The following is a 57,671-nucleotide window of genomic DNA, read 5'->3' on the forward strand; positions in this document are numbered from 1 at the left end:
CAAGTTCTCCATTAGGCAACCAACGAACGAGATCACCTGTATGATACATCATTTCTCCTGCCGTAAAAGGACTCGGTACAAATTTTTCATCTGTCAGTTTACTTTTACCAAGATACCCTCGTGCTACCGCTACTCCAGCAATGCAGAGTTCACCGGGAATTCCAAATGGTTTTAATTGGCCATACTTATTCAATATATAGGAATGATAATTCGGATTTGGTTTACCGATCGTAACTTCTTTGGAAGTGCTCAAGTCTTTTACTGTTGCGCAAATGGTTGTTTCTGTGGGACCATAAATATTTAAAATTGTTGCTTCACTGATACAACGAATTTTTTCAACCAAATCAATAGAAAATGCTTCTCCTGCTAATAAAATAGATTTTAAATCTTTTAGAAAATTTGCCCCTTCTGGATCACTCAAAATCACTTCCATTCGCGATGGCGTTGATTCCCATAAATCCACCTTATGTTTTTTGACCAAATGAGCCAATTCTTTTGTTGCAAACTGGTCCTCTGTAGCAATTACTACTTTTGAACCTTGCGTTAAAGGAAGACATATTTCTAACAAGGAAATATCAAAAGATACACTAGCAAGAAACAAGAATGATTGATTAGCCTTTACTTTTTCTCTCATTACATTTAAAAAATGAACTAGCGATTTTTGTTCTATCATTACCCCTTTTGGATTTCCTGTCGATCCTGATGTGTAAATAACATAAGCCAAATCATTAGGATTATGTTCTCGTACTAAATTACTTTCTTCACCTTGAAAAAGATATTCTTTATCAAGATACAGTACTTCACCCGCAAATTGTGGCAATACTTCCTCTGTTCGCTTACTAAGTAAATATTTTGCTTGACTATCTTGTAACATATATTCAATTCGTTCAGTTGGGTAGTTAGGGTCTATTGGTAAATAGGCTGCTCCTGCTTTTAAAATCCCCATCATACCAATAATCATTTCTAATGACCGATCTACCATAACGCCAATAATACTTTCTTTTGAAACACCTTTACTTTGAAGGATGGAAGCCAATTGATTCGCTTTCTTATTCAATTCTCTATATGTCAAAGATTGATCATTACAAACAACAGCAATTTGATCTGGAGTTTTTAATACTTGCGCTTCAAACAAATCTTGAAATGATTGAAACAAGTCTATGCCTGTTTGAAAAGTATTCAATCCTTCTAACAACTCTTTTTCTTCTTCTTCTGCAATAATACAAATATCTTTCAATGCCAAATTCGGGTTTTGTGAAACTTGCTTTAAAACATAACAATACGAATTGGCAAACTGTTGCAAAGAAGAGAATGAACGGGACTTGCAAGAAATTTGAAATTCAAATTCATTATGTATTTCATTCCATTTTCTTCGTATCCATAGGACTAAATTATTCTCTGCGTATTCTTCTAGCGAATTTTCATTATGTAATCCTTCCATCCCGATTACAATTTGAAAAGGAGTTAAATTGTGTTTAACTAATAATTCAGAGAGCGGATACTCCTGATTTTCATACCCGAATAAAGTCGTTTGTTCAATCTCATTTACTAATTGTTTAAAGGGGTGATGCGGCTGGATTTCACTTCCTAAAGGAATCAACTTATTAAGATTCTCACTTTGTTCAAGATTCTTTTCAATTATAGGAATACCAATAGTAATTCTTTCTTGATCTGTATAATGTGCCAAACAAACCCTTAAAGCGGCTTGAAACCAGCTAAATAATAATAAATCTTGAGACTTACTTATTTTTTGTATACTTTTACTAAATTCTACATTCACTATGACTTGAACGTACTCACAAGGTGTTTCTTTATTTAGTTGGTAATCGCTATTAAATTTAAATACAGAAAAATCGAGAATCTCGGAAGATAATTGCTCCTTCCAAAACGCTTCTACTTCTTTATTTTCATGAATCGAACTTCGATCTTTAATGTGCATTTTTATCTTTATCCCCCTAATATTCATTTCTTCTACTCGTTAATTTTCAAGCCAACTTCAAGCCCATGGAGAAACACTTGATGATTATCCAAACATAAAAATTGCTGAATCTCTTCAAATTTCATATGACCAACTGAACAAACCCCTAAATTTAATGTCTCAGCAACCATATTTAAGGTAGCAGTGATAATGCCTGACTCAATACAAGCAAATAAATATCCATCTGAACCGTATTTCGGGATGGAAGCGTTCGCATTATAAACCAAATAAACTGAGAAGGCAGATTGAGTAAATAAATCCTGATTAATTAACTCATGATCACTTTTGATTACTTGATCAATGTTGTTTACAATCACAAGACTATTTTTTGATGGGTTATAATAATAAAATCCAGCTTTCATATCCTCTATACGTTTTGGTTTTACATAAACAAAGATATCAATGGGATAGAGCCCCCCTGCACTTGCGTAATGATAGTATATTTTTTCTTCCCTAACCTGTTTTAGAGTTGATAAGAATCGGGAAAATTCCGAAATACTAATATGTTTTACCATATCAAATTGACGACAAGACCTACGTTCCTTGATTATAGTAGGTAGCTCATTTGTTGTTTCAAGTTGAATTTCGGTCGACCGTGCAGCAACGTGCGTGCGATTTAATTGTTCACTCATATACTTATCTAACTTTTCTTTAGAAAAGCGAATCTGGTTGCTATATGGATTTGAAAAAATCTTTTCTTGTGAAGAAAATACTTCTCTTGGGTGTAATATATTACTTACTAACACACGATTTTTTATCATGAGCTCTATGTTTTTTTGTGTCTCTTCTACATTTCCTAACGAAAAGCGCTCTACTAGTTCACTAATTTTCACACCTTTTTGAGCCATAAAATAAAAATCTGGAAACCACTCAGACAGAATACCTGTAAATCTCATTTCCCCTATCAAAACTTCATTATGCAACTTCTCCCAATGCTTAATCGGAGACCAGTAATAAATTTTCTCGCTCATATAACCCTCCATAAACGTTTAACTTATTTTTGAAATGCAATTTTCTAATTTACAAAAATTTTTTCGGATTCTGCTCCTTGTCTCATAGTGATTATAAATACATGCACTTTAACGAAACTTGAAAATAATGAAATAACTTTTTCTTCATTAAAATTTTTTATTTCATCATAAAAAATGATTTCTTTTTGGATATTTCACATCCTTTCCCATAGTAATCCTATAAGGTATAAACCATTTATAACATTGAGAATATTCATGTATTTCCAATGTGAAATTATTGTAATGGATTGGAGAGCGGTTGAATATAGTTATTAAATCAAATAATGTTGAGAAAGTTTTATTTATTATATCGATAAAATTTTATGATGTAATTTATTACAAATAGATTAAGAAAAGAGTTTTAAATTTTTCTTAATCAGTTAGTGTGAAAATATCACATACTATTACATACAATCGAGTTACTTACATTTCATATTCAAAATAGAGAAAAGACACCTTGAATGGTGTCTTTTCTCTATTTTAATTCCATATACTTTTTACGCCTTTGTTATTTTTAAACGATTTGTAGGAATTAATACAACTCGAACATCTAGTTCGTTATATGTTCGAATATATAATAAACATTATCTGAATTACGAATGTATTTCAGGTAATTTTATAAATAAACTCAAAGATATCTTCTTCTCCTACTGCCACAAAAGAAATAATCTATTGCTTATTTCTTTTATTAAATTGTAATATAATTACAGTATGTGAAATTATATTACATTAACTTTAAAAACGAAGTGAGAATAATCTTCACTTCGCTTTTTTTATTTGCAATCCTTGTTAAATTTGCTCAATGCAGTATTTATTTCCACATTCTTCGCTTTTATTTAATCGGTTTCTCTGTTTTTAAGACAAATGAACTTAATGCAGGAACTTTAATTTTATTGTCATGGACAACATAAAGTGGTTTACTTCCCGCCTGCTTGCTGTCTACTAGTACTTTCCAAGGCCCTTTCGATGGAAGTGTTATTTCAACAGCTTCTCTATTTGCATTGTGAGCCACTGTAAAGTATTCATTTTTATTCCCCTCTATTGTATAAGCTACAGTATTTTTCGGAGCATCAATAAATGATACGTGTGTTTTTATTTGCTCTGCAGATGTCATTCGAAAAGCTGAGTACTTTTTGCGTAATTCTATTAAACCCTTCATATAATCTACTTCATTATTAAACGTTGCACGGCGCAGCCAATCCATCTGGTTAATTGAATCTGGAGATTTGTAACTATTATGATCACCGTATTTCGTCCGCATAAACTCTTGCCCTGCATGTAAAAATGGAACTCCTTGTGATGTTAATAAAATTGAAGAAGACAATTTGTGCATTTGTTTTCGCACTTCTTCACTGTCACCTGAATTAGTTAACTCAAGTTTATCCCATAATGTATGATTGTCATGTGCTTCCACATAAGTTAATACCTGTTCCGGATCTTGATAGGTAGACGAATTTGTATCGTAGTCAATACCTGCCGTAATACCTTTTTTAATACGATCTTCCATGTTTTCCTTTCCATTTATAAAACCATTTTCCTTTTCCTCAAATACACTACCTTTCAACCCATCACGTATATTATCGTTAAAATGAGCAATCCCTTTCATTTTCTCTGCATTTTTTTGATTTGCTTTCAGCTCAGCTGCAAGAGGTGTATTTAAATCCCATCCTTCTCCGTGTAGTATAATAGAAGGGTCAATTTGATTAACAGCTTTACGTATTTCATTCATCGTTTCATAATCATGAATACCCATTAAATCAAAGCGGAATCCATCTAAATTGTATTCTTTTGCCCAATATGTGACGGAATCTATCATAAATTTCCTCATCATTTTTCTTTCTGAAGCAGTATCATTTCCTACTCCAGTTCCATTTGCAAATGTTCCATCTTCATTGTAACGATAATAATAACCTGGAACTAACTTATGGAAATTAGATTCAGCAGCGTTATACATATGGTTATATACTACATCCATCACTACTCGAAGATTATTATCATGTAGTGTTTGAACCATTTGCTTCAATTCAGTTATTCGCACAGTCGGCTCATAAGGATTTGTAGAATAGGAGCCTTCTGGAACGTTGAAATTTTTAGGATCATATCCCCAGTTATATTGCGGTTCATTTAAAGTCTCTTCATTTACAGAAGCATAATCAAATATCGGTAAAAACTGAACGTGAGTAACACCTAGATCCTTTATATGATCAAGTCCTGTTTTTACACCTTCTGGCCCTTTTGTTCCTTTTTCTGTTACACCTAAATACTTCCCTTTCTGTTTAATACCACTTTCAGGTTGGATGGAAAGATCGCGTACATGTAACTCATAAATACTAGCATCTTCCGGAGTTTTAAATTTTGGCTTTTTGTTTGCTTTCCATTTTTTCGGATTTGTTTCTTCTAAATTAACGACTGCACCTTTATCCCCATTTACAGAAGCAGCACGCACATATGGATCAACCGCTTCAGTCCACTTATCACCAATTTTGACCTTATACGTATAAAAGAGCCCTTTTTGGTTCCCCTTTAGTTCTGCTGTCCAAGTTCCCTTTTCACCTTGTTGCATGTTTATTTCAGCACCTATTTTATCGTTCCAGTTTTTATATGTAACTAACTTCGCTTCGCTTGCAGTAGGAGCCCATAAACGGAACTTTGTATGTTGCGGAGTATATGTATTTCCTAAATCGTTGCCACCATAATAAAATAAATTATCAAATTCTTCGCTACGAATGACTTTACCAATTTCAGTATTCGTATCAGCTAAGTTTTCAATTTTAACTTTGTATGTTTGTTTTAAATCAATTTTCTGTTCCGTAATTATTTTAACCTTATTAGTAATATCTCCACTGTTTGTATCATAAGGAGTAATATTTTTAATTTTAATGCCTTCAATTTCAATTTTCTTTTCCTTAATATGAAACGGGACATTAGTCGTTACAGTAATTTCATTGAAACTATCAATAGTTGCTTTTTGAATTGAGAGATCCGATGAAGGCTTAGAGTTATATACTTTTTCATCACCCGAAAGAATCCATACTTCAGCACGACCGTCCTTTATATTTTCAATCCAACGATCCCCACCATCTTTTTCCCATTCATTTGTTCGAACTATAAATCCTACACGATTATAGTCACCGTCTATTTTTATCTTAGCGTATTTTCCAAATTCATCTTCACCAGTAAATTCATAAGATGTACCATTTGCATTTTCTCCCCATAACCAAAGATTCCAGTCTTTTGTATTTCCAAGCTTTTCTTTGTAATGAATGATAATTTCAGTTGTTTTCGAATTTGAAACTGCCTTCACACTCTGAAAAGAGAAAACAGATGATAACATAATGATTAAAGTAAGTAATAAAACTGTTTTATTAATTAATCTTTTTGTAATTTGCACCACATACACCCTTTCTTCAAATATTACTAACGATTTATTATGCCTTCACTGAATAAAACTGCTTAAATTTATCTAGAAATCTCTTTAACTTCACCTCCATATTGGCTATTTTCACGTATGTATTTCAATGACCTTTTAATACGAAAGCGTTTGCATTAATACTTAAAAAAATAGATTTGTTTATGCCTTCATATATTTGTAAATACTAAAAGATCAGGGAAATCATTTTAAAGCAATCGTTTGTTATCGCTTTCATTTTATAGACTTTCTATCAAGAGGTCAATATATTATTAATTTTCTGTTTTTATACACTTTAAACCTTATTGATTTGTCACTACTTCTTAAAGAGAAAGCGCCTCATTATTGCTTAGTCAGTTTATTTTCAATAATACATTGCTATGAAAAAAACAGCTAATATCCTTAAAATGACATTAACTGTTTTTCATAATGTATTAATATATGAATGAGAACTATATTTCTAAATTACTTAATTTTTGCTGCATCAAATGCTTTTTGAACTGCTTGAACTTCAGCTGTATTCGCACCATATTTATTAGTTGCCACTCGAATACATGCTGATTTCAATTCTTTGAAATTAGAAGTCATGTTTAACTCATCTGTATTTGCATAATAGAAAATATCAAACATTTTATCTTCACCAATTCCTTTAACAGTTACTCCGTTATGAGTTCCGCCTTTCGCAATGAGATACGCAACTTTATTAATAATACTTGAATTAAAATGAACACCGCCTTGATCCCATCCATTAAAATCGTTAAATTCACTGTAATCATCTGGATAAGGTACTCCGAGTGAAGATGGAACAGAAGCTGGGTTTTCCATATCACGGAAAACAGATCCCGTTTGTTCTCCCATTGTCCAATTAAAGTTTCCATTATTTACGTATTTCTCAATAGATGTTCCCATAATATCAGATAGCGCCTCATTAATCGCACCGGATTCACCGTAATATTCAAGATTAGATTCACTAGAAGTAACAGCATGTGTAAATTCATGTCCAGCTACGTCATATGCTTTAACAATAGGATCCCCATATACAAGCATACTTCCATTATTAGCACTTAATGCATTCTGCCAATTTTTCGGATCATTCGTCTCTTCAGAATCCCAAGCATGTACAACTGAAACTACCTTTTGTCCCTTATTATCAAAGCTATTACGTTTGTATTTATCTTTATAAAAATCAAATACTTTTGTTGCTAAGTAATGAGCACTTACTGCTTTTGGATCGTTAAATGTTGCCGAAGTACTAGTCGCTAATGTACCAGGATAATAGCTTTCTTCTTTAGTAATATCTCTGTAATTCACATCATATGTTTCAATTCCTTGCCCTCTTGTATAATCAGCAAGAGCATATTTGCCATTACTTTGTTTAGAGATACCAAATGAACGAGAAATACCTAAATCATCTTTTCCTGTTCCAGTTAATGATGTAAGACTGCTTTGTTTACTTTTCTTTAAAGCTCCAACTAGTTTGTCACTAGCTTTTAAGTTAGATTCTTGTACCATATTTTTTAACATATCACCATTTTGTGCATTTACTAAATAAGTACCAGAAACATAGTTTGGTGTTGCAGCTTCAAAGGTAACTTGGTATGCATTTTTAGCTTGTCCATTATTTTCATCAACAAAAATAACCTCTTTAACTTCTGGCTCAGTAATAAACTTGATATCGTTCCCGTACTTCGTATAAATAAATTGTTTTGCTTCATCTTTTGACAGATTAATAGGTTTTTTCAATTCTTCTTGTTTTAGATTTTGCGCGCTATCACCTGAAACACTTTTAATAACACCATTATTATCTACGTGTGCAGTTAATTGATGACCATATACTTCTTTTCCTTCGTATGTTTGCTGCATACGTACAAGTGTAGTTCCATCATACGAACCACGTTTTTGAAGGACTTTATAATCTACTCCTGCTTCTCCATTGACTTGTTTTTGGGAGAGAGCTTGCTCTGTTTTCTCCTTAAGTGCATCCTTTACTACATTTTCTGGTGTCTTTTGTGACGGTTGTGTCAGTTCACCCGAACGGAACGATTCTTCCTGAATTTGAACTTGTAGTTGATCTGTTTCCTCTGCATGACCTACCCCATATGGTGCCACAGCTGTTAAAGCTAATCCAGTTGTTAATGCTACCTTAGTTAATGTCTTTTTGTTTTTCATTATTTCACCTCGTATAATTTTTGAAATAGAAAGCTTGTACAAAGTATACTGTCTATTTCTGTCGAAAAAAAGAGAAAATACACAATTTATGTAACATTATGCAAAATTACATAAATTGTGGTCAATATTATAAATAATGAACGGAACACATATGTACATTAATTTGAATAAAAGAGAGTCCTTATAGGCGCTCATCCAATTGGTTAGTTATTAATTATCTATATTCATTGTAATAAAAGTATACTTACCTCTAAATAACAATTACTATAAGAAACCTTATAATTTATATTTTTTTAGTAATCCTACTAAGTTTTTTGTAAAATTCACCTTTCGTTTTTATATGCTTAAACTGATTTGGATTAATATTTGCTTTTTGTGAGAGTGCTACAATCTCTTCTTTTGTAATTGAATCTTTCGTATTTATAGCTGCTATATTTGTGTATTTTCCGTCTTCTGTTTTTGGAATTTCTAAAATCCCTTTATTCACAAGATCAACTACAGCCTTATGCTCTGAAGAATGTAAATCTACACCAGTAATTTTCCAATTACGCATAACTTTTGGCGTGTATACACCGTTCTTTACCTCTTTTAAATATGTAATAGCAAGGTTACGAATGGTTCCACCTGTTTCTCCAAATGCATTCTCTTGTTTAGATGACCAAATTTGTTCAAACTTACGCCCCTCTAAAGCTCCTCCTTTTGCCTGAAGAGCCTCCATTCTGTATGCATTCATTCCCAGCGTCATAACATCGCTCATTTTGATTGGTTTGTTTGTACGAATAGAGCGTAAATTTGTAATTCTACTTCCGTATGGTTTTGTTAAGTCAATTTCGTATTTTACGCCTCCAAAGAAATCGTTCGTACTGTATTTAGATGCACGGCGGGTTTTATCAAAGCTAACGGTTACATCTCCGGCACGAGATGAGTTAAAATATCCTGCTGCCCATTCCATATAGTCTTTTAAATCTTTTCCAGAAATCTTATATACTGTAATCTCTCCCAAGGCATATTGGTAATTATACGCAATATCTTTTTTCTTAATAGGACCTGTATCCAAACGGGCATAATCATTATCAATTTGATGGGCTACTACATCTGCTTTACTGTAGTAGAGCATGACTTCATGAAAGAAATCTGATAAAGGTGTTTCTTGAATCTGAACACTTGGAATACCCTTTATTTCATTTTCAGGAACAAGATTTCTACCCTTTAATTGAGCGACTACAACATTTGCATCTCCTCTCGCATATTCGTGAAAAGGTGTTAGTGTTTCTTCAAGTGTAGGATCAGATAATATCGTTGTTCCATCAGCATTTTTTACAGGTATAGCGGTAGCAGTTTTATCTTTTAAAACCAACTTCCCATCTTGCTTTGTAAAAGTAAGGTCAATACGTGAAATATGTGTTCCATATTTATCTGGCTCTGTAATAATTACGCCATTTACAACTTCTTTTTTTACAAGTTTATGCATGTGAGCCGCAAAAATAGCGCTTAGTTCCGGACAAGCATTTGCAATATCTTGAACACCAGTACCAGGGATACCATTCTCATTTTCTAATCCCATATGCATAACTCCTACCATTACATCTACTTTACCTTCTAATTCCTTAATTGCCTTTTTCGTCTCTTCTACCGGATTTTTCACCACTAAACCATTTAAGTGATCTGTCCCTTTTTCAAAATCACTAATCATTGGTGTATTCATACCAATAATCCCAACTTTAATTCCACCTTTTTCTACAATTGTATATGCAGGAAGAAAGCGCTCTCCATTTTCCTTATAAATATTTCCTGCTAACGTTTTTCCCTTATATTGCTCACTAACTTTTTTCAATGTATCTAATCCAAAGTTGAATTCATGATTTCCAAATGCCCAGGCGTCATATCCCATTGTATTCATCGCTACCATCATTGGCGATTGTGGCTTATCGTTGAATAATTCTACTGAGTTTCCTTGAATTGTATCCCCGGCATCTACTAATATGGTATTTTGATTTTCTTGACGGACCTTCTTTATAACCGTATAAAGCTGCGTCAAACTTCCACTCATATTTGCTCCATCAAGCGCATAATCCCAAGGCATAAATCTGCCATGAATATCTGCAGTACCTAACAATGTAATATTAACTTCAGATTCCTCAGCCTTAGAGATAGGTGGTTTGACTATTACTGCTGTTCCGAGCAGTAATAGAATTACAAAGTAACATACATAGTTCTTCCATTTCATTTTTTGCATAATAATAATATTTCTCCCCTTTTTGTACTTTCGTAAAGTTGTTTGAACTTTAAAAATGTAACTTATTATTCGGGAAACTTCAACTACAAAAGATAATTTTGAAGGTGGTTCTGTTGCAAAAATAAAGAGAATAAATTGCATACATCCCCTAACAGAATTGTATTTTATCGTTTCCTGACAGAATACCCCTTCCTTAAGGGTGTGAAGTGTACTTTCAAAATAAGGATATATCATTCATTATCATTTCAATTTATTAAAACGTGCATATACAATATGTTATGATGATTAATTTTTTGAATTTCGTTGCTGATTTATTTCCTTCTAAATAAAAACACTTTCAAAAAAAATAACCCCGCTCTTCATTTAAGACGGGGTTACACTTATACAGAAAATCGGATAGTTTTATATTTTCTTAAGCTTATTGGTTACTTTCAACTAATTTCATTCTATTTTTGTTTTCTTCTGAATCAATATGAATCAATCGTTTCCCCTGTTTATAATACGCATCAATAAACAGGGAATGATTTTTACTTTTCAATTTCACAAAGCAATTTTATCTCTTTGATTTGTTCTATATGACGCTGTTCATGCAAATAGATTAATTCTATCCACTGATCAAGAAATAATTCTCCAAGAGCTGGATGCATCACTGATTTTTTTACTAATTTAGATTCATCTTCTATTGTACTCAGAAAACGCATCAATTCTTTTCTAGAGTCGTTTAACAAATCAACCATTTGCAGCACTTCAAATGGTTCTATACTTGGTTCAATCATTTCTGGTGCTATAAACTTTTTCGTTCTATCTAATAAAATAGTGTGAATTTCTTTACGCTCATTTTGGGTACTATCTAACTTTTTTAATCCTGACGAAATAACTGTTATAATTCTCTCATCTAATAAAACTAAATGATGACAAACTTGTGCAATACTCCATTTATCCTTATCTGGTTTCCTATTAAATTGAGCATCACTCAACAAATTAATTTCCTCAACTAATTGATTTCTCGTTTCATAAAACTTGTTATTTACAAATGTATCCATGTGGATTCTCCTTTCATTGCAACCTACATACTTAAATTCCTACGCTAGAAATATTATCTTCGAAAAAAGATTTTCTTTCACTACTATTCCAATTTCATTTTAAAGCCACAAATAAATCAACTTTTAACTTTCCTTCTAAATCTTCAGGAACATTATTTAAGCAAAACTCTAAATTATCTCTATCATAATCTGCATCATACTCACTATTTGGTAGCCACTCTGCATACATGTATTGATACGCTTCACTTAATTTATGAGGTTCACCATAGAACTGGTATAGACCATATGTACCTCCATCTAATCTTTTAAATTGCACATCATGATACTTTTCTTTATCGAAGTTTTCAGGAATCGTAACACATGCATCATGCCGGCACTTATGACTTGCAACAAGTTCAGGATTATCTAATGATATTCCGATAAATGATTGCTCTGGTGGATAAAGGTTATTTTCAATTGACCAGTTCAGTAACTTTCCCCAGTGATTTTGCGGTTCAAAGTAGCTACCAGTTCGTCTTATATACGCTACTTCTAATGGTGGTAATTTTTTTATAACAACTTTCATTTACATCTTCTCCCCTATAAATACGTACACTGTTTATTTAGCTTTCTTTAATATTTATTCCTTCTTAAATAAAAAGAATTTTCTAATCACATAAAGTGAACCTTTAATCAGCGGGGGATAAATTTTAATTGTAATATAATTGATTACTACTACTAAAGTAGTATGTACTTTCATACTTTTATTTGATTTTAAATTCTTTTTAAATCGATATATTAATTGTAAGGAAATAAAAAGGTGGAGGATTTTAATTGATTAAAGGAATATACGAAGCACATTTACCAGTGAGTAATTTACAACAATCTATCGAATTTTATGAAAAACTAGGATTGAAGTTAGCCTGGAGCGATGAGTCAACAGCATTCTTTTGGATTGAGGATGGGAAAAGTTGGCTAGGATTATGGGCGGGCTCTGAATACGAAACAAAATATCATCCTTCTTTACGTCATATTGCATTTAGAGTTTCATATGAGGATTTAAAAGAATCATTACATTGGTTACACTCACTTCAAATTAAAACTGTTCCGTTTGGGAGTAATGAATCTATTGAACCCTTTGTCCGTCCACATCAAGGTAATGCATCTGTTTATTTTATTGATTCAGATGGTAATAGCTTAGAACTTATTTGTCATATTGTTGTACCTAATGCACTAAAACATATAACTAATAAATTATCATTTAAAGATTGGGAGACACTATTAGCTGACACATTTGAATGAATATAAGCTATAAATCATAGTGGCTCGCCTTTATTTTTATAACATGTATAACAATCGTGAATAATAATGTCCTATCAATTTATCATTAAATAAATGTAAAAAATGACCCTATTTATTCATTTTTCATGCGTATGTATGTACATTTGTGAATTTATTCGATATATTATGGGTATTGAATGATTACGAAAAGTGTATAGGTCGCTTATATAACACCTTATATTTTTATATCCGTGAAAACTACAAAGTGTATGAAAATCCATTTGTCAAATGAATTTAGTGCGGAAGGAGGTTTGTGGTTACTTCATAGGGTATAATAATCAGTTTTTTACTGATAAAAATATAGGAGGCGACATAATGTTTCGTACGATTTCAAATTTCATGAGAGTAGCTGAGATAAGAAGGAAAATCCTTTTTACACTAGCGATGTTAATCGTTTTTCGAATTGGCACGTTTATTCCAGTTCCTCATACTAACGCAGAGGTATTAAAAGTACAAGATCAAGCTAACGTTCTAGGTATGTTAAACGTATTTGGTGGAGGAGCACTGCAACACTTCTCAATCTTTGCTGTAGGTATTACACCATATATTACAGCTTCTATCATAGTACAATTACTTCAAATGGATGTTATACCTAAATTTTCGGAATGGGCAAAGCAAGGAGAAATGGGCCGTAAGAAATCAGCTCAATTCACTCGATACTTTACAATCATTCTCGCATTCATACAGGCCATCGGAATGTCTTATGGCTTTAATAATATAGCTGGTGGACAATTAATAACAGATCAAAGCTGGACTACATACTTATTTATTGCGACAGTTTTAACTGCAGGTACTGCATTTTTACTTTGGTTAGGCGAACAAATTACCGCTAACGGAGTTGGTAATGGTATTTCGATGATTATCTTCGCAGGTCTCGTTGCCGCGATTCCAAATGTTGCAAATCAAATTTATTTACAACAATTCCAAAATGCTGGCGATCAGCTATTCATGCACATAATAAAAATTGTTTTAATTGGACTCGTAATTTTAGCGATAGTTGTTGGCGTTATTTACATTCAACAAGCTGTACGTAAAATACCGATACAATATGCAAAAGCTGTTTCAGGAAACAATCAATATCAAGGAGCAAAAAACACTCATTTACCTCTTAAAGTAAATAGTGCTGGTGTTATACCAGTTATCTTTGCTTCTGCATTTTTAATGACGCCGCGTACAATTGCGCAGCTCTTCCCTGATTCAAGCATATCAAAATGGTTAGTTGCAAATCTTGATTTCGCACATCCAATTGGAATGACACTTTATGTCGGTCTTATCGTTGCTTTCACATACTTCTACGCATTTATTCAAGTAAATCCTGAACAAATGGCTGAGAATTTGAAAAAGCAAAATGGATATGTTCCTGGTATTCGTCCTGGTAAAGCAACTGAACAATATGTAACTAAAATTTTATACCGTTTAACATTTATCGGTGCAATTTTCTTAGGTGCAATTTCTATATTACCGCTCGTATTCACGAAAATTGCTACGTTACCACCTTCTGCCCAAATTGGTGGTACAAGCTTACTTATCATTGTCGGTGTAGCACTAGAAACTATGAAGACGTTAGAAAGCCAGCTTGTAAAACGTCATTATAAAGGTTTTATTAAAAAAGTGAATTAATTATAAAAAACACAGTTGGAAAAATAACCAACTGTGTTTTTTATTGTATCAGTCCTGTAATATACAGGGCTGTTGCTTTATTAAACTACATCTCCTTCTCTAATAACCGCCCTTTTTTGAAATAAGTCCGTAGTGTAGAACGATTGGCTAAAAATACACCAATCAATATAAAACAAGCCCCCATTCCCATTATAGGATTTAAAGGTTCTCCTAAAATGATATATCCCACAATTATTGCAATTAATGGTGATACATATAACCACGTCGATGGAAATACTGGATTTGTTTTTGATAAGAGCCAGTAATATAGTCCGTGTCCACCGATCGATCCGATAAATATGAGATATAAAATAGGCCATTGTACACTCCATGAAGTTAATACAGTTACATTTGGTTGTTCTACAATAATAGATGCGATTAGTAGTAAAATCCCTCCATAAAACATTTGAATACCGTTAATAAGAAATGGTGATACATTTGATAAATCTGAAAGTATTTCTTTCGAACGAATAGAGCCTATTCCGTAAAATAACTCTCCTATAACTAAAACAATACAAGCAATACTCCATATGAAACTTACTTGTTGATGCATTCCTGGTAAAGAAACAAATATAACACCTATTAGTGCGATAACTAAAGCAACGAGTTGCTCCTTTTGTAATTTCTCCCTATTCCTCTTTGCTTGTATTAATAAAATCATCATTGGTCCCGTAGCAGAAAGAACAGCAGCTAATCCCGAAGAAATATATTGTTCTGACCAATATAAACTTGCGAATGTCATAAATGTTAAACAAAATCCAGCATACATAATACGTTTTGAAAATATATGTGGCATAATTTCTTTTCGCTTTAATTTAAAAATAATCATAAGGATTATGCCCGCTAAAAAGAATCGAATTCCTGCTGAAAACAACGGTGGCGCCCCTGCTTCAATTCCAATTTTTATTGTTAAAAATGTTGTCCCGAAAATAATACATACTAAAATGTAATTAAAAATGACCATTTTTCTTCCTCCTTTTTACTCTTAAAATGAGTATAGAGGGTATGGTGTATAACAGTGTATCAATACATATAACAGTTACTTCAAGTTGTAGTTGATTCCCTATATATTTTTCGCTTTAATTAAATTAAAAAGAAAAATAGGTGAAACTATGAAGATTGTATTGCGTAAAGAATCAAACATACCGTATTACAAGCAAATATATATGCAAATTGTTGAAAGAGTACAAAGTGGTATGCTTTCACATGGTGAATCCCTTCCTTCTTTACGTTGTATGGCCACAGATTTACAAATCAATGTATTAACTGTTCGTAAAGCGTATAAACAGTTAGAAACGAAAGGGTATATACGCATCGAACAAGGAAAAGGTGCTTACATATATAAACGTGTAAAGAAAGATTTCAAACCGATACCGTATAAATGGCAACAATCAAGATCTATTAATGTTATGCGTTCTCAATATGCAATGAATAAGCACCGTAAATATTATGATTTTTCACAAGCAATTCTGTATCCTCGTCTGTTACCAAATCCATTTTTGGCAGACGAAATGCATAAATTGCTAGATAAAAATCCGATGTTGTTAGCAACTTATGGGCCAGTTCAAGGCGATTATGAACTGCGAGTTGAAATAGCAAATTACTTAAATGAACACCAGAAATTAGTGACGGACCCATCTCAATTATTAATTACAAGCGGAGCACAACAAGGAATTGATTTAATTGCTCAAACATTATTAAAACCTGGAGATATCGTATTAGTAGAAAGTCCATGTTACAGTGCTGCGCTTGACGTTTTCATCAATAAAGGTGTTCAAATCATTCCTATTTCTCTTGATAATCATGGAGTTCGCTCCGACTTAATTGATGATATTTGTCAAAGTAAAAATCCTGTTTTATTGTATACAAATCCCACCTTCCAGAACCCGACAGGTACAGTAATGAGTAAAGAACGAAGAATGGAACTTATAGAACTAGCGGAGCTATATCAATTTTTTATCATTGAAGATGATTCTTTCGGAGAAATATATTTTGAAGGTGCTATAGTCCCACCACCAATCAAAAGTTTTGATAAGGATGGCCACGTGATATATATAAAAGGATTTAGTAAAACGTTAGCACCAGGACTCCGTATCGCAGCACTTTTTGCCGATGGTCCTATTTTTGAATGGCTATATGCAGTGAAAGGTTCCATGGATATCGGTAGTCCTTTATTAACACAGAAGGCACTTCTACCTTTCTTACGTGCGGAACGTATGAAAAATCATTTAGAAAAATTACGTACAGCTTTACAAATGAGACGTGATTTAACAATTGATATACTATCGCCATTAAAAGGACTAAACTTTGAGATACCAAATGGCGGTTTTAATTTATGGGTGAAACTGCCTGATTCGATAGATCCCTTTACCTTATTACAAAAAGCAAATGAAGTAGATGTCTCTTTTTTACCAGGAACAGCTTGTCTATTAAACTACGAAACAAATGATAACCAATTAAGAATTAGCTATTCAATGTTAAACGAGAAAGATATGGCAATTGGATTAGAGAAATTACATGATACAATACGAAACAGTATTTGTTAGAAGTAATAACACAATAGCCAACAATAAATAATACCCGAAAATGACAATGTGTAGTATGGGCTATTATTTATTGTTGAGCTTTTTCGTTATTCTTAACAACCGATTTTAAAACTTGTCTTTCTTTCAATTCTTCAACAATACCATATTGATCAATAACAATTGCTTTCATTTACTCTCCTCCTTGCTGTTTATTTTAATAACATACAATTATTTCTCAAATTTTTTTGTCTTGAATTACCATATAATTATTTTTGGGGGTAATTATGCAAGAAGCATTATAAAGTGAAACTTTAATCAGCCCTCACCAATTGGGCTCCTACTGCTCGTTAATACTGGATGAATTTCAAAACAAATCTTACACACATCTTAGAATCATCCAAAACTGTTTTATTAATTAAATTCAAAAGAAATGAGGCTAACTATATGAGTGAAAAGATATTTAAAATAAACGGAATTGATATATGTACAGAAAGCTTTGGGAACCCTAAGAACCCTGCTATTTTATTAATTATGGGCGCTACATGTTCCATGGTTTATTGGGACGAAGAGTTTTGTGAGCTGTTGGCTAGTACGGGGAAATTTGTTATTCGCTTTGATAACCGTGATGTTGGACGCTCTGTTGCCTACGAACCTAGAACTTCCAATTATACAGTAACAGATATGGCTGAAGATGCAATTGGAGTACTAGATGCTTATCATATTGATAAAGCTCACCTATTTGGTATGTCATTAGGTGGTATGATTGCTCAAATTGCCGCTATAAAACATCCCGAAAGAATTTTGACGCTAACTTTACTAGCGACTAGTGTAATAGGATCTGATGACAATACTCGGGATTTACCTCCAATGGATGAAAGAATTTTAACACATCATGTAAATGGCACAAGTATAGATTGGACAAATAAAAACGATGTGGCAGAGTATTTAGTTTCAGGATCTCGTCTATTATGTGGATCAGAACGAATATTTGATGAAAATAGAGTTTATACACAAGTAAAACAAGAAATAGAACGCGCAAATAATTTATTAAGTATGTTTAATCATGCTTTACTTCAAGGTGATGATGCATATGAAGGTGTACTTCACTCCATACAAGCACCTACATTGGTTATTCACGGAACAGATGATACAGCACTCCCATTCGAACATGGCCTCGCACTAATTGATGAAATTCCAAACTCAGTACTATTAACTCTTAAAGGGGCAGGCCATGAAAACCATCCAGATGACTGGGAAAGCATAATTACTGCTGTTTCTAAACATACATCTGAAATTTAGACAAACAAATAATTAACAAAAGGGGCACAAATTATATTGTGCCCCTTCTATTTACAAACAAAAACCCATCACTGTATTCGTATGTATAGTGATGGGACTTCTTATATTTTTCTATGTTTAAAAAAATGGACAATCTAATTGATCAACAGATTCCCATAATTTTTTTTTTGCATTTTCGGTGGATGTATTTGTTTCTAGTGTCATGTTTTTAAAAGGGTTTACTTCAACTTTTAATAAGGATGAAGGCTCCACATATAATGAGAAAACATGGCTGCTTGGTAAAGCTTTAGAAACGTCAATATCTCCTACTTGTTTAAATAGTTGCTGCGCAGCAAAAAAGAAGAAATTAGTTGGATTTGATTGTTTATTCAGCCACGCAAGCATTTCAGGTGATACCGATTTATGAATATTGATTTTTACTCGATCACCACGTTTATATCGCCTAGATCGCATACTTCCACCAACTAACTTATCGTTAAGTTTGTAAATCCTAACTTTTTTTGCTTATGCTCTCTATATTTTGGCGAACAAGTATAGACTAATAATCCTCGTGCATTGGTAAATAACGGATTATCTACAAAGATTACATTTTTGAGTCGTCCTTTTTGCTTTAAAATCATTTTTAAACTGTTTTTAATAATTACTGCACCACCGCCATAAATAAACACGTATGGATCGTCTTTCATATCATCAATTTTATTTATAATATCTGTTGCAACACGAGCTGCTAAACCTAATAGTGCCGGCTGTGATTCCTCAACTAATAAGGTATTTCTCGGATGCTTATCATTTAAATAAATTTGATTGAATTCTGTAATACTATCAATCGTCTTAGTTGGATACTTTCGGTTCCATCTCGTGATAATTTGTAATAACGTCTCTTTTACACCATAAGATAAACCTTTACTTAGTTGCGGACGGAAATTTACCCCTAATGAAACAACTTCTTCTGTCGTCCCTGCACCAATATCAAAAGAGAGTAGAGTCTTATCTACAAAATCAATTTCAGAAACTTGATTCGGCTCACATTCTATTTTATGTTTCACAACATTTCCTTCTTCATCGTATACAATGCCCCACGTCCCAGATGCGCCCTCAGGCAGGCATTTACAAAACTCAATTGAAACATTAATTGTCACATCGCGTCCGTTCGGATAATGGAAAATAACCTTATGATTTCCCATATAACGTTTTGCATTTTCAGCAGCTATTTCTTGTGTAATAAGCTGCATAGGAAGAGCGACAGATAAATCATAACGAATATTAATATGGCTAGAAGTTGGACTTTGACGCATAGCGCTTACCGCCAAACCTGATAGTATTGTAATAACCATTAACTCATCCGTTGACTTATTCGATTTCTTCTCTACCTCAGTACCTTTTAATTGATCTTGAATGACTTTTTCTCCAACGATGTATCGTACATTATTTAGCATTAACGATGGCGAACTTATAGTCACATCAATGTGGTTTTCTAATTCAGATAATGAAACATCTACCTCATCTAAAAGTCCTGTAGGCTCACCTATATATAAAGAATAAATACTCGGAATAAAAATAGGGTCTTGCCCTTTCACCATTAACTTCAAACCGTTGTTTCCTGCATCTGCACCAGCTTTTAAAAGTATAGACATAACTACCCCCTAAATTAATCTGACATCCCTTCCAAATATATGCGAGCCCATTCTTTTACATTCAAATGTATTGTAATTTTTTATTTATCATAAAACCAAAATATTGCATACTTACATATTTTATGTAAAAAGTATTTGACATGATACTTTTCCAATTTTATACTTATATTTGTAAAGAGTTTTTTACAATCGAGGGGGGCAATTATTTATTGAATACTAAAAAAACTATTTTTATCATCATTGTTTTAGCATTAATTGCAATAATAGTACATGGCACATATAAATACATCACTGAAGGTTCTATTTTGGGTAGTACGATTTTTGCTATTTCGTTAATACTTAGTAATTTAATTAATCACATTACTTGGGGAGATCCCCACGGTGTATCAGAAGAAAGTCAAGATGAAATGGGCCAACAAATTACATATAAAAGCTTTAAAATTGCGTATTTTGTGCTTGTAGTTATAATGTTCCTTTTATTAATCTTCTCCGAAGGATTTTCTATGGGGGCTAATTTAGATGGCGTTAAAAACCTCCCTCTGTTCATCGCAATTTGCTCTTCATTCTTTATTTATCCTATTGTCGAACTCATAGTTGCAAAACAATATAAGTAAAAAGATGAGGTTTTCTACATGTAGAAAACCTCATCTTTTTATATTTACATACTCTCTACAATTGCTTTTAATTTATTCACAGTCCGCCAATTCCTAACTGTAGCTGGTGTATGTAACTTCTGAAACTGGTTCATTAATTTAGAATTTCGAATGCTATTTTTGAAAAACAAATAAGCAACCTTCTCATCTATATAGCAATCTTCAAGTTCACTTTTAAATGTAAGCAATTGACTACTCTCTTCTTCAGAAAGTACATTAGCTAAAAAAGCAACATGAACACTTTCTCCTTCTAACAATGAATGAACTTCATACGGACATTGTTTAATAATATTTATAAATTCATCATGTGTTCTTAGCATGACTGGAACATCGAAATCAAATTCATTTTTCATTTCAGATTGTATTCGGTCCTTTAGAAAGTTTATACCTTCCTCAGATTCGAACACGATATTACCACTTTGTATATATGTTTTCACATGTTTTAATTCTATTGATTCAAACAATCGTTTTAAATCAGCCATTTTGATTACTTTATGTCCACCGACATTGATTCCTCTTAGTAGCGCAACATAAATTGTCATATTATTCCCCCACAATAAAATGAATTTATCAACTGAATTGATTTTCCCACTCATATTTCTCGGATATTTGTTTTAATTCTTCTAACATATCATGAATAGATAATACCTCAAATAAAATAATAGATTCACTTGAAAAATGGTGATGATAATGATCTGGTTTATAATCTTTTAAATCATTTTTATAACTCCAAAATTGCTTGTCTAATTCAGCAATAAGTTTAAAATGTTCCTCATCAATTTCATTACAACGGTTTCTCAATATAGCAATTATAGAATAAGTTGTTTGTTGTAATATTTCCCTTTCACTTTGTGACCAGTCACAGGTCTCAATTGACACTCGAGCTAAATTATCTATATGGTAAATGATTTGCTGTAATAAATGCAATTGCTTTTGTACAAGTAAAAAGCTTCTCATTTCCTTCTTTGTATGGTGATGATATTTCCAATCTTTCTGCTCATATTGAACAAATTGTATCGCCTTATGCAATAATAAAGTCAATTTAGATAGATCCTGAGCTGTCTCCTTTTTCATACCTTTTCCTGCAAGTAATGCAGTAATCCATTCTTCCATAATATTTGCTGTTTTAGCAAATAGATCCTCTGTACATCCAAAAATCGTTTTCGTGTAGTGTGGTGGGAAAATGAAAAAATTCACTAAAGTAGATACTATAATACCAGTAGATGTAGTAGCTAAACGAATTAAAAATGCAGTAAAATAATGATCTGCCGTAATTGGAATCATAGCTACAGCAGTTAAAGTCGCGACTAATGTTCCCGCATGTAACCTTAGTTTTTGACATGTAACAATCGTAAACATCGCAGCTAATGCATAAGAAATTGCTTGATGGCCTAGGAAAAATGTGAAAGTCATGGCATATGCCGATCCAATTGTTGAGGCCGGAAAGCGAATAAACCCTTTTTTTATTGAGTCTGTTGCAGTTGGTTCAATTGTAACAATTGCTGTTATTACAGCAAAAATAGTTGGGATGTTAAAAAATTTACAAACTAACACTGTAAGAAAAACTGCAATCCCAGTTTTAATCACTCTTCCCCCAACAATATTCCATTGTCTATCTTGATTCATTTTTTATATCCTTCATTTCTGTTTCATTTTATATACATATATTATATATTGTTAAAATAAAAAAACCTACTACATGAATATTCAAGAGTAAGTTTTCTATCTCATTATTTCATTATAGGTAAATGCATTATTATTTGTTGGCCAATTGGTCCCATTCTTCTAAAACCTTTATCTTGGAAGCCGACTTTTGCATATAAATTTTGTGCAGGAATATTTCTTTCATTCACAGCAAGTACAACTTCATTTTTTATTGGAAAATAACGTTTTACAAACTCTTCTAATAATAACAATGACTTTTTAGCGTATCCCTTTCTTTGTCTATTGTGATTAATAGAAAATGATGTTAAAAGTAAAGCATCCTCATTATCCGTAAACTCCTTTACTCTATCTCCCGTTTGCAATGCGAAAAGACCAACCGGTACCCCATTGTAATCTAAAATAACAATCACATTTTTTGTACGATCACTTTTTGCTTTCTCCAGTAATGCGCTTGGATCTGATGTAAACTGAACTTGTTCACTTGGTAAAGTAAATGTTTGTATAACTTCTTTATATTTCTCCTTATACGGAACTAATTGAATTTCCCCTGTGTGTATGTTCATGCTAAACTCTCCCATTTTTTGCTTATTAACTTATACCTTGCTGTACTTTTGAATGCACTCTTCCATCTAAAAAGGTAATTTCAACAAATGAATTTGGATCGTTTCCTTTCCAAGCAAAAATTTGTTTAATTTGTGTAGAATGCTCTACCCCTTCTTCTATAAGTAAATCCCCTTCACAACCAATTAAATCTTTTACTTCTGTATAAGTCATTCCTTCATTTATGTTCGAGAAATGGTTTATATTGATAGACGCTTTCTGTTGCCTTTCCATCACAGTAGAAGAAGTTGCTGTTTGATTTTTCACTTCTTTTCTCTGTTCACACGCTGTCATACTGAAACCTAAGCAAAAACTAAACAATATACATGCGCTTTTTTTCATCATAACAGTTGTCCCTCCCATCATAATTAAACCATATATTCCCTTAAAAATAAACTGAATATTTAATATTATATTCAAAAACCTCGTACAATTAAGTACGAGGCTAATTTCATTTATTCAAATGATTATTTGATTGATCATCCTGTTCTTTTCTTAGCTCTTGTTTTTCATCTTTTGGTAATTGTTTATCATTATCTTTAATTGGATTCGTTTCTCTATTTTCAATCATATCATTTGGAACTTGTGGCATTACTCGGCCCACAATAGCCGCTAATTCATCTAGTATACCTTCACCTGTTTTTCCTTTTTTAATTTGCTTTCCAATTTGTTTGAGGCGTTCATACGTATCAACATCTGCTACAACGACTGCATTAGCACCATCAGGATCATTTTTTAAACTTTCTGCAACAGAGTATTTAATTGATTCAACTCGAGTTCGATCAAGTTTTGCTTTTACGTCTATACCTACAATTGCATATTTGCCGACTACTACGGCTGTCGCATCATTCACACCTGGCACACTTGCAGCTAAAGATGCTAAATGATCTGCTGCTTTTTCATTTGGCTTATTTGATTTATTCGTATAATTAACATTTTTCATTGAGACATTTTTTTGTTCCGGCTTTTCGTTTGGATTGTCTTTTTTTCCAATACTGCATCCAGTTATAACGAAGCAAAGCATCAATATATATATTAGAGTTTTCATTATTTTCACCACTTCACTATTAAGGTTTAATCATAAATTTTTTCAACAGCTTGCATTTTCTTTACCTTTTCTTCGGCCCCACTATTAGCATTAATGAATATTTGGTACGTATCTTTTCCTAAAGTACCTACAAATTCATAGCAAAGTACTTCATTATGCAAATCATTGACTACTACAGCTTTACGTTCTTCCATTACTTTCACATCCGGATTGATTTTCTTTCTTGCTTCTGCTACAGTTAACTTTGCCGATGGAACTGTTCGTTTTTGATGCGACGCTAAATATTCTTTTGCGGAGAACCCTACGATAGAACCGTCATCTAAAGCAATTTTCATTTGGATTGCTTCTGGATAAATTCGTACTCCATTTTCATTTACTACATACGTAAACACACCAACATTATCATATTGAGAGCTATCATAAAGTTCCATATTATTAAACTTATGGTCCTTTAAAAATTTCAAACCTTTACTACCTGCATCGTTTAAACTAACTTTCTGTTCTTTAATTTCGCGGTTATTCATAACCCAAATTGGATATCCACCTTTTCCCGTAATATCCATATAAAACTCATTGTTCGTTGCTTCATCTTTAATTTTCACACTATAGAAAGATTCTTTCGCACCTTTTCCGCTTTTCTCAACATCTACTTTTTCATTTCCTTTTAAATTCAAAAACGATTTTGCAATTTTCGCCGCTTCATCTTTAGAAATTGCCTTTCCTTGCGCTTCAAATCCGCCTTTTTTATTTTTTTGCGCACTTGTAAAGGTCGGTCCGAAGTTTGTAGAAGAATATGATGTTACGTTTTTCTCTACAGTTTTCAATCCATCAATAATTGTGTTATCTGCTGGATCGCGATTTGATGCAAGTGCCATTTCTACATCCATCCAGCGTAAATTATTTTTCAAAACAAGATGTTGTACTTTTCTTAGTTCATCTTGTATATTTCCTGCATTTGAATATAAAGTTTGCAACGTTTTATATTCTTGCTCATTTAAAGGCTCTTTTTCTAAATCACGAATGGCTGCACGGTAACTAAAATCACCGATATTCGCTAAAAATTCTTCCGTTTTATTAAATGGCATTAATGTTAAAGGAAGTTGCCCTACATCTGAGCGAGCTTCAGATGTTAAACGCCATACATCCGCTAATGCAGGTGATAAAGATGATCGTGAATTCATCGCAAGTGTTGTGCCAATTTTATCGTGTAATAAATCGACTTCGTATGCTAAATCATGGAATGCACGTTGATAGCTATTTTCCGCTCTAATTAAAACCGCATTTTTCTCTTGGTGCTCTTTATAGCCCCAGTATCCTGTTCCTACTACACCGACTGTTAATAATACAATGATAATACCTCGTAACATTGTCCCACCTCCGCTCTATTTACAGAAAATATGTTTACCGATTTTTTTAATTTGTGGACGAGTCCAAATCCATTTACTAGTCGCAGTATCTGGATTGAAATAATATAAAGCATTTCCTGTTGGATCCCATCCATTAATCGCATCTAATACAGCTTTTTTCGCTGTTTCATTTGGCGTTAAATATATTTGCCCATCCGCAACTGCCGTAAAGGCTCTTGGCTCAAATATTACTCCTGAAACGGTATTTGGAAATGATGCACTTGTAACACGATTTAAAATAACAGCAGCTACTGCAACTTGTCCTAAATACGGTTCACCACGTGATTCCCCGTATACTGCGTTTGCCATGAGTTGAATGTCATTTTGCGAATAACCATTCGGAACATTTGTCCCTTTATTTTGAGATGGTTTATTTTTTTGTGCAGTACTACCACTATTTCCTTTATTGGCAGTGGACTTGTCATACTTCGTTGCCTTCACGAGCATTTGCTTCGTTTTAGCTCCAGCTAAACCATCAACGGGTAATCCGAATTTCTCTTGAAAATTCCGAAGTGCCCAATATGTACCCCATCCGAAAACACCATCCACTTTTCCCGTATAAAATCCGTTATATTTCAAACGAGATTGCAGTTCAATGACATCTTCGCCAGATGCTCCTCTTTGAATGACTTGATTAGAAAAAGCTTCTACATTCTTTAGTTGTATACTACTGACCATTAAAGACAGTCCTATGAACGCAAGTAAAACTGCTATTTTAAAAATAGCTTTTTGGCGCATACTTTTCCCTCCTTAATTACAGAAATGATTTCTTGGTTATGTTTTGTAAAAGCCTCGCTTTTATGTAAAGAAGACAAAAAAATCCAAACTAATATCGTTGAAAAAATATGTAAACAATATAAAAAAAGGATAAAAGGAGTTCATCATGAAGAAATTGTTAAAACGTGTCGCACTCGTCATTCTGTTCCTAACAACATGTTCAAATATATATACAGGCTCATCAATTGTTCATGCGCAGCCGCCGTATGCCAAATGGGGTAAACTTGCCGTAGAAAAGACGAAAGAACAATACCCAAAAGCAGAAATTATTGATTATCTACATATAGGTAGAAAACCCAAAACAGTTCAAATAACTGTTGAAAAATTTAAATTGTGGTTACGTGAAGATGGAAAAGAATATGGTGTTTTTGTTGATGTAGAATTTGAAACGAAGACGGAGAAATTTATAAAGTTGTCGTTTCAGAAGACGAGTAGATAAAGTGAACCCCCACTGTTAAAAACAGAAACAGTGGGGGTTCTTGCATTTCTAAAATTCTTTCCTAAAATTTCGATTCCCTAAAAATCTTACCAATATACAAATAGCGCCAATTACAACAGCTATCCCTATACTATATAAAAGGACTCTACCATATCCTCCTATTCTCGGATCTAAAAAAGGATATGGATACCAATTTACGATTGGACCACGTAATAAGCTATATACAACGTAAAAAAACGGGAATAAGAGCCAACTTGCAGCTTTTTTCCAGGTGATTTTCTTATTTGGTGGATTTAAAATCCAATCTAAAAGCATGGTAATTGGCATGATATAATGCAGCACCGTATTTACCCATGGTATTGCAGTTTGAAGTGATTCTTCTAATCCTCTTAATAGTAAAAAATAAATCAGTCCTGTCGTAAGTATATATACCGTTGCCGCACCACGAAGTATACCAAACTGCTCTGATCGACCAAATGTAGCTGTTCCGATACTGCTTAAAAGGAGAATACATGCAACTAAAATGTTACTTTCGATCGTAAAGAAACTAAAAAAGTTAACTGGATTGAACGGTTTCACTTGTGCCCTGATTATGAATTGCGTAATAATGGCGCTACATGCTAGAAGACTTAAACATAATCTAAATAAAGATAAAGTTTTTTCACCCCTCATACATTCCCTCCTTTTCTTATAAATAATTAGAATTTCCCTGTACATGCTCAATAAATAATTTTAATGGAACGAGCCCACGCTTTGGCATATGACTACTTATAATAGCTACTACTTCTAACTGAGGAATGATAACGATGTATTGTCCGCCATATCCCATAGCGAAATATATACAATACGGTATGTGAAATCTTTCGTTATGTAATACCCACCAGTGATATCCATATGCACCGACATGTTCATATGTTTCAAATTGCGCCCTGCTTGACTCTTCTAACCATTGTGCTGATACAATTTCTTTCCCATTCCAATATCCATTTTGTAAACATAATTTTCCTAATTTTAATAAATCTGTAGATTTCATTTTCATACCGAAGCCGCCAACATATATACCCTGCGGATCTTGTTGCCATTCGTATTCGTTAATTTCTAATGGATCAAATAAATATTTCTTTGCAAACCGCTCTGTCGACATTCCAGTAGCTTCTTGAATAATATAGCTCAGTAAATGAGAAGAACCTGAATTATAATTCATTTTTGTAGCAGGTTTTTCAATTATTGGCTTTTCTAATATGTACTGTACCCAGTTCTCTGATTCTACAAAGTCATTTGGGAATACTACTCCATTCCCAAACTCTTTCCAATCCTCACCAGTAGTCATTGTTAATAAGTGATAAAGCGTCAAATCATGTTTTTCCCCAGGTACATTTTCAATCCACTCTGTAATCGGTGTATGTATATCATTTATATAGCCCTTATCAATTGCAATACCAATTAATAAAGATACGATACTTTTTGTAATCGAATTTATTTTATATAAGTTATTTGCACATTCAGGTGTTTTATAATACTCAGTTGTTAATTCCCCTTTTTGATAAACAAGAAATGTATTCACTTTTTTCTTTTCGAATTTATTTTCTAGTTGCTTGAAATCCAAAAACTTTACCTCCATTTAAATAGTTACTCCATTTATTATATCTTGTTACTTCATTTTAAACATAATTGTGCTCAAATAAAAATAAACCTGTCAGCCATAATGAACTGACAGGTTTATTTTTATAATTTCGTACGAACATTCCAAAGCTCTGGGAAGAATCTTTGATCAAGTACTCGTTTTAAATAAGAAACACCGGAGGATCCACCTGTTCCCATTTTATGTCCAATAATTCTTTCTACTGTTTTCATATGACGGAAACGCCATTGTTGTAGCCAGTCTTCAATATCAATCAATTTTTCAGCAAGCTGATATAAATTCCAATATTTTTTCACATCCACATACACTTCTAACCACGCCGCTTCTACTGTTGCATCTTCTTCATAAGGCTGCGTAATATCACGGTTTAACACATCTTTATGAATAGGGAATCCTTCTTTTACTAATGCTTGAATCGCGACATCATATAGACTTGGTGCATGTAGCGCTTTATGAAGTCGTGCATGTAATTCTGGATCCTTTTCATAAATTTTTAATGCGTGCGGCGTTTTATAGCCAAGTGCATACTCAATCATACGATATTGATACGATTGAAAACCTGAAGCTTGACCGAGTGAATCACGAAACTCAATATATTCTGATGGTGTTAATGTCGCAAGAATATCCCAAGATTGAATAATTTGAGACTGAATTTTCGATACACGTGCTAACATTTTAAAAGCTGGTTGTAATTTATCTTGTTTAATAGATTCAATCGCCGCATTTAGCTCATGTAAAATGAGCTTCATCCAAAGCTCACTTGCTTGGTGGATAACGATAAATAACATTTCATCATGATGGTCCGATAATCTTTTTTGAGAAGATAGTAAACTATCTAATTGTAAATACTCCCCATACGTCATATTCTCTTTAAAATCCGTATGAATCCCTTTTTCCATAATTACTTTTTCATTTTCTTTCATATTAGCCAAACGCCCCTTTTATATAATTCTACTTATATTGGTCTAATAACGGCTCGAACTGGACTTCCATCTGCATCAGTTAATGCAAGTGGTAATGCAATAAGTTCATAATCACCGTCTGCTACATGATCTAATACGACATTTTCTAAAATATGAATTCCATGTTTAAATAATTGATGATGCGCTGCTAATTCTTTATCATCTAACGGATCAACTGATGGTACATCTACTCCGATTAAACGAATACCTTTCTCTGATAGAAAAGGTGCTATGTCTGCACGTAAATGAGGGATCACATCTGGAAATTCTTCATTTTTTCCATGTGAAGATGTACGTAATAATAATCGTTCTACACCTTCTAAATGAAAGTTTTCTAATTCCTTTTTCCCGATGCTTTCAAGATTAGAAACGTCAATAATCCGTGCTGGGCCAACATAAACTTGAACATCTAAATCCAATACTTTCTTTCCATCATTATCAAAATGAAATGGTGCATCAATATGAGTGCCTGTATGAATACTCATCGTTAACTTTCCGACATTTACCGAGCCACTTTCTTCTTTTGACCATGAAACTTCATACGAGAACGGTGTGTCTCCTGGCCACGTTGCAATATTATTATTTAGCGGTTGTGAAATATCAATCCACTCTGATGTTTTCATACTTATGCCACAACCTCTCGCTTATTTTCAAACTGCTTATACTTTTCTTCTTTCATAATTCCCTTTAATATTTGTACAGATTTCCACACTTCTTCGTATGTGTTATATAAAGCGACCGGCGCAAGTCTCACTCCATTTGGCGCTCTAAAATCTGGAATTACTCCATTTGCCTTTAGCGCTTTACATATACGTGCTGCTTCTGCATGCTCTAAATAAATGTGCCCGCCTCGACTTTCATCCTCTAACGGATTTCCAATTGTAAATCCGAAATCTTTTAATTCATGATCAATTAAATTCAGCATGTATCTCGTAATATGTAAAGACTTCTCACGTAAACGTTCAATACCAGCATCTTTGAAAATTTCAAGAGAACCAATTAATGGTGCTATACTTAATACGTGAGGTGTACCAATTTGATAAGCACCTGCATGATCAGCGGCTGTTAATGTATGCTCCATATCAAACTGCTTATCTTTTTTAGAACTAAACCATCCAGACAACCCTGGCAGTCTATTAAAATGTTTATTATTTACATAAAGTCCTGCAACACCACCCGGTCCTGCATTTAAATATTTATAATTGCACCAAACAGCAAAATCAACATCCCAATCTTTGAAATGATGCGGAATAGATCCTATTGAATGACATAAATCAAATCCGATATGAATGTCTCGTTTATGTGCTTCCGTTGTTAAACGTTTCATATCAAGAATTTGACCACTTCTATATAAAACAGAAGGTAATAAAATTAAAGCGATATCATCTTCCATCGCATGAATAATATCTTCTTCAGAAAGTGTTCTACCATCTCGGCTTTTCACTCTTACTAGATGCTCATCTGGGTCTAATCCTTTTAAACGTATTTGACTTTGAAGTGCATAAATATCTGACGGGAAAGTTAATTCATCCGCAAGTATTTTTGTACGTATTCCTTTCGGTTCATAAAACGTCGCAATAACTTGGTGTATATTTGTAGTCGTAGAACCGGTTACAATAGTTTCCTCCGGTAAAGCTCCAATAAGAGGGGCTGTAAGTTTACCTAATTTCTCTGAAAGGAAAAACCACGGGTGCTCACCTTCAGTCCAGCCGTCAATTCCATATTCTTTCCACGAATCTAGCAACGTAAGTAATGATTTCTCTGCTCTTTTTGAAAGTAGCCCTAATGAGTTTCCATCTAAATATATAGTACCTTCTTTTTTATAGAATTCAGTTTGAAAATCTTTCAGTTCATCATGTTTATCACATTCAAGCGCATACTCATAAGTTGGTTGAAATGGTTCTTTATACATGGTGTCACCTTCTCTTAATTTTCTTTTTATTCTAACTAATTGAAATATAGCACCTTAATTGATATAACGTCAATGATATTATGTCAGTTGACTTTATATATGAACTTCTTTTACAATACAGTTATATTTTCAGACATTTCAGTATAAAGAGGTGATTCTTTGAAAAACTCTACTCTTTCATCAAGAAAACACCGCTCCTTAGAAACGAAGAAGAAACTACTACACTCTGGTTACACTATTTTTATACGTAACGGATTTCAAAAAACGACAATTACACAAATTATTAAACATGCAGAAACCGGTTACGGAACAGCATATGTATACTTCAAAAACAAAGACGATCTCCTAATTAGTTTAATGGAAGATGTTATGAATCAATTTCATAATATTGCCAAGCGCTCCTTTTTGCCTCAAACGAAGGAAGAAGCTCATAAAATGATTCGAAATCAAGTTAGAGCATTTCTCCAACTAGCAAAGAAAGAACGAGCTATTTTACAAGTTGTAGAAGAAGCAATCGGATTATCAAAAGAGATACGTAAAAAATGGGACGAGATACGGGAACGCTTCATAAACAATATTACGCAGGATATTACATACTCTCAAGAAAGTGGATTAGCACAGCCTGAATTAAATAAAGAAATTGTAGCACGTGCTTGGTTCGCAATGAATGAGATGTTTCTTTGGGCGATTGTGAAAAATGATAAAAAATTAGAGTTAGAAGAGATAGTACATACATTGACGGAAATGTATACGACGGGGTTATATAAATAGCACACCTGCAATAAATACGGTGTGCTATTTTACATTTATAAAAATATTTTATCTAGGTATGGCAATGCTAAAAGGGGCTTTTCAGATAAAGGGAAATATTTTAGTTTTAACGATTCACCATCTATCGATTTCAACTCGCCACCGCTAACTTCACACTCAAACACAACAATAATATATTCTACTTCATCACCATTCGGATATGTATGGCGGTACTTTTCTCCTCCAAATACTCCTTTTTGTTTTTTTACTTGTACTTTCAATCCTGTTTCTTCCCAAACTTCCCTAACTACTGCTTCTTCTGGAGTTTCCCCAAGTTCAATTGCTCCAGCTGGCAAACTCCAGTATTCCCCACCAGGATATTGAAATAAAGTGAAACTTTAATCAGTGGGGGTTTTATTATCCCCACTGATTATTAGTTGAACCAATCGGGCTTTTACGGGCAGTTGATCCCCCACCTAACTTCTTTGCTTTCGCTGAATTTTGAGATGGGAGTCTTACTGCCCGTTAATGCGGGATAAAATATCCCCCTGTTTATTTTTTATAATAGCAGCTACACTCGGCATGAATATTAGTTCATGCCCTAATTGCTCACGGATTTTTTTATAATATAGTGACATTGACATACTATTCTCTCCTAATCTATTAATAACTGTATTTTCTGATATTTATTGCATAATATTCTTAATACAAACTTCTATATAGAAAGGATAAAAACATGTCGCAAGAAAAACTTGCAAACAAATTTCTATCATTTACTGAAAGTGGTACTCAATAGATTGAGTACCACTTTTACTTTACATGCTTTTCATTAGCGTACTTTTTCTTCAGTCACCCTACTCACAATTCCAACAATAAATTTATATTCAATCCTTCTCTTCTTATCTTTCTTAAAACCCTCTTTCGTATCAAAAATAAAACACGTTTTCCGAAACCAAATTCGTACGTATACAGACTCTAAGTAAATAGGTTTTATAATTCCTCGTTCTTCAAATTCAGTCCCATCTTTATTTTCAGTTTCCGTTCGAACGAACCACTTATTCCCGATTCCAATCTCAATATACTTCACATACTAACCTCCATTAGGAAATTTCCCTTCTAACAATTCTATTATTTCCCCGGTAAGCGCAGATTCCGACAGAACATGAGCCCACAAAGAAAAAGTAGATTACAAAAATCTACTTTATAACTTATATTTTTGCATTCGCTTATAAAATGTACTACGGGGTACATCTAATAGTTTTGCAGCTAATGAAACATTTCCGTTTGTCTTTTGTAATACTTCAATCATGCTATCACGCTGTATTTTTTCGCGAAAATTTAGTGGATGTTCTGTTTTATTTTCAACTTGTAACTCAAGTTGTTGTTGATTTCCCATCATTGTTTGTAGCAAAAAAGCGACTTGCTTTTCGCATATTTCCCGTCCTTGCGACAAGATGTAAATGCGTTCTAATACATTTACTAGTTCTCGAATATTTCCGGGCCATGTATGTTGTAAAAATTGATTGCAAATACTCTTTGGAAATACAACATTCCAATTCTTCCGTTCGCAAAAGTGTTGTATAAAATATGAGATATCCTCTTTTCTTTCTATTAACGATGGAACATATAACGGATAAACGTGCAAACGATAATATAAATCTTGACGGAATTTCCCTTCTTCTACTAACCGTAGTAAATCTTTATGTGTGGCAGTAATAATACGAATATTTACTGGTACCTCTTTTGAACTTCCTATTGGAGTTATTGTACGTTCTTGTAAAACACGCAATAATGCTACTTGCATCTCTGGTGGTACTTCACCAATTTCATCTAAAAATAATGTTCCTCCATGCGCTTGTTCAAATTTCCCTTTATACCCTTGACGTCGCGCACCTGTAAACGCACCTTCAACGTAACCGAACAATTCACTTTCCATTAATTCTTTAGGCAGAGAACCGCAGTTAACAGCTATAAAGGGCCCATCTTTTCTTGGGCTATTTTCATGAATCGCTCTCGCAACATATTCCTTTCCTACTCCTGTCTCACCACATACATACACACTAGCATCAGTCGGTGAAACAAGCTTAATTTCTTCTAGTGTGTGTTGAAATGCTTTGCTTGTCCCGGTAACTCCTGAAAAAGTAATTCCTTTTATAAATGCGAAAGCAGAATATGTATTTATTTGTTTGTTTTTCTTTAAATACATACATTTCCCAATCATTCTTTCATTACTATATACTGGTATCTCTAATTTAGTTTCCAATCCATGGTGCATTAACTCTTCAAGCTTCATTCTTGACCAATTATTTATTCGTTCACGAACACTCTTACTCGCAGAAACGATAACATCACGATGATTACAAATAACTACTTGTTCGTCACTATCAATGACATCCAAAAAACGATGAATTAAGTGTAATTCATTTTGATGAACTCTTATGCTACATTCACGTTCTATTGCATGTGCAATTGAAGTTACCATACCGAGCATATATGGATGCGAAAATTCAATTGGACAGGAGAAATCTAGAACACCAATTAATTTCCCGTCATCATTATGGATAGGAGCAGCCGCACAACTCCAGCTATGAGATGCCACGGAATAATGTTCAGTACCACTTATCATAATAGCTTCTTCAATTTCTAGCGCTGTTCCAATTGCATTTGTACCAACAGCTGCTTCTGTCCATTTTACACCTTCAATAAAATTAATATGTTTCGCTCGCTTTAACGTTTGTTTATTTCCACTTAACGATAGAACATAACCATCTGGATCGATTAATAATGCCATCATTTGTAGTTCATCAATGGTTTTTCTCATATTTTGTATTTGAGGTAATGCTATATCAAGAAAAATTTCACTCTTTTTCTTTTGTTCTTGAAAAACATTAGAAGACAAAATTTTCTGACCTTTATTCATATAAGGATTCACATTTGCTTGTCTACATCGATGCCATGACTCTGAAATTCTTTCGTTTATACGGTTCGAATCAAAGACTCCTTCATCAATAAACTTTTTCCATGTATGTAAGTAAAACGGTGAAGCTAACATTGTATCATCTCCCTTTTAATTGTTTTGGAGATTTATAAAACATACTTCTATTATAAAACTGAATAAAAGCGTTTTCAATACAACTAGAAAGATGACACAAATATGTTAATAATTTGAATATATTAATGCGCGTCTTTATTCTTTTTTAGTAGCACCATATTTTGTATAATGGACGCAAAGAAAATACATAATCAAAACCACTTTTGTGGATTACCATTTATAAAGAAAACAATCACGGCTATTGCAAATAAAATAGCGGCTGATAAACTAATATATAATTTCGTTCTGACCTGCATTAGTCTTCGCTCCTATTATTTTACAGTACATACTAACTCTTCATTTTTCATCTCTACTATGTACTTCTGTAAAACATATTCTCTTCCGCCATGTTTTTCATACCAATCATGTATTCTTTTTACATGAATCTCGTCACTTCTAATTTTCGATTCAATTTCTTTATACCTTTCAAAACTATCATATTCCCATATGGCGAATACTTCAGACGTACCATTCTTATTACCTTTCATCCAGCGTCCTATTAGCCTAGAGCCATGCTTTAACTGATTAGGTAAGTTCGTGTTATTGAAATGATCATTAAATACTTCTATGAATTCATTTTTCACTACATAGTACTTCCTTCTGTAAAACATACCTCTTCCCCTCTTTTATGAAAAGTATCAGTAAACCTTCCCATCACTACCGTATTATAATACTTTCCATCCGATAGTCTTTTGTCATTTTTCAAAATGCCTTCTACTTCAAAACCTAATTTTTTATACAGATGAATAGCTTTCTCGTTTGTCTCTAATACTTGTAAAGATATTTTATTTACTGCATTTTCATCAGCCCATTTAATAGATTGTTGCAATAGACTCTTACCCATTCTATATCCCCAAAACTCTTTTAAAATACAAACACCAAACTCCACTTTATGAGATAATCTCTTAAAATTTGACCCTTCACATCTTGAAAATCCAACGATTCGATTGTGCACTTCTACAACTAAAAAGAGATTCTTAGTCTCTTCACTATCTGTTTTTATTATTTTTTGAAATCCTAGATCATCTATAAATCCCTCTCCAGCATCTCTATCCATATTTTCAGTTTCTCCATCAATCTGAACTCTAATTTTCGATAACTGCTCTGCATCTTTCTCAGCTGCAGAACGAATTGTATAAGTTAATCCATTTATATGAAACTCTTGCTCTTTTACAATCATGTCAAACTCCTTTCAAATGAATATAATGGCGCTATTACAACTTGTTTACCTTGTTTCTCAAAGTCCTGAACAGTTTCTTTACTAGCCTCTTCGTCAGTTATAATAATGTCAATTTTTTTTAGAGACTCTCCTCTTATAAAACAATCTATTCCAAGTTTATTATGCGGAACTAAACAAATATTTCTTCTAGCAATTTCACTTACTCTTTTACTAAAATAAGCAACTTCAGGTGTTGCGGTACTAATACCTTGTAATGAAATGCCTCCACCTGTAGAGAAATACAGATCAATAGAAAATCTACTTATCAATTCAGAGGCAAGTGTATCAGTAATATTCCCTGAAGGTTTTACTTTTCCGCCAATTAAATACGTATCAATATTCTTATATTCTCGTAGATAACCAGCTATTTCTATAGAATTCGTAATAACCGTAAATGATACTTCCGGTAAATATTTCAGCATCGCATTATGAACGGAAGCCCCACCAATAAAAATTGAATCACCTTCTTGTATATAAGATACCGCAACTCTTGCAATTGTGTCCTCATATATTGAGCTATCACTATAACGTTTAGTTGGTTCCGCAGCTAAGTTTCTCACTCGCGTAAGTTCAATTGCACCTCCGTGCGTTCTTTTTAATAAACCATCCTTTTCCATAATAGACAAATCTCTTCTTATAGAATCAATAGACATATCAAATCTTTCCGCAAGATCCTTTGCTATTACTCTTCCATCTGTATTAAGTAGTTCTAAAATTTTCTCTCGACGTTCTTCAGTAAACATGTTATCACCACCGTTATTGAAGGTTCAGAAACTTAAACTTTATTTTAATTATATGCATGCCTCTTCCGTTTTACAATATTTTCAATTCTTATTTATTCCGTTTTATACAGTCTTCTCCCTCTTTCTATCCTGTTAACTTGACAACCAAATAAATGTATATCTGTATATTACGCAAAAATACTTCCATTTACCTTCCTATTGATGTAAAATTATTCCTATGTTTTACTTTTTAATACAGAAAGGGATTACTATGAAATCATTAATCAAAACGACATGTACAGCATTATTATTTACTGGAATATTAACAGGATGTAATAGCAATACTACATCAAAACAAGAAAAGAGCGCTCTCGAAAAGAATGCAATGCACTATGGAGAAATAGTTAAAAATGAATACTATAGAGCGACAGTTGAGAATGCAAAGTTTGAAAAAATAGACAAAGAGCGGCGCCTTACTACTCGTGTTATGATTAATAATGTTCGAGACGATGGACAAACTATTGATCTTTCGGAAATAAAATATTTCATACAAGATGAAAAAACTGGTGAGAAATATGAAGGTGAAGCTCATCCGATAGATGACGAGCACTATAAAAATGTTCCACACGAATTTTCTTTAACTACTGACATTGTGTTTGAACTGAAAACTTCACCAAAAGATTTAAATAATATGTATTTATACATAGATAGCAAAGCTGCGCCGTTAACAAATACATATTGGAAACTTGATAATTTAGTATCTAAATAGAAAGACCAGTCTTATACGACTGGTCTTTTTACATTCATACATTTAACTTTCATTAACACTTATATTAATTTTCTAATAACAACTTGAATAACATCAGCTAAACCAGTGTGCCCTTTCCCTTCAACTCGCTCTTGTTCTCCATTAAAGAAATGAATTACCTTATGTTCTTCACACCAAGTAAGGATATCAATTGGATCATACAGCATATCAACATCTTTTGGTCCACCAGTACTATAGTTTATTTGTTTTTTTGAGTAAACTTCAAACATAATTAATCCACCAGGCTTTATCGTTTGTATCATTTTACCTAATATCATTTTTTTATATTCATCATGAAAATGTCCAAATACCATAATTGCCGCATCGTATTCATTTTCTGGCAAACTATCAGCTAATAAATCTACTTTTTTTGTATGCACGTTTACGTTATGCTTCTCTGCCAATTTTTTTGTCTTTTCTAATCCATCTTCCGAATAATCAATAGCTGTTACTTCGTTCCCTTGTCTTGCTAGAAATACAGCATTTCTACCTTCTCCCTCCGCAAATGCTATTACTTTATCGTGATTTGCTAAACGAAATGCTTGTTCTTTAATAAATGTATTAGGTTCTTCCCCGTAAAAATATTCACCTGATTTATATCGATCATTCCAAAATTTATTCATCATCTTCTCTCCTTCTTCATATCATTTTCTAACTACAATTAAAGATATCAAAGAGTCTTTTTATCCTTAATCAATTTAAAAATAAAAGCAGATTAAAAATCCACTTTTATTTTTTTCGCAAGATCTACGATTTTTTGATTTCTTAACTCTTCTTCCATTTTCTCTTCTGCTGCGAGCATTGCCTCATTAATTAAACATCCAGGTTTGTCATGTAAACAACAGTCAAACAATGATGTTTTGCCTTCAATTGCATGTATAATATCTAAAAATGAAATATCTTCCCAATTCTTACTAAGCGAGTAACCGCCCTTTGGACCAGATGATGAATGTATCATCCCTTCCTTCGTCAACTTAGTTAGTATTTTAGACAAGTACGTTGGTGACACATTTTGCATTTCTGCTAATTGGTGAACACTAACTAACTTATTTGGTGTAGCCTTTGCCAGAAAAAGCATTGTATGAAGAGCATAATTTGTAGCTTTAGAATATTTCATAGTACAGCTCCTATTGTAGACTTCATGTATCTACAATACCTTTGTTTTTTTATTATGTCAAACGTTTCTAATACTCCATACAACATTATTTCTTCACAAGTAATACATCGGCTGCGCAAATCGACACTTCTCTAAATGGACAGTCAAATAAAACACCTAGTTCAAAACCATCTTCAGTAAGAGCTATTTCATGATATAACCACCAAGCACTGCCAAAGTTTTCCTGCATAGAACACTTTGTTACTCCTATAAAGGTTACTTCAAGTTTATCAAATTCACTAAAAGTACCACTGCAATCTAATACGATAGACAAAGTATCTTCTGATTCTCTCTTTATTACTTTAATTACACTATCGTGTAGTGATGTCTTGTGTAACTGAGCGACATTTGACGGAAGTTTTTTCTCAATGGAATTAAAATATTCTACGTATGATTGATCTAATTGTGCCATTCTTTTCTCATAATCTGTTGTCCACTCTTGCATAAGTTTTTTCAGTTCACCTGATGGGTATTCTGAATTAATTGTTATGTTTTGTATAATTGAGTATATCGATTCAGGAAGGAATTTTAATAAATCTATTTTCCTTTCCTCTATTTCTTCCTTTAAACTTTGTATATCCATTTCCGACCATTCTTTTATAGACTCTATAAAACTTACAAATTCTAAAACTTGCATTTTTTTATACCATTCTCTTGTAAAATATTTCAATGACACCTCTCCTAAAATATCTTTACATCCAGTAAAAGCAATACATCCACTTATTATATCATTCCAATAACCATTTTTTCTAAAGAAATAATGTAAAAATGTAAATATTCCGCCTATTATTTCTAAAACTTCAGAATATTTACAAAAGTATAAAATTAAAATACATTTTAGCTGTACAAGATTCACCTGTACAAAAATTCAAACAAAAAGGATGGTTATATGTTGAAGAAATTAGTAGCAGGGACATTAGTAGCGGGTTTTGCATTAACTGGAGGACTAGGTGCAGTAAGTGCTGAGGAAAAAAGTAACACAATTAAGTCATTTGATTATTTAAAAGTGGATGAACAAAATGTTAATTCATTTGCAAAATTAAGTGATCAGGATAAGAAAGATATCCAAATTACTATGGTATTACCTAAGCAAAATGAAAATGGAGATTGGCTAGCTTATGGTTTTACTAGCCGCGAAACATTGGATGCGTATATTGCAAAGGATAAAAAAGCAATTAAAAATAATATTAATCCTTTAGGTAGTGGTGCTGGTAGTACTGATTTTTATGAACATAAAGATAAAGGTGGCCAATATATTTACTGGAGCAGTGGCTTTAAAAACTTACCATCTAGCTGGAATGACAGAATTTCTTCTGTAAGTACAGCGTCGCCTTCTGCAAGTTATTCAACAACACTTTGGGAACACACTTCAACACAAGGATATGGAAAAGGCGTTTTATTTAAACACGCTGATTGGTACGGTAAAACTGCTAATTTAGCTCCTGAATGGAACGATAAAACTTCAGCTATTGACATTAAAAAGTAATAGAGGATTTAATTTCTTCTATAAAAATTCAAACCACTATTCTCTCATTCATTTAGAGAATAGTGGTTTATTATAATTCGATTTAAGCATGTACAGCCTGTCCTACAGCTTGCAATAATGCTTCATGAATCGCTTCAGATAAGGTTGGATGCGCTGCAATATAATCTCTCATTATATCAGCGGTAACTTCTGTATGAATCATTACAGTCCCTTGACCAATAAGTTCAGTTGCATGAGAACCGATAATAGAAATCCCTACAATTTCTTGGTATTTAGGTTCCACAATGACTTTTACTTTACCCGTTTGTTCTCCTAAAATAAGAGCTTTTCCGTTCGCTGTAAAATGGAATTCTCCAATGAGAATATCACCATATTGTTCTCTTGCACCTTTTTCACTTAACCCGACACTAGCTATTTCTGGAGCTGTGTATATACAACGGGGAACAGCGTGATAATTTACTTTCACGTCTTCTCCGCTTGCGTGTAATGCTGCTGTCGTTCCTTCATGGAAGGCAACGTGAGCAAGCTGAATTCCACCGATCACATCACCAACTGCGTAAATATGTGATACGTTCGTTTGCATATGTTCATTCACAGCAATCCCTTTATTTGAAAACTGAACTCCTGCCTTTTCTAATCCTAATTGTTGTACTCGTGGTTTTCTTCCTACAGAAACAAGAACAAATTCTGGAGTTACTTCGTGAGTAATTCCCTCGTATTCAAATGAAGCTTGCTTCTTATAGTTATTTAATCCTTTTAAAACTGCTCCCGTAAAAATTTCCACACCATCTTTTTCTAATTTCTCTCTTAAAATATTCGCGATATCTTCATCTTCACCAGGTAGTAATTGCGGTGCCATCTCAACTATCGATACTTTTGTGCCGAGTCTACTATAAATACTTGCAAACTCACATCCTATTACACCACCGCCAACGATTAACAATGAAGATGGTACACTCTCAAGAGACATTGCATGGCTACTATTTAAAATCCATTTCCCATCGAACGGAGCGAATGGTAATTCTGTAGGTTCGGAACCAGCTGCAATAATAAAGCTCCCTCCATCAATTACTTCTTCTTTATTTCCTTGTACAACTCGCACACGATGATCCGTTTCGAATTTCGCTTTTCCTTTTACAACTTTAATTTTATTTTTCTTCATTAAATATTGTATTCCTTGGACGAGTTGCTTTACGATTTGTGATTTCCTCGCCTGTATTTGACCCCAATCAATTGAGATATTTTCTGTATTAATCGTAACTCCATAATCATTCGCTTTTCTCACAATGTCATGTACTTCAGCACTTTCTAACAGTGATTTCGTAGGCATACACCCAACATTTAAACATGTTCCGCCAAGGTCAGCTTCATCAATAAGAGTGACATCTTTGCCATTTTGAGCCGCGGTAATTGCTGCTACATAGCCAGCAGGTCCACCCCCAATAACAACTAATTTACCCATTCTCTCACCTTCTCTTTATAAAAGAATTGTTATAGGTTCTTCTAAATAATGTTTAATTGTGCGTAAAAATGCAGCTGCTGGTGCACCGTCTAATACACGATGATCGAATGTTAAACTTAAAGGTAACATACTTCCTTTTCTTAGTTTTTTCCCTTTATATACAGGAACATGTTCAATTGCACCTACACCTAAAATACCAGTTTCAGGTGTATTTAATACCGGCGTAAAATATTCAATACCAAAGCTACCTAAATTACTAATTGTAAATGTCGTTCCGTGCATATCATCACTACTTAAGCTACCTGCTCGTGCCTTTTGTGCCACATTCTTAATCTCTTTAGACAACTCTACTAAAGATAAATTATTTGCAAAGCGAATAGCCGAAACGACTAATCCTTTTTCTAATGCGACTGCCATGCCTAAATGAACATGTTCAAATTGATGAATTGCATCATCTATATAAGCGCTGTTCATTTCTTTATGCTCCCCAAGCGCTAATACAACAGCACGAGAGACGAAATCCGTAATGGTTAGTTTGTTATCATATCTTTTTTGTACAACTTCTGCTATTTCTTTATGTAAAGCAACTAAATCTGTTACATCTACTTTCATCGTTAACGTTAATTGTGCGCTATTTTGTAAGCTTGCGTGCATACGATTTGCGATTGCTTTACGCATACCAGTAACAGGAACCGCTTTACTTTCTTCTCGTTCAGATATTTCCGGAACGTTTACTCTTACCTCAAGTACTTTTAATACATCTGCCTTTGTAATCCTTCCGCCAGGACCTGTACCAACTAATGCCTTGATATCCAGATTTTCAGACTTTGCAATTTTCTTGGCTACAGGTGAAATTTTAATTCTTTGCTTCGATACTTCTTTCCCATTTGCTTCTTGATTTTGTACATTTTGTACTTCTATATTAGATGTTTTTTCTTCTACAACATGTGTGCTTTCCTGCATTTCTACCTTTTCATTCGGTTTACCGATGTAGCAAATTACAGTACCAGGCGGCACTCCTTCATCTTCACTTACAGCTATATCAAGTACCGTACCATCAGCGGGTGCTTCAATTTCCGTTTCAATTTTTTCTGAGTTAATACTAGCGATCAGTTCTCCTTTTGCTACATTATCGCCTGCTTTAATATTCCAGCTCGTAATAATACCTTCTTTCATCGCCATACCTAACTTCGGCATTACAACTTCTACAGCCATGTGTCTCTCTCCCTTCTCATCGTTTTATTACACATGTAATAAAGATTGGTCTCCAATCATTTCTGATACAGTTTCAATTACTTTTTCTGGCGTTGGCAAATACAACTTTTCAAGTGGTGGTGAGAACGGAACAGGTGTATGTGGTGCTGTAATTCGTTTAATAGGTGCATCTAACAAATCAAAACCTTTATCCGCTACAATTGCCGCAATATCTGTTGCAATACTACATCTAGGATTCGCTTCGTCAATGACGATAAGACGATTTGTTTTTTCAACAGATGATAAAATAGTATCTTCATCAAGCGGTGATAAAGATCGTGGATCAATTACTTCTACTTCAAGCCCCTTTTTCGATAATTGCTTTGCAGCTGCAAGCGCTGTATGAACTTGCTTTCCGATTGCGACAATTGTTACATCAGAACCTTCCCGTTTAATATCTGCTTTTCCTAATGGAATTGTATAGTATCCTTCTGGCACTTCACCTTTCATATTGTAAAGTGTTTTATCCTCAAAGAAGATTACTGGATCATCATCTTCAATTGCCGCTAATAATAAGCCTTTTGCATCATACGGTGTGGAAGGAACAACAACTTTAATACCTGGTATGCTCGTAAATAATGCGTACAAACTTTGTGAATGTTGAGCTGCTGCACTAAAACCAGCGCCATGCATCGTACGTACTGTAACGGGTACTTTTGCTTTACCTCCAAACATATAACGGAATTTCGCACCTTGGTTTAATACTTGGTCAAGACAACTACCGATAAAATCATTAAACATTAACTCAGCTATCGGACGTAACCCAGTTGCAGCAGCTGCCATCGCAGCTCCCATATAACCCGCTTCAGAAATTGGTGTATCCAATATACGATTTCGGCCAAACTCTTGTACAAGTCCTTTCGTAACACCAAGAACACCACCCCAAGCTTCATCATCTTGCAGGTGATCAACTTGTGCACCGCCTGCAACATCTTCACCTATTAAAATTACATTTTCATCACGACGCATTGAGATTTTCATCGCTTCATTAATTGCAGTTGACATACTTACTGTTCTAGTCATAATTTTTCACCCTCCTCTTATTTGTAAGAAACGTATACATCTTTTAATAATTCTTCATCGTCTGGGTATGGACTATTTTCACTAAATTCAATGGATCTTTGTACTGCATCATCTACTGCTTTTTCCATATCAACAAGTTCAGATTCTGTTAATAAACCTTCATGAATTAAATGCTTACGGAAATTCACAATTGCATCTTTTTCGTTTAAATGTTCTTCTTTTTCTTCTGATGTTTTATATGTTTGCGCTTCACCTTCGAAATGACCATAATTACGATATGTCATACATTCAATAATTGTTGGACCATCACCATTACGCGCACGTTCAACTGCTTCTGCAGCAGCTTTATATACAGCTAGAAGATCTTTTCCATCTACTTGAACACCTGGAATATTATAAGCTTTTGCGCGATCAGCGATAGAATCACAACTTGAAGCATATTCAAATGTAGTTGCTTCACCGTAACCATTATTTTCTGCAATAAAAATAACTGGTAACTTCCAAATCGCCGCTAAATTAACCCCTTCATGGAATGTTCCTTCATTATTTGCTCCGTCACCGAAGAAGCAAACACTTACATCTTTTGTTCCTTTATATTTAGCTGTTAATGCTGAACCGCAAGCAAGTGGGAAACCCCCGCCTACAATGCCATTCGCACCAAGCATTCCTTTATCTAAATCGGCAATATGCATGGAACCGCCTTTACCTTTACATAATCCTGTCGCTTTCCCGAAAAGTTCAGCCATCATACCATTTAAATCACAACCTTTTGCGATACAATGTCCATGACCTCTATGTGTACTTGTAATACTGTCACTATCCGTTAAGTGGGCACATACACCAACTGCTACCGCTTCTTCACCTGCGTATAAATGAACGAAACCTGGCAAAACGCCTTGCGCGAACAATTCATGCACCTTATCTTCAAACTTACGAATTTCTAACATTTTTTCGTACATCCAACGAGCTTGTTCTTTCGTAATTTCATTCCCTTTACTTTCAGTTGTTTTTAACATGTCCAGCCCTCCTATTTTCTTGTTCGTCTGTTATATTGCAAGTACTATGCCAAATTCTAATCCTTGATTTCATGGGTTTTCTCATTTCTTTCATAATAAAAAAGTGGACAAAATGAGACAGATGTCTCGTTTTGTCCACTTTTGTTCACCTAATTTGAGAACTATTATCTTATTCATTATCAAAGCTCTGCTGTAATTTTCGGATGTAAATAATTTGCCCAATATGATATGCATTATGAGTTGTTACATTCGCTAACACTTCCCACCACTTTGCAGAAACAGGAAATCCCACTACATCACTTTCAACCTTTTCTTCATTAATGAGATTTTGCCATTGTAACAGTTTTTCTAATAGTTTTTCCCGTAATTCATCGAAAGTTTGATTATCTGAAAGCATAAAACTTTTGTTATTATCTCCTATAGCGGGTACTGCATTCACATTTGATTCTTTATACCTAGTTTGCCACGTAGAGTTCCAATACAGTAAATGTTGTACGATTTCAGCTATACTATTACTCTCTTCATTCGGTTTCCAGCAAGCTTCCCTCTCAGATAAATCCTTAACTGCATCGGAAAATGGCATATACCAACTAGGATCATTTGCATTCGCTAATAGCTGATCTGCTAATACATCTTTCACATGGACCATTTTTCTTCCCTCATTTCATTATCATATTAATATACACTACTCTATATACGCTGATTCCCTATAATCCCCTTTTTTTACATACAAATTGATTTCATACTAAATGTAAGAATAATAGATTTTCTTATCATAACTCGTTATGATAAAAGAAAAAGAAAGCTGGCGAAAAATGAATAAAAAAATCGCAATAATTACTGGAGCCTCAAGTGGATTTGGACTATTAACTACACTCGAACTCGCAAAAAAAGATTATTTAGTTATCGCTACAATGCGAAACCTTGAAAAACAAGGAACCTTACTATCCCAAGTTACTCAACTTAACTTACAGCAAAATATAAAAGTTCAACAATTAGATGTAACAGATCAAAATTCTATACATAATTTCCAATTATTTTTAAAAGAAATTAATAGAATAGATCTCCTTATAAATAATGCAGGATATGCAAATGGGGGCTTTGTAGAAGAAATCCAAGTAGACGAATATCGAAAGCAATTTGAAACGAACCTTTTTGGAGCTATATCAATTACCCAGCTTGTTTTACCATATATGAGAAAACAAAGAAGTGGAAAAATCATTAATATAAGCAGCATTAGCGGCCAAGTTGGATTCCCTGGTTTATCTCCTTATGTATCTTCAAAATATGCATTAGAAGGCTGGAGTGAATCGCTTCGCTTAGAATTAAAACCTTTCGGAATAGATGTCGCTTTAATTGAACCTGGTTCTTACAACACAAATATATGGGAGGTTGGTAAACAACTAGCTGAAAACCAATCTGATACAACATCTCCTTACAAAGAATATATGGATAAAATACAAAAACATATTAATAGCGGTAGTGATACATTTGGTAATCCGATAGATGTTGCTAATAAAATCGTTGAAATTGCTGAAACAAAGCGTACTACTTTACGATATCCTATTGGAAAAGGTGTAAAATTTATGATCTTTACGAAGAAGATTCTTCCTTGGAGATTGTGGGAACACCTTGTTTTGAGAAGCTTTAAGAAGATGTAATAAACTTTTTGAAAACTATTTTGAAAGAGGTGCTAATTAAATGTTAGGTTTACCGTATGGGAAAGTGTTTTTAGTGCCGTGGACTGAAGAATGGGAAATTGAGTTTATGAAAGAGAAACAAATCATTGAGGAACAAATTGGCGAACATATTTTAGCGATACACCATATTGGTAGTACTTCTATTCCATATTTAAGTGCAAAGCCAATTATTGATATAGCAATAGAACTAAAAGATAATGCAGTTGGCATACAATGTATCGCAAAGTTGGAACTACTAAATTATAAATACAGAAAAGATGTATTGCCTGAAAGATACTATTTTAATAAAGGAGAGCCACGAACTCATCAAATTCATATGTATGAACAAGGAAATAAATATTTAATAGAACAATTACAATTTCGAGATTACTTAATAGACAATAAAACATCTCGTATACAGTATGAACAATTAAAAATTCAACTTTCACAAGCTAATCCTACTGATAAACATAAGTATGCGGAGGACAAAACAAATTTCATTACATTCATACTAGCTAAAATAAATGATTGAATGAAAAAGACAGAATTTCATACACAGAATAAGAAACCGTTTATTCCTAAGTAAATGGTTTCTTATTCGTTAGTTATCTTATTATTTATACTATCAATTTTTTTATTATACAGCAGGTGGAAAGAAGTAAAATAGTATCGAAGTCATAAAAATAAACGTGAATACCCCAATTACCGAAAATATATATTCTTTCGACTCTCTATCATACTTCCATTCCATCAATGCTCTTAAGATTAACTTCCCACCTAAATAAGTAAAAATGACATAAGCAATATTAACACTTTCGAATTTAAAGATAAACATAAAGCTAGTTATTAAATAAATAAAAAGTAGTCCTATTTCCAATTTTTTATGTAAACTATTTACATGTTTCTTATATCCCCAAAAACCACCCTTGGGCATATTCAATTTTTTTCTTAAAAACTTATCGAGAAAATAGACAGCTATACAAAAAACAATAGTTATAATCCAAAAAGTAGAAGCTCCTATTTTCACCCCTCCTATTATTTCATTTAATTACTTGAAATAAATTGGACTATATTACGGTTATCCCCTTCTAAATAACTTATGATTCCTTCAGGATATGTCGGCTTCTCCTGTAATTCCTCTAGACTTTTCCAAATTAATATAATATCCTCATGCTCTTTATGCCTTATTTCATTTGTAATGATTTTTTCAACAGTCCCCCAATATATCAATGTACAATGATGACCTTTTTCGTTGTCCCACTCAAAAATGTGTTCATTTACAATTGCTAACTCTTGAACATGAACTTTCAAATCGTATTCTTCTATTAACTCTCGAATTATTGCTTCTTTTGACGTTTCACCAAATTCAATAGAGCCACCTGGAAAACGATAAAATGATTCGTTTTCATCACATTGTACTAGTACTTTTGAATGTTCGTCGTTTACAATCATTACTTCAGCCCGTAAATGTGGTCTTATCATTTTCTCACCCTTTATTTGTATGACCATCCATCACCAATACGTATTATAGAATACATTCAAAATAATACCTGTAATTATTAATAACGGAACAATTCCAAACGAAATAATATATTCTTTTGCTTTACTATCATATTTCCACTGCATATATCCTTGAAAAATGTACAACGTCATAAAAAAGAAAATTGGTATATAAGTCATGTATATTGGATTCCAAATTGAACCTATCATCATAAGTACTACATAAGAAATAATGATGATCCATTGTCCCCATTTATGTGATTGACTGACATATTTACTATTCCATCCTGTTTGTCTCGGTATATTTAACTTCTTCCTCACGATTTTTTCTAAAAAAATTAAAATTATAATCCATAACAATAAGACAATTAGTTTCAAAAGAAACAGAAAGGCCTCCTCCTTTACCTTTTCTCCGGCTGATCACTCGGATACGTAGCATTATCTTTATTTTCAACATCCCAACTAATAATGGTCGCACTATCTCGTCCGAATTGATGATGAACATGTTCTAAAACATTGTGAACATTTTCTTTAAGTTTAATATTATTTCTATTCATATTATTATACAGATTTAATGGCGTTTCATATCGGCGTTCCCCGCATTCTAATACCCCATCTGTCACCATTACAATTCGGTTCTTTCCAGTACGTAATTCACGAATACCTGATGAATAGCAAGGAACAGGTAAATCAAATGTGTTTACATTTCCAATCCATTCGTAAAAATGACGTTGATTTAATGCATATTGCCCTAACTTATGTAACTCTTCATGAAATACATACACTAAACAATCACCAATAGAAAGCCACCATATATAATTTTCTTTTCTTACACATAGTAAGCAAGCTGTTTCACCTTTAATTCTTTGGCATTTTTCTTTAAATGAAGAGGATTGAAAAATTGAAAGTATATGATTTTCAACAGATCGAAATACTGTATCAATCGATTCATTCATTATTACTTTTATATTTTCATATTCTTTTTCGATTGTATTTACTACTAAATCAACACTTTCCGCACTATTATGTCCATCTAAAATAGCTGTAAACTCCCAATCATCATTCGACCAAACTAACGCACCATCTTCATTCTTTTTTGCTCCAGCGTTTATATTACCGCCATATATTCCGAGTACGATATCACCATATTGTTTTACTGAAACTTCGTCTAAACACATCTTCTTATTTCCAACCCATGAATATTTTCTATTATTTGTTGTATGCATACTCATTTACCATATACTTACGTATTCTTTCGCATAGTTTTTTTATTTTCTCTTCATCACCATATGGTGCACCAGTCCATTTCGCTACTTCGGTTGGTGACCAAAATTCTTTTGGTGTATTCGGATAACGTGGAATAATGTGCACCTGCATATGTGGTACACCATTTCCTGAAACAAAAGTGTAAATATGCTCTGCACCTTCGCTTTCTTTTAGCGCTTTACTTACTCTACTTGTTATAAGTCCGAACGCTTTCGCTTCTTCATCTGTTAGTTCAGCGAGGCCAGGTACATGTCTTTTTATATCTATCATTACATAACCTAGGTATGATTCTTCACTATCCCAGTAGACATGTCCAACGTAAACGAGTTCATCTTCGTAAATAGCTCCACCTGGAACTATAATATTTCCTTTATGTTTTTCGCAAATGAAGCAGTTTTGTTCTACTTGATTGTTTGTTGACATATCCATCACCATCCTTTTCATATATAATATCACAAAAAAAGGAAAAACAGGTTTAAGATTCAGAATATTCATTCTTTTGATACTGCAACTTTGAAATGAATTTACACCTCATTATTTCTTCAAAAACGCAATCCCAATTATAATCCCAATCACAATTCCGATTACTAAATTATTTGTAAAGTGCCCTTGAAATACACCGATTACAACCCCTATACCGACACCTATTGCCAAAGCATCATTTCTTTTTTTATTTTTAGCCAAAATTGCATCTCCTCCCATCATTTCTCCCTAAACAACATGCACTCACTTAAATGTATTAATATACGCACTATCTCGCTTGAATCTTTTCAAAAAATGCACTTTAACTTCACATATAATATTTTCCATTTTCTGTACATACTCCTTTTATAATGAAAAAATTTCAAGTAACCATTAAATATATATAGGCATTTACTATAAGAAAGATCCGTAATTTATTGAAGGAGGAAAGATTCAAATGCATCCTCATTGGAATCCAAATATAAATCAACAGTATGTTTATTCCCCCATCCTGTAAGGACTACATTGCATCATGATTCACAATATATGATGCAGCGCATCGCTAGCCTTGAAAGTCAGTTAGCTAAATTAATCTCATTAATCGAAGAAAATAATCAATTAATTAAATCCATGGAACAACAGCAAAATCAAGTTTGTGCACCAGCTGGAGGTTCTGTTATCGTTCGTAAGTAAACTGGATGCAATAAAAAACACACTTTGTATTATAAAAGTGTGTTTTTTGGTCATTATTTTCTTTTCGTATGGAACCCTTGTGTAATTCGGTCTAATATAATTGCGATTACTACGATAGCTAATCCAGCTTCAAATCCCATTCCGATATTAACTTGTGTTACCGAGCGATATACATCAACTCCAAGCCCAGGAGCTCCTACAAGTGACGCTGTTACAACCATTGATAACGAAAGCATAATGCTTTGGTTCACACCAGCCATAATCGTTCCGGTTGCAAGTGGTAATTGTACTTTAAATAGTTTTTGTGATGCTGTGGATCCAAATGCATTCGCTGCTTCAATTAAATCTTCTGGAACTTGTCTAATTCCTAAGTCAGTAAAACGAATTGTAGGTGGCATTGCAAAGATTACCGATGCAATAATTCCAGGTACTACACCAACTCCGAAAAATGTAATCGCTGGAATGAGGTATACGAATGCCGGCATTGTTTGCATAAAATCTAATGTTGGTTTTAAAAATTTTGAAAAACGTTCATTTTGAGATGCTAATATTCCAATTGGAATTCCGACAATAATTGAAATAATAACAGACGTAAGTACGAGTGCTAATGTTTGCATCGTTTGTGCCCAGTAGTTAATATTTAAAATAAACAATAAGCCGATTAGTGTAAAAATAATTAATGATACTTTTCTCGTTGTGTACCAAATGAGGAAACAAAGGATAATAATCATCAATATGGCCGGTATTATTGTTAAAAAATTAGTGAGTAAATCAACGAATCCGCCGATAATATAAGAGAACCCTCGGAATATGCCTTCAAGGTGCTCATATAAACTTGCAACAAATGAGTCGACCCATTCTCCTAAAGGAATACGTGGTATATTATTCATCGTCTTTCACCTCTTCCTCAATGTTTCCTGCAAGAGCTTGAATGACACTTTCACGTTTAATAATTCCTCTTAGCCTTTTCTTCTCATCGATTACTGGTAACGGATATTTCATCTCCGCCATTTTTGCATATGTCTCTTCCAGTAAAGTATCTAAATACACATGCGGAATATCATTAAGTAATAAATCAGCAATCGGCCATTGTTTTTGAACTGCTTTACTCGCATCATCCGCGGTTAATATACCTAAAAACTCATACTTTTTATTGACAACATATACAGTTGAAACACCTGCATTCCTCATAATTTGAAGGGCTACACGTGGTCCACGATCAATTAATAAAGTTTCTGGTCGTTTTAATATAGATTCCGCTGTAATTACTTTTCCTAAATTCACATCCGCAACAAACTTTTCTACGAATTCATTAGCGGGGCTCATCATAATTTCTTCTGGCGTTCCAATTTGGACAATTTCTCCATCTTTCATTAATGCGATACGATCCCCAATTCGAAGCGCTTCATCTAAATCATGTGTAATAAATATAATCGTTTTTTCCATTTTATCTTGTAACTCTAACAATTCATCTTGCATTTCTTTTCGAATAAGTGGATCTAATGCACTGAATGACTCGTCCATTAGTAATACATCTGGATTATTCGTTAGTGCTCTTGCGATTCCAACGCGCTGCTGCATACCACCACTAAGTTGACTTGGATAATTATCTTTATGATGATCGAGTCCTACTAACTGTAGCGATTCTAACGCTTTTTTCTCTCGCTCTTCTACCGAAACCCCTTGTATTTCTAAACCATATGCAACATTTTGTATAACCGTACGATGCGGAAATAGAGCGAACTTCTGAAATACCATACTCATTTTCGTTCTTCTTACTCTCCGTAACTCTTCTTTTCCCATCGTTGCGATGTCTTCACCATCTATGTATATATGACCTGCAGTTGGTTTAATCAATTGATTTAACATACGAACTAGCGTAGATTTCCCGCTACCAGACAAACCCATAATAACGAAAATTTCTCCAGAGTATACCTCAAACGTTGCTTTTTTTACACCAACGTTCATTCCTGTCTCTTTTAAAATTTCCGATTTGCTTTTCCCCTCTTTTAATAAAGAAAGGGCTCTTTGCGGATGTTTCCCGAATACTTTTGTTACGTTTTCAACACGCACCTTTGTATTATCCATGTCACTACTCCTTTTCTACCCATCTATTCACATAGTGTTGCGATTTTGCAAAGAAATATTACATAAAAATGACATTCATAAGATTTCTTTAAAATTCTCGTTTCCGTTCATAATAAGAATGCTTACTTATACATTTATTTTATAAGGCAAACACTACTTAGGAGGTTTTCGATGCGAAAGAAAATTTGGTTTATATGCCTTGCATTATTTATTACTATGATTTTCACTTCATGTAATGCAACAAATGCAAATTCGAAAGGAAAAATTAAACTTGGTGTAACAAGTTGGAAAGAAAATATTGCAACTGCAAACATGTGGAAAGTTTTATTAGAAGAAAAAGGCTACAAAGTTGAGCTCATGTATTTAGAAAAAGCCGCAATTTGGACTGGTGTCGCTCGTGGTGATGTTGATGCGAATTTAGAAGTATGGCTACCCGTTACGGATAAGCCGCTAAACGATCGTTATAAAGATGATATTGTCTTAAAATCAAAATGGTACGAAGGTACTGGACTTGGTCTAGTCGTACCTTCCTATGTGAAAAATATTAACAGTATTGAAGACTTAAATGCTCATAAAGATGAATTAGATAATAAAATTGTCGGTATCGAACCTGGTAGTAGTCTTATGAATTTAACGAATAAAGCAATGAAAGAATATGATATAAAACTAAAACTTGTCCAATCCTCAGAAGCTGCGATGATGAGTGAATTAAAGAAAGCATATACGAAAAAGAAACCAATCGCTGTTACGCTTTGGAATCCGCATTGGGGTTTTTCAGAATTTGACTTAAAATATTTAAAAGACCCTAAGAAAGTATATGGTGAAAAAGATGACATTTATTACTCCGTTCGTAAAGGTTTCGAAAAAGATCACCCAGATGTTATAAAATACTTTGATAAATGGAAAATGACCGATGAACAACTTGGTACGTTAATGGTCATGTTAAATAAAACAAAAGATCCTGAAGAAGCTGCGCGAAAATGGATTAAAAAAAATCAAGCATTAGTTGATGAATGGGTAAAAGATTAATAAAAAGGCTAGAGAATTAACATATCCTCTAGCCTTTTTCATCTTATTTTTTCGTAACAACATCATCTACAATTCCATATTCCTTAGCTTCTTCTGCGGTCATAAAATAATCTCTTTCTGTATCATGCGCTACTCTTTCAATCGGTTGGCCTGTTTTTTCTGCAATCATTTTATTAATATCATGCTTTAACTTTAATATCCTTTTTGCTGTTATTTCAATTTCTGTTGCTTGCCCCTGTGCACCACCAAGCGGCTGATGAATCATAATTTCACTGTTAGGGAGCGCAAACCGTTTTCCTTTTGCTCCTGATAATAATAACAATGCACCAAATGATGCCGCAAAGCCCATGCATAGCGTTTGTACATCTGGTTTAATTAAATTCATCGTATCTAATATTGCAAAACCTGCTGTCGTTGAACCTCCTGGGCTATTGATATATAAATATATATCTTTTTCTGCATCTTCTGCTTCTAAAAATAATAGTTGAGCTACGACACTACTCGCTACTTGATCATTAATTTCTGAACCGATAATAATAATGCGGTCTTTTAATAGCCTTGAATATATATCATAGGAACGTTCTCCTAATTTTGTTTGTTCTACTACATATGGAATTGCATTCATTTTAAATCCCCCCAATACTTGTTATGCAACGCAAAGCATACAACTGTAGGAAGAAGGTTCTTTTACACTAAATAATAAGACTGGCTGTTTAGATGGTAACTTAGTAAAATCTATTGTCGGAAGAAGTTTCGTTAACAATTCCGGTCTTTCCTCACGAATAGACGTTACAACAACTTCAATATCCTCTGTGAATTCGACTATCTCGATCCCTTCTTCACTTACAGTTTTCAGCCTATTTCTACTCCGAAATAAAGAAGCTTTCACTGCACCTTCTGATACAGAACACAATTTAGCAATATCAGCGATACTATATTGAAAAACATCTTTTAATAATAAAATTGCGGATTGCTGTACATTTAATGAAGACAATACTTTCCCTACCATTTCATGCAAATCTGCAATGTTCTCATGTGGTTCTTCAACAGTGATTTGTTCTCTTATTTTTTCATGAACAGACTTAGACTTCATCTGATCTAACCAACGATTTCTAGCTATTTTATAGACGAGTGTCATACAAATATCTTTATTTCTATATTTTTGAAGCACTTTACACACCGTTTCTTGGGCGAGATCTTCCCCATCCCATTTGTTTTTCGTTAAAAAAGTACAGTATCTTTTTAGCTCTCCATATTGTTCAATTAAAAAATTTATATTTGAATGATTCATATCGATATGATTCTTTAAAACATGAGTTACTTTTGTGCACAAAATAACCACTCCTTTTCAGCGCTTACTTAATAAACGATTCTACATTTAAAAAAGTTACGGGGGTATAAAAAAATAATGTTTATGTTCAAGAATTCGCGGTCATAAATATGTTATGTACAATTTTACGTGAGGAGGAACAAATTTGCCAAAATTAACAATTGAAGGTGCGGGAACTTTTGATGTGAAAGAAGGAACAAAGTTAGTATTAGCAATTGAAGATAGCGGTGTCAACATTCTCCATCGTTGCGGCGGGAATGCACGTTGCACGACTTGTAGAGTAGAAATACTAGCAGGTGATTTCTGTGAAGCGAGTGCGAATGAGAAACATGCAATGACGGAAAAAGGGATTGAAGATCATTTACGATTATCTTGTCAAATGCGTGTACATAAAGATATAGTCGTTCGTCCGGTACTTACAGTTGAAAATTCAAGTCTTGATGCTGGGCCACGTCCGGCGGAGTAAAGCGATGAATTTAAAACAACTCGCTGGCGAATATGCTGCTAACTTTGTAAATGATGGCATGAAGATTGGGCTTGGTACAGGTTCTACTGTATATTGGACAATACAAAAATTAGGTGAGTATGTAAAAGAAGGATTATCATTTCAAGCTGTACCGACATCAAAGGAAACTGAAGCATTAGCACAGCAACTAAATATCCCCCTAATTTCGTTAAACGACGTACAAAGTCTTGATTTTACAATTGATGGAGCGGATGAAATTGATTCAAATTTACAACTTATAAAAGGCGGTGGTGGTGCATTACTTCGTGAAAAAATCGTTGCCTCTTCCTCTAAAGAACTAATTATCATTGCTGATGAATCGAAACTTGTAACACATTTAGGTAATTTTCCATTACCTGTTGAAATCATCCCTTTTTCATGGAAACAAACCGAAAATAAAATTCAGTCTTTAGGGTGTCAAACAACATTACGTTTGAAAAATAATGAAACCTATATAACCGATAACAATAACATGATTATCGATTGTATATTCTCTAATCATATTTCTAATCCTGCCCATTTACACACCCAATTAAAAATGATTACTGGTGTAGTTGAAACAGGATTGTTTATAAGTATGACGAGTAAAGCAATTATCGGCACTAAAAATGGGATAAAGGAATTGTAATAAAAGCTGACTTTTTAAAGTTGGCTTTTTAGTATGTTCATCTTCTCTTAATAGCACTTTATTATGATATACTATGAAAACACAAGCTGATTACACTAGAAAGGACTGAACATTTTGCAATCCAAACTTATAACAGAACTTACTGATTTAGAAACTGCCTTTCACATTCGAAAAGAAGTATTTGTAAAAGAACAAGGTGTCCCTCTTGCAGATGAATTCGATATATTCGATGAAATCGGAGAGCAATGTAAACATATTTTAGTTTATTATCATGAGTTTCCTGTAGGCACAGGGCGTATACGATTTGTTGATGGTGTCGGAAAATTAGAACGTATTTGTATTTTAAAAGATTATCGTACATACGGATTAGGTAAAGTTATCATTCAAACGTTAGAAGAAATTGCTCGTAACGAACAAGTTACAAAAGTGAAGCTACACGGTCAAACACAAGCTGAAGGATTTTATAAAAAATTAGGCTATCAAACTTCTTCTGATATATTCATGGAAGATAGCATTCCACATATACTTATGACGAAAATGTTATCATAATAGAAAGGTGACTATATTGTTTATTCATATAGTCACCTCTCTGTATCTTATTCACTTGAAAGTCTCTTTAGTGAATATTCCAATGAAAGAACTTTTAACTTGAAAGCAAAGAACCTAGCATACATAGTCTTAAAACACCCTTAATGAAATTGGCATTCTCTAGTTTTCTATTCGCACTATATTCTGTTTGCTTTCACTTTAAAAAGAATATTTTATTAAACTCACTATGAATTGTTGTCTAAAATCTCTTGTCTTTCTTCTCTTATTTGACCGATTAATGAAACTACTGAACCAACCGCTTGAATCCAGCTCCCCGTAATCACTATAATCTGTCCATCCACCTCATTTCCTTCCGAAATTTCTTCCACTTTATCCCGACTAGCTTTCAATTCATCTATTCCACCTATTGCCTGTAATGAATTTCCAGTCGCTTGTAACACATTCCCAACAATGTTATACGATTCATCTATGTCGGAACTATCCTCTAATTCACCACCTATTGATGTAATACCACCTAATGCTTGAATCCAATTCCCTGCAATCACTACTTTTTTTTGTGTATTATCTTC

Annotated in this window: 62 protein-coding genes and 2 pseudogenes (2 of these 64 cut by a window edge); 16 read left to right on the top strand and 48 right to left on the bottom strand. The window is 33.4% G+C overall.

Translation table 11 applies throughout. The features are described from left to right. The 7 genes from MR167_RS00605 to MR167_RS00635 form a co-directional block, all read right to left on the bottom strand. Positions 1-1,939, bottom strand: the beginning of a protein-coding gene (locus MR167_RS00605; RefSeq protein WP_242313689.1) for a non-ribosomal peptide synthetase. Its footprint begins 5,081 nt before the window's first position; 1,939 of the gene's 7,020 nt are visible here — the first part of the coding sequence; it begins with the start codon at positions 1,937-1,939; its stop codon lies beyond the left edge, outside the window. A 32-nt stretch (positions 1,940-1,971) separates the two neighbouring features. Beyond that, positions 1,972-2,949 (bottom strand): SagB/ThcOx family dehydrogenase, encoded by a 978-nt coding sequence (locus MR167_RS00610; RefSeq protein ID WP_242313690.1) that lies wholly within the window; start codon positions 2,947-2,949, stop codon positions 1,972-1,974. An 871-nt stretch (positions 2,950-3,820) separates the two neighbouring features. Further along, entirely contained in the window at positions 3,821-6,379 is a 2,559-nt protein-coding gene (gene pulA, locus MR167_RS00615; protein WP_242313691.1) for a type I pullulanase, read from the bottom strand. Positions 6,380-6,862: 483 nt separating this feature from the next. After that, on the bottom strand, positions 6,863-8,566 hold the full coding sequence (locus tag MR167_RS00620) for a M4 family metallopeptidase (RefSeq protein WP_000791462.1): 1,704 nt from the start codon (positions 8,564-8,566) through the stop codon (positions 6,863-6,865). A 283-nt stretch (positions 8,567-8,849) separates the two neighbouring features. Further along, on the bottom strand, positions 8,850-10,802 hold the full coding sequence (locus tag MR167_RS00625; protein ID WP_242313692.1) for a bifunctional metallophosphatase/5'-nucleotidase: 1,953 nt from the start codon (positions 10,800-10,802) through the stop codon (positions 8,850-8,852). A 527-nt stretch (positions 10,803-11,329) separates the two neighbouring features. Then, positions 11,330-11,845 (bottom strand): DinB family protein, encoded by a 516-nt coding sequence (locus tag MR167_RS00630; RefSeq protein WP_000379381.1) that lies wholly within the window; start codon positions 11,843-11,845, stop codon positions 11,330-11,332. Positions 11,846-11,939: 94 nt separating this feature from the next. Next, positions 11,940-12,410 carry an AraC family transcriptional regulator gene (locus MR167_RS00635; RefSeq protein ID WP_000869618.1) on the bottom strand — a complete coding sequence of 157 codons (471 nt, stop codon included), beginning with the start codon at positions 12,408-12,410 and terminating at the stop codon, positions 11,940-11,942. A gap of 248 nt (positions 12,411-12,658) precedes the next feature. On the opposite strand from MR167_RS00635, the gene MR167_RS00640 reads away from it, so the two are divergent. Further along, positions 12,659-13,126: a VOC family protein gene (locus MR167_RS00640; RefSeq protein ID WP_242313693.1), complete on the top strand. Its 468-nt coding sequence runs from the start codon at positions 12,659-12,661 to the stop codon at positions 13,124-13,126. A 354-nt stretch (positions 13,127-13,480) separates the two neighbouring features. Further along, positions 13,481-14,785 carry a preprotein translocase subunit SecY gene (gene secY / locus MR167_RS00645; protein ID WP_000490132.1) on the top strand — a complete coding sequence of 435 codons (1,305 nt, stop codon included), beginning with the start codon at positions 13,481-13,483 and terminating at the stop codon, positions 14,783-14,785. A gap of 85 nt (positions 14,786-14,870) precedes the next feature. On the opposite strand, the gene MR167_RS00650 is transcribed toward secY, so the two are convergent. After that, a complete protein-coding gene (locus MR167_RS00650) occupies positions 14,871-15,788 on the bottom strand; it encodes a DMT family transporter (RefSeq protein ID WP_000234335.1) in 918 nt (305 codons plus the stop codon). 148 nt (positions 15,789-15,936) lie between these two features. Between MR167_RS00650 and pdxR the strand changes: the two genes are divergently transcribed. Continuing rightward, positions 15,937-17,370 carry a MocR-like pyridoxine biosynthesis transcription factor PdxR gene (gene pdxR, locus MR167_RS00655; RefSeq protein ID WP_000706774.1) on the top strand — a complete coding sequence of 478 codons (1,434 nt, stop codon included), beginning with the start codon at positions 15,937-15,939 and terminating at the stop codon, positions 17,368-17,370. Between the two features lie 423 nt (positions 17,371-17,793). Next, a complete protein-coding gene (gene mleBCA / locus MR167_RS00660) occupies positions 17,794-18,648 on the top strand; it encodes a BCA family alpha/beta fold macrolide esterase (protein ID WP_001290769.1) in 855 nt (284 codons plus the stop codon). A 117-nt stretch (positions 18,649-18,765) separates the two neighbouring features. Here mleBCA and MR167_RS00665 read toward each other — a convergent pair whose 3' ends face one another. Continuing rightward, positions 18,766-19,101 carry a hypothetical protein gene (locus MR167_RS00665; protein ID WP_001257762.1) on the bottom strand — a complete coding sequence of 112 codons (336 nt, stop codon included), beginning with the start codon at positions 19,099-19,101 and terminating at the stop codon, positions 18,766-18,768. Between the two features lie 11 nt (positions 19,102-19,112). Then, positions 19,113-20,282 (bottom strand): ParM/StbA family protein, encoded by a 1,170-nt coding sequence (locus tag MR167_RS00670; RefSeq protein ID WP_242313694.1) that lies wholly within the window; start codon positions 20,280-20,282, stop codon positions 19,113-19,115. A gap of 209 nt (positions 20,283-20,491) precedes the next feature. Between MR167_RS00670 and MR167_RS00675 the strand changes: the two genes are divergently transcribed. Beyond that, positions 20,492-20,896: a hypothetical protein gene (locus MR167_RS00675; protein ID WP_001093136.1), complete on the top strand. Its 405-nt coding sequence runs from the start codon at positions 20,492-20,494 to the stop codon at positions 20,894-20,896. A gap of 44 nt (positions 20,897-20,940) precedes the next feature. Here MR167_RS00675 and MR167_RS00680 read toward each other — a convergent pair whose 3' ends face one another. The 7 genes from MR167_RS00680 to sleB all read right to left on the bottom strand — a co-directional run bounded on the left by MR167_RS00680 (position 20,941) and on the right by sleB (position 26,392). Continuing rightward, positions 20,941-21,477, bottom strand: coding sequence for a DUF1697 domain-containing protein (locus MR167_RS00680; RefSeq protein ID WP_000158574.1), 537 nt, complete (start codon positions 21,475-21,477; stop codon positions 20,941-20,943). 28 nt (positions 21,478-21,505) lie between these two features. Continuing rightward, the gene (locus MR167_RS00685) at positions 21,506-22,561 is read right to left on the bottom strand and encodes an aromatic acid exporter family protein (protein ID WP_001070855.1); all 1,056 of its coding nucleotides are present in this window, start codon (positions 22,559-22,561) and stop codon (positions 21,506-21,508) included. A 104-nt stretch (positions 22,562-22,665) separates the two neighbouring features. Further along, positions 22,666-23,178, bottom strand: coding sequence for a GNAT family N-acetyltransferase (locus MR167_RS00690; RefSeq protein WP_003278429.1), 513 nt, complete (start codon positions 23,176-23,178; stop codon positions 22,666-22,668). A gap of 10 nt (positions 23,179-23,188) precedes the next feature. Beyond that, complete coding sequence (locus MR167_RS00695; protein ID WP_000976437.1) at positions 23,189-23,545, bottom strand: hypothetical protein; 357 nt, start codon at positions 23,543-23,545, stop codon at positions 23,189-23,191. Positions 23,546-23,651: 106 nt separating this feature from the next. After that, positions 23,652-24,248, bottom strand: coding sequence for a YhcN/YlaJ family sporulation lipoprotein (locus MR167_RS00700; RefSeq protein ID WP_000854056.1), 597 nt, complete (start codon positions 24,246-24,248; stop codon positions 23,652-23,654). A 26-nt stretch (positions 24,249-24,274) separates the two neighbouring features. Beyond that, positions 24,275-25,615 (bottom strand): germination protein YpeB, encoded by a 1,341-nt coding sequence (gene ypeB / locus MR167_RS00705; RefSeq protein ID WP_000943737.1) that lies wholly within the window; start codon positions 25,613-25,615, stop codon positions 24,275-24,277. 15 nt (positions 25,616-25,630) lie between these two features. Next, a complete protein-coding gene (sleB, locus tag MR167_RS00710) occupies positions 25,631-26,392 on the bottom strand; it encodes a spore cortex-lytic enzyme (protein WP_001249046.1) in 762 nt (253 codons plus the stop codon). A gap of 145 nt (positions 26,393-26,537) precedes the next feature. On the opposite strand from sleB, the gene MR167_RS00715 reads away from it, so the two are divergent. Further along, on the top strand, positions 26,538-26,870 hold the full coding sequence (locus MR167_RS00715) for a DUF3889 domain-containing protein (protein ID WP_000734901.1): 333 nt from the start codon (positions 26,538-26,540) through the stop codon (positions 26,868-26,870). Between the two features lie 48 nt (positions 26,871-26,918). Here the strand turns inward: MR167_RS00715 and MR167_RS00720 are convergent, their stop codons facing one another. From MR167_RS00720 to kynU, 5 genes are all read right to left on the bottom strand, one after another. Further along, the gene (locus MR167_RS00720) at positions 26,919-27,542 is read right to left on the bottom strand and encodes a Pr6Pr family membrane protein (RefSeq protein ID WP_001213866.1); all 624 of its coding nucleotides are present in this window, start codon (positions 27,540-27,542) and stop codon (positions 26,919-26,921) included. A 16-nt stretch (positions 27,543-27,558) separates the two neighbouring features. After that, on the bottom strand, positions 27,559-28,476 hold the full coding sequence (locus MR167_RS00725) for a serine hydrolase domain-containing protein (RefSeq protein ID WP_000346246.1): 918 nt from the start codon (positions 28,474-28,476) through the stop codon (positions 27,559-27,561). A gap of 119 nt (positions 28,477-28,595) precedes the next feature. Next, complete coding sequence (gene kynA, locus MR167_RS00730; RefSeq protein WP_000661959.1) at positions 28,596-29,435, bottom strand: tryptophan 2,3-dioxygenase; 840 nt, start codon at positions 29,433-29,435, stop codon at positions 28,596-28,598. A gap of 32 nt (positions 29,436-29,467) precedes the next feature. After that, positions 29,468-30,097, bottom strand: coding sequence for an arylformamidase (gene kynB, locus MR167_RS00735; RefSeq protein WP_000858071.1), 630 nt, complete (start codon positions 30,095-30,097; stop codon positions 29,468-29,470). Positions 30,098-30,099: 2 nt separating this feature from the next. Then, a complete protein-coding gene (gene kynU / locus MR167_RS00740; RefSeq protein ID WP_000276296.1) occupies positions 30,100-31,386 on the bottom strand; it encodes a kynureninase in 1,287 nt (428 codons plus the stop codon). Between the two features lie 159 nt (positions 31,387-31,545). Here kynU and MR167_RS00745 point away from each other — a divergent pair, with 159 nt between their 5' ends. Continuing rightward, positions 31,546-32,157: a TetR/AcrR family transcriptional regulator gene (locus MR167_RS00745; protein WP_000798548.1), complete on the top strand. Its 612-nt coding sequence runs from the start codon at positions 31,546-31,548 to the stop codon at positions 32,155-32,157. A 35-nt stretch (positions 32,158-32,192) separates the two neighbouring features. On the opposite strand, the pseudogene MR167_RS00750 reads toward MR167_RS00745, so the two are convergent. The 7 genes and pseudogenes from MR167_RS00750 to MR167_RS00780 all read right to left on the bottom strand — a co-directional run. Then, a pseudogene (locus tag MR167_RS00750) lies at positions 32,193-32,525 on the bottom strand (NUDIX domain-containing protein); the annotation flags it as partial. A gap of 126 nt (positions 32,526-32,651) precedes the next feature. Then, the gene (locus tag MR167_RS00755; protein ID WP_000062924.1) at positions 32,652-32,780 is read right to left on the bottom strand and encodes an NUDIX hydrolase; all 129 of its coding nucleotides are present in this window, start codon (positions 32,778-32,780) and stop codon (positions 32,652-32,654) included. Positions 32,781-32,965: 185 nt separating this feature from the next. Then, positions 32,966-33,223: a DUF3977 family protein gene (locus tag MR167_RS00760; RefSeq protein ID WP_000873836.1), complete on the bottom strand. Its 258-nt coding sequence runs from the start codon at positions 33,221-33,223 to the stop codon at positions 32,966-32,968. Positions 33,224-33,337: 114 nt separating this feature from the next. Beyond that, a complete protein-coding gene (locus MR167_RS00765) occupies positions 33,338-35,188 on the bottom strand; it encodes a sigma-54-dependent Fis family transcriptional regulator (RefSeq protein ID WP_000881380.1) in 1,851 nt (616 codons plus the stop codon). Between the two features lie 311 nt (positions 35,189-35,499). Next, positions 35,500-35,838, bottom strand: a complete 339-nt coding sequence (locus MR167_RS00770) for an NIPSNAP family protein (RefSeq protein WP_000499995.1) — start codon at positions 35,836-35,838, stop codon at positions 35,500-35,502. Continuing rightward, a complete protein-coding gene (locus tag MR167_RS00775; RefSeq protein ID WP_000635676.1) occupies positions 35,811-36,407 on the bottom strand; it encodes a GNAT family N-acetyltransferase in 597 nt (198 codons plus the stop codon). The genes MR167_RS00770 and MR167_RS00775 overlap by 28 nt, the downstream gene beginning before the upstream one ends. Beyond that, positions 36,404-37,189: a DeoR/GlpR family DNA-binding transcription regulator gene (locus MR167_RS00780; RefSeq protein WP_000493642.1), complete on the bottom strand. Its 786-nt coding sequence runs from the start codon at positions 37,187-37,189 to the stop codon at positions 36,404-36,406. Before MR167_RS00780 ends, MR167_RS00775 begins: the two co-directional genes overlap by 4 nt. A 250-nt stretch (positions 37,190-37,439) precedes the next feature. Here MR167_RS00780 and MR167_RS00785 point away from each other — a divergent pair, with 250 nt between their 5' ends. Then, a complete protein-coding gene (locus tag MR167_RS00785; RefSeq protein WP_000838465.1) occupies positions 37,440-37,937 on the top strand; it encodes a hypothetical protein in 498 nt (165 codons plus the stop codon). Between the two features lie 59 nt (positions 37,938-37,996). Here the strand turns inward: MR167_RS00785 and MR167_RS00790 are convergent, their stop codons facing one another. The 3 genes from MR167_RS00790 to MR167_RS00800 all read right to left on the bottom strand — a co-directional run bounded on the left by MR167_RS00790 (position 37,997) and on the right by MR167_RS00800 (position 39,802). Beyond that, the gene (locus tag MR167_RS00790; RefSeq protein ID WP_142398828.1) at positions 37,997-38,602 is read right to left on the bottom strand and encodes a class I SAM-dependent methyltransferase; all 606 of its coding nucleotides are present in this window, start codon (positions 38,600-38,602) and stop codon (positions 37,997-37,999) included. A gap of 89 nt (positions 38,603-38,691) precedes the next feature. Then, positions 38,692-39,093: an Rrf2 family transcriptional regulator gene (locus tag MR167_RS00795; RefSeq protein ID WP_000877649.1), complete on the bottom strand. Its 402-nt coding sequence runs from the start codon at positions 39,091-39,093 to the stop codon at positions 38,692-38,694. Positions 39,094-39,178: 85 nt separating this feature from the next. Beyond that, positions 39,179-39,802, bottom strand: a complete 624-nt coding sequence (locus MR167_RS00800) for a DUF4085 domain-containing protein (RefSeq protein WP_242313695.1) — start codon at positions 39,800-39,802, stop codon at positions 39,179-39,181. Positions 39,803-40,021: 219 nt separating this feature from the next. Between MR167_RS00800 and MR167_RS00805 the strand changes: the two genes are divergently transcribed. Then, complete coding sequence (locus MR167_RS00805) at positions 40,022-40,618, top strand: hypothetical protein (RefSeq protein WP_000914437.1); 597 nt, start codon at positions 40,022-40,024, stop codon at positions 40,616-40,618. 82 nt (positions 40,619-40,700) lie between these two features. Here the strand turns inward: MR167_RS00805 and lpdA are convergent, their stop codons facing one another. The 5 genes from lpdA to MR167_RS00830 form a co-directional block, all read right to left on the bottom strand. After that, complete coding sequence (gene lpdA, locus MR167_RS00810; RefSeq protein ID WP_242313696.1) at positions 40,701-42,080, bottom strand: dihydrolipoyl dehydrogenase; 1,380 nt, start codon at positions 42,078-42,080, stop codon at positions 40,701-40,703. Positions 42,081-42,095: 15 nt separating this feature from the next. Next, entirely contained in the window at positions 42,096-43,295 is a 1,200-nt protein-coding gene (locus MR167_RS00815; RefSeq protein WP_106082106.1) for a dihydrolipoamide acetyltransferase family protein, read from the bottom strand. Between the two features lie 27 nt (positions 43,296-43,322). Beyond that, positions 43,323-44,357, bottom strand: coding sequence for an acetoin:2,6-dichlorophenolindophenol oxidoreductase subunit beta (acoB, locus tag MR167_RS00820; RefSeq protein WP_000198898.1), 1,035 nt, complete (start codon positions 44,355-44,357; stop codon positions 43,323-43,325). 17 nt (positions 44,358-44,374) lie between these two features. After that, complete coding sequence (gene acoA / locus MR167_RS00825) at positions 44,375-45,373, bottom strand: acetoin:2,6-dichlorophenolindophenol oxidoreductase subunit alpha (RefSeq protein ID WP_000921275.1); 999 nt, start codon at positions 45,371-45,373, stop codon at positions 44,375-44,377. A gap of 169 nt (positions 45,374-45,542) precedes the next feature. Continuing rightward, positions 45,543-46,022 carry a DinB family protein gene (locus MR167_RS00830; RefSeq protein WP_000233788.1) on the bottom strand — a complete coding sequence of 160 codons (480 nt, stop codon included), beginning with the start codon at positions 46,020-46,022 and terminating at the stop codon, positions 45,543-45,545. 166 nt (positions 46,023-46,188) lie between these two features. Between MR167_RS00830 and MR167_RS00835 the strand changes: the two genes are divergently transcribed. Together MR167_RS00835 and MR167_RS00840 are read left to right on the top strand one after the other, a co-directional pair. Beyond that, the gene (locus MR167_RS00835) at positions 46,189-47,034 is read left to right on the top strand and encodes an oxidoreductase (protein ID WP_222838330.1); all 846 of its coding nucleotides are present in this window, start codon (positions 46,189-46,191) and stop codon (positions 47,032-47,034) included. Positions 47,035-47,074: 40 nt separating this feature from the next. Further along, positions 47,075-47,584, top strand: coding sequence for a GrpB family protein (locus tag MR167_RS00840; protein ID WP_000901210.1), 510 nt, complete (start codon positions 47,075-47,077; stop codon positions 47,582-47,584). Between the two features lie 105 nt (positions 47,585-47,689). Here the strand turns inward: MR167_RS00840 and MR167_RS00845 are convergent, their stop codons facing one another. The 6 genes from MR167_RS00845 to MR167_RS00870 all read right to left on the bottom strand — a co-directional run bounded on the left by MR167_RS00845 (position 47,690) and on the right by MR167_RS00870 (position 50,520). Beyond that, complete coding sequence (locus tag MR167_RS00845) at positions 47,690-48,073, bottom strand: DUF4181 domain-containing protein (protein ID WP_041488163.1); 384 nt, start codon at positions 48,071-48,073, stop codon at positions 47,690-47,692. Between the two features lie 23 nt (positions 48,074-48,096). Further along, complete coding sequence (locus MR167_RS00850; RefSeq protein WP_000620904.1) at positions 48,097-48,534, bottom strand: NUDIX domain-containing protein; 438 nt, start codon at positions 48,532-48,534, stop codon at positions 48,097-48,099. Positions 48,535-48,564: 30 nt separating this feature from the next. Continuing rightward, positions 48,565-48,930 carry a DUF4181 domain-containing protein gene (locus tag MR167_RS00855; RefSeq protein ID WP_000767737.1) on the bottom strand — a complete coding sequence of 122 codons (366 nt, stop codon included), beginning with the start codon at positions 48,928-48,930 and terminating at the stop codon, positions 48,565-48,567. 23 nt (positions 48,931-48,953) lie between these two features. Continuing rightward, entirely contained in the window at positions 48,954-49,778 is an 825-nt protein-coding gene (locus MR167_RS00860) for a PP2C family serine/threonine-protein phosphatase (RefSeq protein ID WP_106082108.1), read from the bottom strand. Beyond that, the gene (locus tag MR167_RS00865) at positions 49,762-50,262 is read right to left on the bottom strand and encodes an HIT family protein (protein WP_142398827.1); all 501 of its coding nucleotides are present in this window, start codon (positions 50,260-50,262) and stop codon (positions 49,762-49,764) included. Before MR167_RS00865 ends, MR167_RS00860 begins: the two co-directional genes overlap by 17 nt. Before the next feature lie 90 nt (positions 50,263-50,352). Continuing rightward, positions 50,353-50,520 carry a glycine zipper domain-containing protein gene (locus MR167_RS00870; RefSeq protein ID WP_000508401.1) on the bottom strand — a complete coding sequence of 56 codons (168 nt, stop codon included), beginning with the start codon at positions 50,518-50,520 and terminating at the stop codon, positions 50,353-50,355. Positions 50,521-50,737: 217 nt separating this feature from the next. On the opposite strand from MR167_RS00870, the pseudogene MR167_RS00875 reads away from it, so the two are divergent. After that, positions 50,738-50,973, top strand: a pseudogene (locus MR167_RS00875) (hypothetical protein). 53 nt (positions 50,974-51,026) lie between these two features. Here the strand turns inward: MR167_RS00875 and MR167_RS00880 are convergent. Further along, entirely contained in the window at positions 51,027-51,863 is an 837-nt protein-coding gene (locus MR167_RS00880) for an ABC transporter permease (RefSeq protein WP_001059837.1), read from the bottom strand. Then, positions 51,856-53,061, bottom strand: coding sequence for a quaternary amine ABC transporter ATP-binding protein (locus MR167_RS00885; RefSeq protein ID WP_000370608.1), 1,206 nt, complete (start codon positions 53,059-53,061; stop codon positions 51,856-51,858). Before MR167_RS00885 ends, MR167_RS00880 begins: the two co-directional genes overlap by 8 nt. 171 nt (positions 53,062-53,232) lie before the next feature. Here MR167_RS00885 and MR167_RS00890 point away from each other — a divergent pair, with 171 nt between their 5' ends. Next, positions 53,233-54,090 (top strand): glycine betaine ABC transporter substrate-binding protein, encoded by an 858-nt coding sequence (locus MR167_RS00890; protein WP_001227626.1) that lies wholly within the window; start codon positions 53,233-53,235, stop codon positions 54,088-54,090. A gap of 43 nt (positions 54,091-54,133) precedes the next feature. On the opposite strand, the gene clpP is transcribed toward MR167_RS00890, so the two are convergent. Together clpP and MR167_RS00900 are read right to left on the bottom strand one after the other, a co-directional pair. Next, complete coding sequence (clpP, locus tag MR167_RS00895; protein ID WP_000991620.1) at positions 54,134-54,715, bottom strand: ATP-dependent Clp endopeptidase proteolytic subunit ClpP; 582 nt, start codon at positions 54,713-54,715, stop codon at positions 54,134-54,136. A gap of 21 nt (positions 54,716-54,736) precedes the next feature. Continuing rightward, a complete protein-coding gene (locus MR167_RS00900) occupies positions 54,737-55,423 on the bottom strand; it encodes an RNA polymerase subunit sigma-70 (protein WP_000337517.1) in 687 nt (228 codons plus the stop codon). Positions 55,424-55,565: 142 nt separating this feature from the next. Here MR167_RS00900 and MR167_RS00905 point away from each other — a divergent pair, with 142 nt between their 5' ends. From MR167_RS00905 to MR167_RS00915, 3 genes are all read left to right on the top strand, one after another. Next, positions 55,566-55,886, top strand: coding sequence for a 2Fe-2S iron-sulfur cluster-binding protein (locus MR167_RS00905; RefSeq protein ID WP_001125391.1), 321 nt, complete (start codon positions 55,566-55,568; stop codon positions 55,884-55,886). 4 nt (positions 55,887-55,890) lie between these two features. Further along, complete coding sequence (rpiA, locus tag MR167_RS00910; RefSeq protein ID WP_106082109.1) at positions 55,891-56,553, top strand: ribose 5-phosphate isomerase A; 663 nt, start codon at positions 55,891-55,893, stop codon at positions 56,551-56,553. A 114-nt stretch (positions 56,554-56,667) separates the two neighbouring features. Further along, positions 56,668-57,102 (top strand): GNAT family N-acetyltransferase, encoded by a 435-nt coding sequence (locus tag MR167_RS00915; protein WP_001190875.1) that lies wholly within the window; start codon positions 56,668-56,670, stop codon positions 57,100-57,102. A 224-nt stretch (positions 57,103-57,326) separates the two neighbouring features. Here the strand turns inward: MR167_RS00915 and MR167_RS00920 are convergent, their stop codons facing one another. Further along, positions 57,327-57,671, bottom strand: the 3' portion of a protein-coding gene (locus MR167_RS00920) for a DUF6944 family repetitive protein (protein ID WP_242313697.1). It continues 258 nt past the right edge of the window; the window shows 345 of its 603 coding nt (coding positions 259-603); its start codon lies beyond the right edge, outside the window; it ends in the stop codon at positions 57,327-57,329.

The organism is Bacillus cereus group sp. BfR-BA-01355, assembly GCF_022663675.1.
In the GTDB taxonomy this organism is placed as follows: Bacteria; Bacillota; Bacilli; order Bacillales; family Bacillaceae_G; genus Bacillus_A; species Bacillus_A thuringiensis_S.

Bases quoted from the DNA above. Each gene is read 5' to 3' on its own strand.
- MR167_RS00790 (WP_142398828.1), bottom strand. From the start codon at position 38,602: ATGATGAATAAATTTTGGAATGATCGATATAAATCAGGTGAATATTTT.
- MR167_RS00695 (WP_000976437.1), bottom strand. From the start codon at position 23,545: ATGATGAAAAAAAGCGCATGTATATTGTTTAGTTTTTGCTTAGGTTTC.
- mleBCA (WP_001290769.1), top strand. From the start codon at position 17,794: ATGAGTGAAAAGATATTTAAAATAAACGGAATTGATATATGTACAGAA.
- MR167_RS00840 (WP_000901210.1), top strand. From the start codon at position 47,075: ATGTTAGGTTTACCGTATGGGAAAGTGTTTTTAGTGCCGTGGACTGAA.
- MR167_RS00815 (WP_106082106.1), bottom strand. From the start codon at position 43,295: ATGGCTGTAGAAGTTGTAATGCCGAAGTTAGGTATGGCGATGAAAGAA.
- MR167_RS00715 (WP_000734901.1), top strand. From the start codon at position 26,538: ATGAAGAAATTGTTAAAACGTGTCGCACTCGTCATTCTGTTCCTAACA.
- acoA (WP_000921275.1), bottom strand. From the start codon at position 45,373: ATGTTAAAAACAACTGAAAGTAAAGGGAATGAAATTACGAAAGAACAA.
- MR167_RS00685 (WP_001070855.1), bottom strand. From the start codon at position 22,561: ATGAATCAAGATAGACAATGGAATATTGTTGGGGGAAGAGTGATTAAA.
- rpiA (WP_106082109.1), top strand. From the start codon at position 55,891: ATGAATTTAAAACAACTCGCTGGCGAATATGCTGCTAACTTTGTAAAT.
- ypeB (WP_000943737.1), bottom strand. From the start codon at position 25,615: ATGTTACGAGGTATTATCATTGTATTATTAACAGTCGGTGTAGTAGGA.
- MR167_RS00635 (WP_000869618.1), bottom strand. From the start codon at position 12,410: ATGAAAGTTGTTATAAAAAAATTACCACCATTAGAAGTAGCGTATATA.
- MR167_RS00795 (WP_000877649.1), bottom strand. From the start codon at position 39,093: ATGAAATATTCTAAAGCTACAAATTATGCTCTTCATACAATGCTTTTT.
- MR167_RS00785 (WP_000838465.1), top strand. From the start codon at position 37,440: ATGAAATCATTAATCAAAACGACATGTACAGCATTATTATTTACTGGA.
- MR167_RS00780 (WP_000493642.1), bottom strand. From the start codon at position 37,189: ATGTTTACTGAAGAACGTCGAGAGAAAATTTTAGAACTACTTAATACA.
- MR167_RS00775 (WP_000635676.1), bottom strand. From the start codon at position 36,407: ATGATTGTAAAAGAGCAAGAGTTTCATATAAATGGATTAACTTATACA.
- MR167_RS00650 (WP_000234335.1), bottom strand. From the start codon at position 15,788: ATGGTCATTTTTAATTACATTTTAGTATGTATTATTTTCGGGACAACA.
- kynA (WP_000661959.1), bottom strand. From the start codon at position 29,435: ATGAAAGAAAATGAAAAAGTAATTATGGAAAAAGGGATTCATACGGAT.
- sleB (WP_001249046.1), bottom strand. From the start codon at position 26,392: ATGCGCCAAAAAGCTATTTTTAAAATAGCAGTTTTACTTGCGTTCATA.
- MR167_RS00870 (WP_000508401.1), bottom strand. From the start codon at position 50,520: ATGGGAGGAGATGCAATTTTGGCTAAAAATAAAAAAAGAAATGATGCT.
- MR167_RS00770 (WP_000499995.1), bottom strand. From the start codon at position 35,838: ATGTTTTACAGAAGGAAGTACTATGTAGTGAAAAATGAATTCATAGAA.
- MR167_RS00850 (WP_000620904.1), bottom strand. From the start codon at position 48,534: ATGATAAGACCACATTTACGGGCTGAAGTAATGATTGTAAACGACGAA.
- MR167_RS00765 (WP_000881380.1), bottom strand. From the start codon at position 35,188: ATGTTAGCTTCACCGTTTTACTTACATACATGGAAAAAGTTTATTGAT.
- kynU (WP_000276296.1), bottom strand. From the start codon at position 31,386: ATGTATAAAGAACCATTTCAACCAACTTATGAGTATGCGCTTGAATGT.
- MR167_RS00720 (WP_001213866.1), bottom strand. From the start codon at position 27,542: ATGAGGGGTGAAAAAACTTTATCTTTATTTAGATTATGTTTAAGTCTT.
- MR167_RS00620 (WP_000791462.1), bottom strand. From the start codon at position 8,566: ATGAAAAACAAAAAGACATTAACTAAGGTAGCATTAACAACTGGATTA.
- MR167_RS00830 (WP_000233788.1), bottom strand. From the start codon at position 46,022: ATGGTCCATGTGAAAGATGTATTAGCAGATCAGCTATTAGCGAATGCA.
- MR167_RS00665 (WP_001257762.1), bottom strand. From the start codon at position 19,101: ATGCGATCTAGGCGATATAAACGTGGTGATCGAGTAAAAATCAATATT.
- lpdA (WP_242313696.1), bottom strand. From the start codon at position 42,080: ATGGGTAAATTAGTTGTTATTGGGGGTGGACCTGCTGGCTATGTAGCA.
- MR167_RS00805 (WP_000914437.1), top strand. From the start codon at position 40,022: ATGTTGAAGAAATTAGTAGCAGGGACATTAGTAGCGGGTTTTGCATTA.
- MR167_RS00625 (WP_242313692.1), bottom strand. From the start codon at position 10,802: ATGCAAAAAATGAAATGGAAGAACTATGTATGTTACTTTGTAATTCTA.
- secY (WP_000490132.1), top strand. From the start codon at position 13,481: ATGTTTCGTACGATTTCAAATTTCATGAGAGTAGCTGAGATAAGAAGG.
- MR167_RS00865 (WP_142398827.1), bottom strand. From the start codon at position 50,262: ATGAAAAGGATGGTGATGGATATGTCAACAAACAATCAAGTAGAACAA.
- MR167_RS00690 (WP_003278429.1), bottom strand. From the start codon at position 23,178: ATGGGAGAGTTTAGCATGAACATACACACAGGGGAAATTCAATTAGTT.
- MR167_RS00890 (WP_001227626.1), top strand. From the start codon at position 53,233: ATGCGAAAGAAAATTTGGTTTATATGCCTTGCATTATTTATTACTATG.
- MR167_RS00670 (WP_242313694.1), bottom strand. From the start codon at position 20,282: ATGTCTATACTTTTAAAAGCTGGTGCAGATGCAGGAAACAACGGTTTG.
- MR167_RS00610 (WP_242313690.1), bottom strand. From the start codon at position 2,949: ATGAGCGAGAAAATTTATTACTGGTCTCCGATTAAGCATTGGGAGAAG.
- acoB (WP_000198898.1), bottom strand. From the start codon at position 44,357: ATGACTAGAACAGTAAGTATGTCAACTGCAATTAATGAAGCGATGAAA.
- MR167_RS00835 (WP_222838330.1), top strand. From the start codon at position 46,189: ATGAATAAAAAAATCGCAATAATTACTGGAGCCTCAAGTGGATTTGGA.
- MR167_RS00860 (WP_106082108.1), bottom strand. From the start codon at position 49,778: ATGCATACAACAAATAATAGAAAATATTCATGGGTTGGAAATAAGAAG.
- MR167_RS00680 (WP_000158574.1), bottom strand. From the start codon at position 21,477: ATGACAATTTATGTTGCGCTACTAAGAGGAATCAATGTCGGTGGACAT.
- clpP (WP_000991620.1), bottom strand. From the start codon at position 54,715: ATGAATGCAATTCCATATGTAGTAGAACAAACAAAATTAGGAGAACGT.
- MR167_RS00700 (WP_000854056.1), bottom strand. From the start codon at position 24,248: ATGAAAACTCTAATATATATATTGATGCTTTGCTTCGTTATAACTGGA.
- MR167_RS00885 (WP_000370608.1), bottom strand. From the start codon at position 53,061: ATGGATAATACAAAGGTGCGTGTTGAAAACGTAACAAAAGTATTCGGG.
- MR167_RS00880 (WP_001059837.1), bottom strand. From the start codon at position 51,863: ATGAATAATATACCACGTATTCCTTTAGGAGAATGGGTCGACTCATTT.
- MR167_RS00630 (WP_000379381.1), bottom strand. From the start codon at position 11,845: ATGGATACATTTGTAAATAACAAGTTTTATGAAACGAGAAATCAATTA.
- pdxR (WP_000706774.1), top strand. From the start codon at position 15,937: ATGAAGATTGTATTGCGTAAAGAATCAAACATACCGTATTACAAGCAA.
- MR167_RS00755 (WP_000062924.1), bottom strand. From the start codon at position 32,780: ATGTCAATGTCACTATATTATAAAAAAATCCGTGAGCAATTAGGGCAT.
- kynB (WP_000858071.1), bottom strand. From the start codon at position 30,097: ATGAAAACATCAGAGTGGATTGATATTTCACAACCGCTAAATAATAAT.